The 57,671-nt window shown below is 40.6% G+C and carries 24 protein-coding genes and 1 pseudogene (1 of these 25 running past the window's edge); 11 read left to right on the top strand and 14 right to left on the bottom strand.

What is annotated here, in order from left to right; all coding sequences use genetic code 11:
• The 3 genes from RMY63_RS10780 to RMY63_RS41755 all read right to left on the bottom strand — a co-directional run.
• The coding region (locus RMY63_RS10780) for an SdrD B-like domain-containing protein (protein WP_322728692.1) at positions 1 to 1,759 on the bottom strand (1,759 nt) is incomplete at its 3' end.
• A gap of 1,082 nt (positions 1,760 to 2,841) precedes the next feature.
• Positions 2,842 to 3,216, bottom strand: a complete 375-nt coding sequence (locus tag RMY63_RS10785; RefSeq protein ID WP_322728693.1) for a transposase family protein — start codon at positions 3,214 to 3,216, stop codon at positions 2,842 to 2,844.
• The gene (locus RMY63_RS41755; RefSeq protein WP_416212504.1) at positions 3,213 to 3,320 is read right to left on the bottom strand and encodes a hypothetical protein; all 108 of its coding nucleotides are present in this window, start codon (positions 3,318 to 3,320) and stop codon (positions 3,213 to 3,215) included. Before RMY63_RS41755 ends, RMY63_RS10785 begins: the two co-directional genes overlap by 4 nt.
• A gap of 305 nt (positions 3,321 to 3,625) precedes the next feature.
• Between RMY63_RS41755 and RMY63_RS10790 the strand changes: the two genes are divergently transcribed.
• On the top strand, positions 3,626 to 4,006 hold the full coding sequence (locus RMY63_RS10790; protein ID WP_322728737.1) for a hypothetical protein: 381 nt from the start codon (positions 3,626 to 3,628) through the stop codon (positions 4,004 to 4,006).
• Positions 4,007 to 4,050: 44 nt separating this feature from the next.
• Here RMY63_RS10790 and RMY63_RS10795 read toward each other — a convergent pair whose 3' ends face one another.
• From RMY63_RS10795 to RMY63_RS10805, 3 genes are all read right to left on the bottom strand, one after another.
• Entirely contained in the window at positions 4,051 to 5,076 is a 1,026-nt protein-coding gene (locus tag RMY63_RS10795) for a site-specific integrase (RefSeq protein ID WP_322728694.1), read from the bottom strand.
• Between the two features lie 71 nt (positions 5,077 to 5,147).
• Entirely contained in the window at positions 5,148 to 6,014 is an 867-nt protein-coding gene (locus tag RMY63_RS10800) for a hypothetical protein (RefSeq protein WP_322728695.1), read from the bottom strand.
• A 67-nt stretch (positions 6,015 to 6,081) separates the two neighbouring features.
• Positions 6,082 to 6,246, bottom strand: coding sequence for a hypothetical protein (locus RMY63_RS10805; protein WP_322728696.1), 165 nt, complete (start codon positions 6,244 to 6,246; stop codon positions 6,082 to 6,084).
• Positions 6,247 to 6,432: 186 nt separating this feature from the next.
• Here RMY63_RS10805 and RMY63_RS10810 point away from each other — a divergent pair, with 186 nt between their 5' ends.
• Positions 6,433 to 6,696: a hypothetical protein gene (locus RMY63_RS10810; RefSeq protein WP_322728697.1), complete on the top strand. Its 264-nt coding sequence runs from the start codon at positions 6,433 to 6,435 to the stop codon at positions 6,694 to 6,696.
• Between the two features lie 104 nt (positions 6,697 to 6,800).
• Positions 6,801 to 7,199 (top strand): annotated as a pseudogene (locus RMY63_RS10815) (ATPase); the annotation flags it as partial.
• Between the two features lie 365 nt (positions 7,200 to 7,564).
• Here the strand turns inward: RMY63_RS10815 and RMY63_RS10820 are convergent.
• The 7 genes from RMY63_RS10820 to RMY63_RS10850 all read right to left on the bottom strand — a co-directional run bounded on the left by RMY63_RS10820 (position 7,565) and on the right by RMY63_RS10850 (position 45,910).
• Positions 7,565 to 8,167: a Uma2 family endonuclease gene (locus RMY63_RS10820; protein WP_322728734.1), complete on the bottom strand. Its 603-nt coding sequence runs from the start codon at positions 8,165 to 8,167 to the stop codon at positions 7,565 to 7,567.
• A 162-nt stretch (positions 8,168 to 8,329) separates the two neighbouring features.
• Complete coding sequence (locus tag RMY63_RS10825; protein WP_322728698.1) at positions 8,330 to 10,351, bottom strand: ABC transporter ATP-binding protein/permease; 2,022 nt, start codon at positions 10,349 to 10,351, stop codon at positions 8,330 to 8,332.
• Between the two features lie 88 nt (positions 10,352 to 10,439).
• A complete protein-coding gene (locus RMY63_RS10830) occupies positions 10,440 to 21,443 on the bottom strand; it encodes a non-ribosomal peptide synthetase (protein WP_322728699.1) in 11,004 nt (3,667 codons plus the stop codon).
• A 104-nt stretch (positions 21,444 to 21,547) separates the two neighbouring features.
• Positions 21,548 to 25,879 (bottom strand): beta-ketoacyl synthase N-terminal-like domain-containing protein, encoded by a 4,332-nt coding sequence (locus RMY63_RS10835; RefSeq protein WP_322728700.1) that lies wholly within the window; start codon positions 25,877 to 25,879, stop codon positions 21,548 to 21,550.
• A complete protein-coding gene (locus tag RMY63_RS10840) occupies positions 25,876 to 33,663 on the bottom strand; it encodes a non-ribosomal peptide synthetase (protein WP_322728701.1) in 7,788 nt (2,595 codons plus the stop codon). The genes RMY63_RS10835 and RMY63_RS10840 overlap by 4 nt, the downstream gene beginning before the upstream one ends.
• 2 nt (positions 33,664 to 33,665) lie before the next feature.
• Positions 33,666 to 41,678 (bottom strand): non-ribosomal peptide synthetase, encoded by an 8,013-nt coding sequence (locus RMY63_RS10845; protein ID WP_322728702.1) that lies wholly within the window; start codon positions 41,676 to 41,678, stop codon positions 33,666 to 33,668.
• Positions 41,675 to 45,910, bottom strand: a complete 4,236-nt coding sequence (locus RMY63_RS10850; RefSeq protein WP_322728703.1) for an SDR family NAD(P)-dependent oxidoreductase — start codon at positions 45,908 to 45,910, stop codon at positions 41,675 to 41,677. The genes RMY63_RS10845 and RMY63_RS10850 overlap by 4 nt, the downstream gene beginning before the upstream one ends.
• A gap of 1,180 nt (positions 45,911 to 47,090) precedes the next feature.
• Here RMY63_RS10850 and RMY63_RS10855 point away from each other — a divergent pair.
• The 8 genes from RMY63_RS10855 to RMY63_RS10890 all read left to right on the top strand — a co-directional run bounded on the left by RMY63_RS10855 (position 47,091) and on the right by RMY63_RS10890 (position 56,590).
• Entirely contained in the window at positions 47,091 to 47,249 is a 159-nt protein-coding gene (locus tag RMY63_RS10855; RefSeq protein WP_322728704.1) for a microviridin/marinostatin family tricyclic proteinase inhibitor, read from the top strand.
• Positions 47,250 to 47,448: 199 nt separating this feature from the next.
• Complete coding sequence (locus RMY63_RS10860) at positions 47,449 to 48,429, top strand: MvdC family ATP-grasp ribosomal peptide maturase (protein WP_322728705.1); 981 nt, start codon at positions 47,449 to 47,451, stop codon at positions 48,427 to 48,429.
• Positions 48,430 to 48,464: 35 nt separating this feature from the next.
• The gene (locus tag RMY63_RS10865; protein WP_322728706.1) at positions 48,465 to 49,436 is read left to right on the top strand and encodes an MvdD family ATP-grasp ribosomal peptide maturase; all 972 of its coding nucleotides are present in this window, start codon (positions 48,465 to 48,467) and stop codon (positions 49,434 to 49,436) included.
• A 163-nt stretch (positions 49,437 to 49,599) separates the two neighbouring features.
• A complete protein-coding gene (locus RMY63_RS10870) occupies positions 49,600 to 51,693 on the top strand; it encodes a patatin-like phospholipase family protein (protein ID WP_322728707.1) in 2,094 nt (697 codons plus the stop codon).
• A gap of 155 nt (positions 51,694 to 51,848) precedes the next feature.
• Positions 51,849 to 52,253, top strand: coding sequence for a hypothetical protein (locus RMY63_RS10875; protein ID WP_322728708.1), 405 nt, complete (start codon positions 51,849 to 51,851; stop codon positions 52,251 to 52,253).
• A 163-nt stretch (positions 52,254 to 52,416) separates the two neighbouring features.
• The gene (locus tag RMY63_RS10880; RefSeq protein ID WP_322728709.1) at positions 52,417 to 54,411 is read left to right on the top strand and encodes an ABC transporter ATP-binding protein/permease; all 1,995 of its coding nucleotides are present in this window, start codon (positions 52,417 to 52,419) and stop codon (positions 54,409 to 54,411) included.
• Complete coding sequence (locus RMY63_RS10885) at positions 54,396 to 56,102, top strand: GUN4 domain-containing protein (protein ID WP_322728710.1); 1,707 nt, start codon at positions 54,396 to 54,398, stop codon at positions 56,100 to 56,102. Before RMY63_RS10880 ends, RMY63_RS10885 begins: the two co-directional genes overlap by 16 nt.
• 62 nt (positions 56,103 to 56,164) lie before the next feature.
• Positions 56,165 to 56,590, top strand: coding sequence for a hypothetical protein (locus RMY63_RS10890; RefSeq protein ID WP_322728711.1), 426 nt, complete (start codon positions 56,165 to 56,167; stop codon positions 56,588 to 56,590).
• Positions 56,591 to 57,047: 457 nt separating this feature from the next.
• Here the strand turns inward: RMY63_RS10890 and RMY63_RS10895 are convergent, their stop codons facing one another.
• A protein-coding gene (locus RMY63_RS10895) for a family 3 adenylate cyclase (RefSeq protein ID WP_322728712.1) crosses the window boundary here: on the bottom strand, positions 57,048 to 57,671 show its final stretch. Its footprint extends 627 nt past the window's final position; the window shows 624 of its 1,251 coding nt (coding positions 628-1,251); the start codon falls outside the window, past its right edge; the stop codon is at positions 57,048 to 57,050.

Below are 57,671 nucleotides of genomic sequence, written 5' to 3' on the forward strand. Positions count from 1 at the left end.
CTACTGTTACCCCTGCTACCCCTGCTTCTGCTACATCTTGAATGCCGTTGTTGTTACCATCATTGAATACAAAGTCTCCCAAGGATGCTGTTTTGTAGAACCCGGAATCGATTGTTGTGTCATTCTCCCCAGCAGAGAGGTTAACTACATCGGTAATCAGTCCATTACTGTCAATCGCATCATTACTACCTGCATTGACGGGACTAACACCATTAAAGCCATTGGGTTGTACAAATTGGACTTTGTAATCTCCTGGTTGTAAGTTGCTGAAGGAGTAGAGTCCATTACCGTCTGTGGTTGTGGTGGTAATGACATTACCTGTTGTATCCAACAGGTTGACTGTGGTATTCGCTATACCTGCTTCCCCTGCATCTTGAATACCATTGGCATTTTTGTCTTCAAAGACAAAGTTCCCTAAGCTCGCTAGTTGTACTAACCCAGCATCTAATGTACCGTTAAATTCGCCTGATGTTAATGTAACTTTTTGGGTTAAGCCAGTTGTGCGGTCAGCATCGCTATCTTTGCTGTCATCCCCCACATTGGCTGTGCTAAAGCTATAACCTGTTGACGATGTAAATTTAACTTGATAATCTCCGGGGGTTAAGCCGCTAAAGCTGTAACCACCATTTGCATTTGTGGTGGTTGTAGCGATGACACTACCGTCAACGGGGTTGATTAATTCTACTGTTACCCCTGCTACCCCTGCTTCTGCTACATCTTGAATGCCGTTGTTGTTGCCATCATTGAATACGAAGTCTCCCAAGGATGCTGTTTTGTAGAACCCGGAATCAATAGTTCTGTTAACCTCTCCACCAATTAAGGTAATAGGTGCGGAGGTCAAATTATTGCGGAAGTCAGCATTGGAATCTAGAGATGTGTTGCCTTGCAGGTAAGGACTGACTGTATTAAAGCCTGCTGGTAAGCTAAATCTCACCTGATAAGTACTGGGCAGCAGTGGTCCAAACTGATACCAGCCCTTCTCAACTTGTGTTGTATAGGGGTTGTCTCCAGTAAGAGTGGTGCCAAGAACATTACCCTTGCCATCAAGTAACGTAACTGTTGCACCATCTATTCCTTCTTCATTAGCTTCTTGAACCCCATTGGCATTTAAGTCATGCCAAACGAAATCTCCAATACCTGCTGTCTTGACTTCCATCAAGATCGGTTGCAGGTTGGCACCTTTAACAATTACTCCAAAATCTTGCCCTGCTACTGGTACAAAGTTAGTGCCATTGGTTACAGCAAAACTCACTAACGCATCCGCTTTTTGCTGACTATAAACTTCCAATGAGTTGTAGTCTACGTTATTTAATACAGATGTTTCTCCCAGCAGTTTCCAGATAGCTAGCTGTACATCACCCCAAGTGTAGTCAACATTATTGTAGCGGTATTTGTTATTGACTAGGTTGCTTGCTTCTGTAACGTTATTTATCAACCAATTGATTTGCTTAAGTTGATTCAAGTATTGTTCAGCAGGCGAATTGGTTGTCTGTGAACCTGCATAAAGGATACCAGCGGGTATGTTGCCGTAGCTGGAATATACACTAGCTTGATTATAAGTACCTCTATTAATTGCAACGGTACTATTAACACACCAAGCATCATAGACTCCATTCAGTTGTCCGCTATTAGTGATGGTGACATTTATGTAACTGGGTAAAAGAGATGCTGTAGTTGTTGATGTGTCGTAATCAGTGATGATTTCTGTTGCTTTAGTTGGTAATATTGAGTTGAAGATTGAGAGATTGTTATCTGCCATAAGTTTTCCCTTGGGGATTTATGTTAGTCGGTTCGACAATAGTCTTGAAAATCTCACGATTAAACTTAAGTAAATGCATATATTTACTTCTTCTTTTAGATATCTTGACTGTCTCTCTCAAAAAAAATAAGCGTAATTATCCTGAAATAGTAATTTGAAGCAATTTCACGATTTTTTTACCAAAACTTAAAAATCAAGTCTCTTAACAATATATATAGAGAGTTAATTTATACGAAATCAATAAATATGTCTGGCATATAAATCTTAAAAAATCAATAAAATTAGCGTTTTGAGTCTTTAATTAAATAAATATTTTCTATATAATATGATTTTTATCAGCTTAATAAAAATCATAAAGAAAGCTTTAAAAGGGTGTGCTAGCTACTGAGACTGTTACGGAAACTGTCATCAGGGGGGTGTGACGTGAAAGGAAATATCTTCAAGGGGCGACAATCATCGCTAAACTAAGCTATATAAAGATTTAGAGGGTACAGACCCTTTGAAAAAATGGAGAAAAAAGAGGGGCTTATTGACAATGAATTATGCATTGGTCAGATACCAGTCCTGTATTTCTCACAAGAGAGAGCGATGTCTGCGACGGGCTACGCCTACGCATTCACCATAAATCCTACCCAGACTATGTTTCGGACTTTTGGGATGGCTCAGGTTTTGCTCAGCGTATGAAACGCCTAAATCGAAGTTTTATAAGAGACATCTCCGAAAACTGCCTAAGTATCTCTGTGACTAGCTTATAGCGTGCGATCGCCAGTTTCTGAATCCAGCTAGTTTCGACGATAGAATAGAGGTTTGAGATGTTTGTTGTTAATAATCAGACAAAAAAACGTGGTTATGTACATTCATTTTCAACTCATGTGAGCGCGTATGTTTCTACTGGTAATACAAGTGCCCCAATTCGTAATCTTACTACTCCACAAATTGTCAAAATTACTTGCTCATACTTTTTAGGATTTAAGCGAAATCTTTCTTGAACAACTCGAAATATTTTTACAGAACGAATTCCCTCACTTGTTCATAGCTATCTACAATTAATTCATAATCTGTAAGTATTTCTTTAACTACCATTAAGTCAGATTCGTTTTTTTTACTTGTTCAATTAAACTGGATGGTAGCAATTCTCTAAGTATTGGCAACCAATAGTTAAATGTATCATTTGCGGTGGATTCACTCACCCCAAACTGGATACCAAGAAGCTCAAATGTAGTCAGATGCCTGAGATAAACCAACGTTAAAATTATTTGTTCTTTAAGCAATAGTTTTGGTTTACGACCTCCACCACCAGCAATAATTCTAACTTTTTTGGATTCTAATAACTCTTGCTTTTCATGGTGTAATCGCTCCGCATTTTGAATTAATTGTTGTAACTGTTCATGCTCCAGACTAATTAACCGCTTTGTTTTTTTAAGATTTTGTTCAATATGATTCAGTATGTCGCTCATGTTTCTGTGTCAAAAAAACTAATTGAGGCAGCTCTACCTTGTTCAATTTTTTGAATATTTTGCAGGCTGTAACCAGTTTTTCTAGGTAGTTCATTTTGAGACAAGCCTTTAGCTTATCTCGTCTTTTTCAGTTTTACAAGCACAGGCATTTCCTAATTCTTACTCCCTAAAGTAGCACTACTTTCAGTTGGTTATCTGTCGCATGTGTATCTATAGGTAATCTAAATAATTACTAGGCGTAGCATTACCAATCGTAATACAAAAGTCAGACTTAGACTATTGTCAACTACTTCTAGTAGCGCTGCCATAAGTAGTATATAAAGAAGAAAGCAATACAAAAGACGACCGACTGAGCCTGACAAACTTCCGCGATCGCCTTTTGTTCCAATTAATTATGGAGATTTCAATTATGACCCATGTCAGATACACACAGCAAGCCCTCTCCCGCTACACCCTCCCCCGCCTCAAAAGAATCGCCACCGAACTCGGCGTAACACCCACCGGGGACAAAAGAGCGGCTGACACCTGGGTAAACGCAATCATCACCCATCAGTCCGCCCAAACTTACAAAATCGCTGACGAACAAACCACAGCCCAAGCCGAAGCGAGAGATAAACAGCAATGTGAGAGGTGGAGTGATTTAATGCCTCTGATAACTTGGGAGTTGTGGTTGTGCGGAATTATCATTGGTTCGACGACGGTAGAAGGAGCGGTGATTATGGCATACAAGAGGATTCCAGCAGCCATCACCCTGATTCCCATGCAGTACCTTAGCTTTAGATGTCGGTAAGGAAGCACATAACTGACACTTAGGATCGAGTGGTTTTGGCATATCTACTCTGCTTCCTCTTCACCGATGGCACAGTAGTAAGCAGCGATCGCAGCTTCTTGCTCACTACGAAGCGTATACCGCCGAAACGCTTTCTCGCTTTGATGCCCTGTCAGCTTCCGCGCATGGCTGGGGTCAACTCCCAATAGCAATAGGTCAGTAGCGTAAGTATGCCGAAAGGAGTGAGGATGCAAATCAACAATATGAGCAAGTTCACCGATTTTTTCCACAGCAAAGTAAATGCCGTGATAACTCAAGCGTTCACCTTTGTATGAAGCATGGTGTGAAATCATCAATGGGCTGAGGCTAGTTAACACCTCACTCCTTTCTTCTCGCGATCGCAAATACTGTGCCAAAACTTCTCGGCTCTCTTTTTTTAGTGGAACTAAGCGTGGTTCATTGGTTTTGGTATCGGGTAAAAACAGTAACTTACCATCAAACGACCCAACATTTAACTCCACAATTTCTCCAGCACGCAGCCCATGACTGAGAATGTGAACCAGTGCTGTATCCCGTTGCTTTGTTTCTCCCAGCAATTCCAAAGCTGACCAAACCCGTTCCATCTGTTCAGGGGTTAAACTCTGGACTGGTGGCAGTGGCACTTTTTCCAGTTTAATCCCTAGTGTGGGTAAGGTAGAAATTATGTCAGGATACGTATAGCACATCCATTTGAAAAAGCTTTTAAGTGCCGCGACTCCTGCATTGATGCTGCTTTTGGAAAGCGGTTTACCTGCATCAGTCCGTAACTCATCTCGTAGATATTCTTTATATAGCGCAAGGTGACGTGGACGCAGTTCATGATAATGTAGTTCACTCCAAGCCAAAAACCGTTTGAGTTCTCGTTCGTAAAGCTTGCGGCTGTTGGGAGCCAGATTCTTGCTGCGTAAAAATTCCAGTACTTTTACCCACCGGATATCAGTTGGTGGAGTTGTTTTTACAGGTCTTTTAATTGCTCCTGATTCTCTAGTAAGTGCTGCATCTTCAATTGGAATTAATTTAATTGGTGGTAAAGAATCTGCACTGTAATTCATTAATTTTCACCTCCCCTTTTCGAGCAGCCAGAAGCTTTTGGGCACCCGAATCAATGTACATCTTTCCCAATTCAAAGACCAGCCTCAGTAAATGCTTGGCTAAAAACATCAACCAAATCCAAAATTTCTGCCCATTGTGTCAGGTATATGTAATCTAAACCTTCTGCCTGTAACTTTAATATCCCTAACACATCGCGCCACTGTTTTTCAGATTGACTTCCTTTACCCCATCGCAATTTCTGTAAAATTGTATCTTCTGCTGAAGCCACCCAAAACTTAGGTATTCCTTCTAAGTCAATTAGCTGGCGACGTACCATTTGGGATACTGCAAATGCTGAACCGTCCCTGATATACAAGTCAGCATTAGCAATAGTTTCGGTATGTGTAACATTCAGCATTCGCTCACGTCCTTGCTTTAAAGCCTCAACCGCACCTGCTGGACAATAGTATCCTGCACCTTCAAGTGTTGCCACCAAAAAATTGATTTGCTCCGGCTGGACTTCAATTACCAAATCTAAATCACGAGTCGAACGCGGTTCTCCGTGTAGCGAAGCTGCAACACCACCGCTTACGTAGTAAGGGATATTAGTTAACTCAAAAATTTGGTGTAGCTCTGCCGCTAAAGAGATAGAATCCTGAATCCACATATTCTCATCATTACCTTTGGGATGGAAATCAACCCTATATTTTTCTGCTAGTACAGCACGGGTAAAAACATGACGTATTTCCTCTAAAGATGCTCCACGATGTCGAAATTTAATTCCTGCAAGGCAAAGTTTCTTCACTCCTCGATCATGAGCCATGAACATTTTTAAGCGTTGGGAAAGCGAAAATTGCCGCAGGCGAACGAACAGATATATGTCTGCCTCAATGTTTGTATCAGCTGCTTGCGGCTGGTAATTCAACTTTGAACTGATTGCTGTTTTAACTAACTGCATATTCTGTAAACTGACGCTTAAATTGCGAATGAAAACTAATCACAATGTTTGTTGAGGTATTCCCAAATTAACCTTCGTGAATGTTTATCGTCTCTACATTGGCTGTAGGTTGTTCCATTATTTGCCCTGGTTTAATATTCAACAATAAGCAAAGCAATTTAGGTAAGCAACTTTGCTCCCGTTCTAAACGCTCGATTAGTTCATCTGGTATTTGAATGGTTGGTTTTGCCACGTTTGAAAGCATTAAGTGAGTAGTTTGCTCATATTATGCTTTAGATTACGTTGTAATACAAGATTTCAATACATTATCTTTTATTCGACATAAACTACGATTAATATTACTTCCCCCAGCCTGAGTTCGATGTAAGAAAAAGTCTGAAAATTAGACAGGGTAGAGCTTGTAGAAAAGGAGTTGTTTTTGCCTTTGATGCTATTAATACACAAAAAAACTTGTGAGTTGATCATCAACAGTGGCAATGATTATATTGCTGCCTTAAAAGGAAATCAACCTAGTCTATTCAGAGATGTCAAAACAAATTTTACACTGGAATTAACTTATAAGCAGATAAACAAAGGGCATGGTCGAATCGAAAAGCGTCATCTCAGTATTTGTCAAAATCTTGATGGTATTCATTCTTGGCCTGGACTTACCACTTTGATTCAAGTCAAATCAGACCTTTGAGGGTTTTCACACACAATGTAATTGAAGTAACTAATGAAACCCGTTATTATATTTCATCTTTAAGTAAAACGGCTCAAACCTTTGCTGAACGTATCAGAGGATAGAGGAAAGAAAGGTTCGATGAAAATTTTTTCGTCGATCTACCATCTGAGCCTGAAAGAGTACAGATTCTAAGTATTCATCTGCAACGCTTTGGCATCGCTGTTGAATCCGAGTATTTGGAGGCGATCGCCGCCAACACTGCAAAGTTTTCAGGCGCGGAACTCGAAACTCTCGCATCTGAAGCCGCACTGTTGGCATTCGATGAGGGTAGACCGCAACAGGTCACTTTAGGGGATTTGGAGAATTGCAGTCATTGCATTACCCCGCTTGCAATTCAGGATGCAGCCGCAGTTGAGTGAATGCAGGCTTGGGCGGCTACCGCTAGACTGGCTAGTAGTCCTGTTGTGCAAGCGGCGAAAACTCAATCTTTGCGGACTGCGAAGTTTCGCAATATGAACTGATCAACAATCTTGGGAAAAGGGGAAAGAAAGTAGACACTGTTCAGAACAGCAACAAATTTTGGAGCGCAAAGGTTGAAGGAAATCAATTAACTGCATGATATTCTACAAGCAATCACTTATGATAAAGCTTTTCACTGCCATAAGACAGTAGATTACTCTACGCTTGATAAAGGTCAAGTTACTCCTAAATCAAAACTGTGTTTTGGTACAGTTTTGTTTTTAGAAAACACTGTGGCTGGCGGTTGTAGATCAAATGTAATGTTCCGCTTCGGTTTGATTAAAAAAGAATTTACGCTTTCGGATTTACGTAAATCCGAAAAGGTGTATCAATCTTTTGATGAATTCTTGAACGAAGTGAGCCACCTTTAAAAATTAATCCGACGATAGATTTCAGACAGGGGTATTTCTACGTTGTTTAAACTGTGCAGAACAATCCCCCGCTCAAGATGAGAGTGAACTTGCCATAACCAGCGATCATTACTGTTACGATCCAAGTTATGATACTGCTCTATGTAGGGTTCAGTTTGGCTGACAAGCAGATATTCACAGAAACTGGCAAGAGAGCGATATTTTCTGAACTTGTCGCCTCGGTCGTATGCTTCGGTAGAAGGCGATAAAACTTCCACAATCAATATTGGATTGAGAATTTCATCATTGCGATTGCCATTCAACTCTGGTTCACCATTAACAACCATCAAATCGGTATAAGTACCGCACTGACATTCAGGTATCCAAACTCGCAAGTCGCTGTTATACAAGCGAAAATCGGTGTCTCTGAGCAAAAAACCCAAATAAATCAATAAGTTGCTAGCGATCGCACTGTGAGCTTCCGAACCTCCCGACATAGTAATAATCTCTCCGTTGCGGTATTCGTGGCGTTCTAGGTTGCTTTCTTCCATCGCCCAATACTCATCTAAACTGAGGCGAGTTGTTATTACTTCTGGGGGACTGCTTTGAGCAAAGACCACAATCAGACCTCTTGAATAATTACCTCTAAAACTATTATCAGCAACGACTGCCAGAATTGCCAATTTCATGAAAAAAGCAACATGACTGTTTGAGCGTGTCTAAACCAAAAGAGCAGAGTCGTTGAGCTTGTGCCATATTTTTAAACATCTGGTCAGGTCATACTAGAGTTTAACCCATTTCCACACCTTTAAGTCTTTATCATAGTGGCAGGTCAAGCCATCCCTAGTAGTGATAGACTCCCCTTTACTTGCCTTACTTCTAATCGTCTTAATGGAATAGAAGGTTAATTCAGTTATTTCTTTATGAGAAAGTCCTACACTTTTAGCTTTTTGAGTCAATATTTCTGATTGATTTTGGGATTCATTATTAGGCAAACTGTCTATAGTAATGCGAGTATTTTCAGTAGAGTTTTGGGTAATTGTTTTTTGGTTTCGATAATCTTGCACGGTCAAAAGTTGCCAACTGGAATCTTGTGAAAGTTCCAGAACCCATTGATGATAATTAAATAGACTTTCCCTATGCCCAACGCTAATAAATGTTGTTTTCGTCTCTTGTAACTGTTGATATAAACTTCCTTCATTTTTTAAATCTAAAGCACTTGTTGCTTCATCTAATATCGTGAATCTAGGATGAGTCACTAACAGGCGTGCGAAAGCAAGGCGTTGTTGTTCTCCTAGCGATAATATGTTCTCCCAAGGAACTTCTGTATCGAAGCCATCAACTCGATTTAGCAAGTTTTGTAGATTAACTTGTCGCAAAACTTCTTTAAGTTCTGCGTCGGTCATTTGACGATTAGTTTTAGGATAAAGTAACTGTTCGCGCAAAGTTCCTAAAATGATATAAGGACGCTGGGGTAGGAATAAGACTTCTTTTAGAGGAGGTCGCACCAAACGGCCAGTACCCGCATTCCACAAACCAGCGATCGCTCTCAACAGAGAACTCTTACCTCGACCACTCGGCCCTACAATTAATAAACCTTCTCCTGGTTGAACGTTCAATGACAAGTCTTCGACGATTACCTGCTCATAGTTAGGCGTTTGTAAGGTGACATCAAGGAAAGCAAAATGATTCTCTTCTATTGTTTTAATAGTACTAACATCTTCAGGTTGTTTAGTCACTGCTTCTAAGGCATCTGAGAACTGGGATAAACGCTCAACATAACTAGAAAATCGCCCAGAAATGCCAAATTCAGCTATTAATTCTTCCACAGCACCAGCAAAAAAATAGCAAGCTGTAGTAGCTTGTCCAATTTCTCCAAAATCAATTTCACCTCTAATAAATAAAGGTGCAAGTACTAAGAGCGTGAAAAATTCGATCGCAGCCCGATATCCTCTATTAAAAATTGCTTGATTTCTTTCCCAATTAACCTTATGTTTAACATTTTTTATGAGATTAGTAAATCGCTTGCCAACTATATTTAGTTCTTGTTCTTCTCCTTGAAAAAAAGCTATCGACTCAGCGTGATTGCGAACATGAGTTAGAGAATAACTATAATCAGCTTTAGATTCGAGTTCTGCCTGATTAATTTTAATCAACTCTTGATTTAAATAAATAGCAATAAAGTTACCTATAATTGTATAGGTAATTAGAGCAACAGCTACTTGTTGAGAAATTGACCAGACAATTATTAAAAAAGTTGTCATTTCCAGTATTTTTTCTAGAAAAATTGCTGAAAAACTTAAGGCACTACTGGTAATTGGTTCAATTTCTTGAGATAAACGTTGATCTGGATTATCAATATCAGCTTGAAAATTAATTTTGTAATAAGCCCGTTTATGTAAATATTTATTTAAAATATGATTATTTAGCCATTGATACCAATCAAGAGCTATCTGTTTTCTAATAAATTTAGTGAATCCTACTATAAGCGTTATCAATACAAGTCCAACACCATAAATTGATATAGTAGAAGTAAATTTAGAATAATCTTTTTCTTGAATAATAACATCTATTAAATAGCGATGAATAAAACTATTAAAAGTATTCGCACCTACAAGTAAGATAATTAGCAATATTAGGAAAATAAGCATTACCCAAGCACGAATAACGTCTGAAAATGCTCTGTCTCCTGGCTTAGTTGGATACCAGTAAGGGCCAGCGATCGCTGCTACATCTTTCCAAAATCGGAAAAAGTCTGTAAAAGCATTTGTTGAGGGTTGAGCTTGAATAACTTGGGTTGCCATATTGAAGTTTAATTCCCAGTTCAGGGTGTTTATTTTACAACGTAGAACGCTGTGCGTTCATACATAGTTTTTAATGGATGTTTATTAATTAGTCTGTTGTTTGTTCCATAAATTTTTCGAGTTTTTGCACTAGGATTTGTACATGAGGTAGTTTTACCATATTTAGATGATTACCAGGAACTACAACAGTTTCTAGATGTTGCACAAGTTGAATCCAGCCAGATTCAAAGTCAGCATCAGTTTCATTGGCTTTAAATAAAACCATTGAACCTAAATAACGTTGAGCTTTGTAATTTTGTATGGCTTGAGCGTTAATCTGAGAAATTTTTAGAATCAAGGGAGCTTGCTCAAAGTCAAAACCTTCTAGAACTATATTTTTCTGTTTAGCTTGTTCCGCGACATAATTTATCTGTTCCTCTGGTGCAAATTGCCGCAGTTCCTCTAAACAAAGGTCTAAATGTTCTTTGAATAACTCTACTAATAGAAAAGCATAATCTATTGATTCTTTAATCATCAAAACAGGTGGAGAAGTATCTAGTAGAGCCAACAAAGCTATCTGTTCACCTTGCTGGGAAAGTTGTTGAGCCATTTCAAAAGCCACTAAGCCACCAAAAGACCAGCCAGAGAGAAAATAAGGGCCATGAGGCTGAACAGTTTGTAACTCTTGAATATAGTGATTTGCCATTTGTTCAATGCTAGTATGCAGCTGATTTTCAGGATTTAAACCAACAGATTGTAGTCCATAAAATGGCTGCTCTGTACTCAAATAATAAGCAATATGGTGATAGCAAAGAACATTTCCCCCACCAGGATGAACGCAGAACAGAGGCGGCTGATTGCCATTAGTTTTGATAGGAACTAGAGCAGACCAAGGTAAAGAATCTGTTGAAGAATCCAGAAAATGCGCTAGTAGTTCGATGGTGGGATTTTGGAACAAAATAGCTAAAGGTAAATTTATCTGGAAATGCTTTTGAATCTTGGTCATGAGACGAACGGCTATCAGAGAATGACCACCAAGTTCAAAGAAGTTATCTCTGATACCAACAGGATGAATGCCCAGAATATCTTCCCAAATTTGTACTAGCTGAAATTCTCGAAGACTTCTTGGTGCGTCAGAGCTTTTTTGCAATACTTTTTGAACAAGTTTCTGAGGCAGTCTAACTTGCGGAATTTGCTCTGCCGGAATTTTTTCTATTAATGTTTTCAAAGACTCCTCTGGCAGGTCAACAATACTGTTCAATAAAGCTTGAAAATGTTCCAAAATTAAGGTTATAGCTGGATTATCATAACGCGATCGCTGATAGATGATGCGAAACTCTAGCTGTGAACTTGGGCTAACTAAAATCGTGAGAGCATATTTCGTTTGTGCGCCTATAGCACGAGCTTGAGATTGATTTTGGTCATGGTTTGCAGACTGTTTTGCTGATGAATCGACCGCATAGTTTTGGAAAACTAGAAGACTCTCATAAAGGGGTAATGAGCCAGGAATTTCACTCCATTCGTGAATTTGTCCTTGAGAGCAATATTCATAATCGCGTTGCGTGAAGTTTTGATCTTGAATATCTCTCAGCCAAGACCAAAGTGATGCTTGGGGAGCAACCTGTAGCCGCATCGGTAGGGTATTAATGAATAGACCTAACATAGATTCGGCCCCTACCAATTCCGGGGGACGACCAGAGAAAGTCGCGCCGAATACTACATCTTCAAGACCGCTATAGCGACTCAACAGCAAGCCCCAAACACCTTGAACCAAAACATTTAAGCTCAAGCGATGTTGCCGTACCAAAGACTGTAAAGCTGCTGTTGCTGAAGCTGGCAAGCTAGCTGTTTGTTCGCCGTACCGTTCTTCCTCGTCAGGAAGATTAATAGGTTCAGCTTCTATTCCTAATGGGGTTGGGCTTTTGAACCCTTGAAGTTTGTTTCGCCAGAATACCTCAGCCTGTGATAAATCCTGCTGTTTTAACCAGGCGATGTAATTTCTGTAAGGATGACTGGGTTCCAGTAATAAATCTTGACCTTTGCTGAATGCCTCGTAGAATGCGAAAACTTCTTTTAAGATGAGAGGCACACACCAGCCATCTGTAAGAATGTGATGAGAAGTCCAGATGAATTGATAAGCATTCGCGTCTACTTGGAAAAGCGCAAAACGCATTAGCGGTGCTTTAGTCATCTCAAAACCAAGCAGTCGGTCTACACTCAAATAGGTGTCTAATTTCTCTTGCTGCTGGCACAGAGAAAGTCCGCGCCAATCTTGCTGGTTTAGTGAAATTTCTACTTCCTTGAGTACAACTTGCAGTGGCTCATCTTGATTTTCCCAAATAAAGGCTGTTCTGAGAACCGAGTGGCGATCGCTAACACGCTGCCAAGCTCTTTCAAAGGCTAAAGAGTCAAATTCTGCAATTTGCAAGTTTAAAATGCACTGCTCAAGATGTATTCCTGACTCAGAAGCAGCTAGAGTTTCAAAGAGCATTCCCTGTTGTGAAGGAGACAGTGGATAAATTGATTCAATATTTTTAGTTGGGAACTGAGTTAATAATTTATCCAGTTGTAATTGATTCAACTGTGATTCGGGAAAATCGCTCGGCGTATATCCTCTATTTTCTGCTAACTGACAATGTTCTATGATTGAGGCGATCGCCTGAATAAAGTTCTGTGCCAATTTCTCCACTGTGGCACGAGTATGCACATGACTATTGTAAGTCCAATCAATTTGTAATTCACCTGCTATTACTAGAGCATTAATATCCAATAGATGATTACGAGTTTGCTTTAAGCTGTGGATATCTCCAGCAGATTCAGGCGCAAATTTCCAACCAGTTTCTAATTGTACTTGGTCAAATTGCCCCAGGTAATTAAAGCTAATTTCTGAAGCGGGAATAGTCTGTATTTGTTCCTTAACAGTCGTGTATTTGCACAAGTAACGCAATATACCGTAGCCAATTCCACGATTAGGAATTGCTCGTAATTGTTCTTTGATTGATTTGACGATTTCTCCTGGTTGGTTGATTGAAGGCAGTTGCAATAATACTGGAAATAAACTAGTAAACCAACCTACCGTCCGAGATAAGTCTACATCGGCAAATAGTTCTTCTCTGCCATGTCCCTCTAAATCAATTAGTACCGTTGAATTTTTCGTCCAATCTGCTATTGAAACTACTAATGCACTTAGTAATATATCGTTAATTTGTGTATTGTAAGCTTCGTTAACTGACAACAGGAGAGTTTGGGTTTCTTCTTGACTTAATTTCACTGACACAGAAGCAATATTACTTACTGTATTCTCTTGTTGAATATCAGCACAATCTGATGGTAGTGGTGTTATCTTAGCCCAAGGTTGGTTCAGCCAATAGTCTAACTCAAATTTGAGAATTTCCGATTGGGCATAATTGTTTAACTTCTCTGCCCAATCAATAAATGCTGTTGTTTTCGCACTTAGTCCAATCGGTTTTTGTGCAATTAATTGTTGATAAATTCTCTCTAAGTCTGGTAATAAAATTCGCCAACTTACACCATCTACTGCTAGGTGATGAACAATAATTAGTAACCTGGCATCACTATCATCACCCAAGTTAAACATCACCACTTGCATTATTGGCCCTGTTGACAAGTTTAAACTTGCTTGATATTTGGTAGCGATTTTTTCTAGGGCTTGTGGTTGTTCGTGTTTGGGCGTTGATGATAAGTCAACTACGGCAAATGGTACGCTATCATCTAAGCCTTGATTTATTTGTTTGTATTCATCGGCAACGAGTGTAAATCTTAAACGCAAAGCATCGTGATGCTCTAGTAATTTTTTTACGGCTATTGCAATCAATTCACTTTGTAGATGATTTGGAACTTGCAATAAAACTGATTGGTTATAGTGGTATGATTCTGGCTTATTTTGCTCAAAAAACCAGTGTTGAATCGGTGTGAGGGGTGCAATTCCTGTCACTACACCTTGTTTAGACTCAACACTTACTGTTGTATTGGCAACTTTAGCAAGTTCAGCAATAGTTTGATTTTGGAATATTTGTTTGGGAGTAATTTGTATTCCTGAGTTTTTGGCACGAGAAACTATTTGAATACTCAGGATGGAGTCGCCACCAATTTCAAAGAAGTTGTCGTGGATGCTAATTTTTTCTTTGAGTAAAAGTTGTTGCCAGATATTGGTTAAAGTTTTTTCTATAGCTGTACGTGGTGCTACGTATTCATATTCCCGGCTAATTTCTCCATCAGGTGTTGGTAGTGCTTTGCGGTCTATTTTACCGTTGGGTGTTAACGGTAGGCTGTCTAAGGTGACAAAGCCACTTGGAACCATATATTCCGGTAGCTGTTGCTTGAGGAATTGACGCAATTGGTTAGTAGTGAGGGATTCATCACTAGGAACTACATAAGCAACTAAGCGTTTGTTACCTGGAATATCTTCTCTGACGATGGCTACAGCATGTTGAACTTGGGGGTGGGTGTTGAGGACTGCTTCGATTTCCCCCAACTCAATGCGGAAACCGCGAATCTTCACTTGGTTATCGATACGACCAAGGTATTCGATATTACCATCTGGTAAATAGCGTACTAAATCCCCAGTTTTATATAAAAGTGCTGAGTGCTGAGGAGCCAGTGCGTTGCGCGGGTTCCCCGCGTTGTAGCAACTGGCGTTGCTGAGTGCTGAGTGAAGAGTTACCTCCCTTGTCTCCCCCTGCTCCTCTGCTCTTCTGCCTCCTGCCTCCTGCCTCTTTGCAGTCGCTACAACGGGGGGAACCCCCGCAACGCGCTGCTCTCTGCCTCCTGCCTTCTCAAAGGGATTTGGGATAAATCTTTCCTGTGTCAACTCTGGACGGTTGAGGTAGCCTTTTGCCAAGCATACACCACCAATGTACAATTCTCCTGGTACACCAATGGGAACAGGCTGTAAATACTTGTCTAGAATGTATACAGTCCTGTTAGGTAGGGGACGACCAATAGGCATTTTTCTCAGATTACCGTCTTCACTCCACTGGGGAGGGATTTCAAACAGGGTGGCAGTGATGGTCGTCTCTGTGGGGCCGTAAGCGTTGACCAGACGAACACAAGACATGGGGCTACGTTGCCAAATGGCAACAAATTCTGGCAACATTGCATCTCCACCAACAAGCACAAGTCTCAGTTGGCTGTTGGAATCTAAGACTTGTGTTTTGACCCATTCTTGAGCTAATTGTTGCCAATAGGCTGTTGGCAGATTAACAACGGTAAGTCCAAAATCAGCAATTGTTTTTTGAAACTTTGTCGGAGTCCATACATCTGAGCCTCGGAGTACCAAGGTTGCACCAGCTATGAGGGTAGGAAATATCTGTTCTAATGAAGCATCGAAGTTGATGGAGGCAAACTGGAGTACCCGATCGCTCTTTCCAAGTTCGTAAGCTTGTTGAATAATACAACAGTGGTTGGCGATCGCGCCATGTGGAATCATTACCCCTTTGGGTCTGCCTGTAGAACCAGAAGTGTAAATCACATAAGCCAAGTTATTATCTTGCACATCGGCGATTACATTATCTTGACTTGACTGAGAAATCAATTGCCAGTCAGTATCTAAACAGACAATCTCTGCTTGATGCCCAGGCAACTTTTCCAGGAGTTGCTGTTGTGTCAACAGTACCCCAACTTGAGCATCTTGGAGCATAAAGCTCAAGCGTTCTTGAGGATAATCTGGATCGAGTGGTACGTAAGCTCCACCCGCCTTGAGAATACCCAGTAGTCCTACTATCATTTCTAAGGAACGCTCTACACACAACCCCACTAGCACATCTGGTTTTACACCCAAGGACTGCAAGTAATGTGCTAACTGGTTAGCGCGACAATTCAACTGCTGGTAAGTCAGTTGTTGATTGGCAAATACAACCGCCACAGCATCCGCGTTGCGCTGAACTTGCTCCTCAAACAACTGATGAATACACTTATCAAAGGCATAGTCTACTTGAGTATTGTTCCACTCAACAAGTAACTGTCGTTGTTCTGCTTCTGTCAGCAGAGGCAATTGTGAGATTTGCTGTTGCGGGTTAGTAACAATACCTTCAAGCAATGTCACAAAATGCCCAGTCATCCGCTCGATAGTGCTGGTATCAAATAAGTCAGTGTTGTATTCCCACACACCCACCAGCCCAGTAGGGATGTTCTGCATTGACAAATTTAAGTCAAACTTAGCTGTTTGACTTTCTATGAGAAAGGAACTGACGCTTAAGCCATTCAACTCTAGTTGAGGAATTGGCGCATTCTGAAGTGCAAACATCACTTGGAATAGCGGTGTATGACCTAAATTCCGTTCTGGCTGCAATGCTTCCACCAGCATTTCAAAAGGTAAGTCTTGATGAGCATACGCGGACAACGCTACTTCTCGAACACGAGCCAGTAACTCTCTAAAGCTCGGATTACCTGCCAAATCAGTACGCATGACTAAGGTATTGACAAAAAAGCCAATTAACCCTTCAACTTCCAAGCGATCGCGGTTAGCAATTGGCGAACCCACCAGAACATCTTCTTGTCGTGTGTAGCGATAAAGTAAGGTAGCATAAGCAGCCAATAGCGTCATAAAGAGGGTACAACCTTGCTCTTGGCTCAGTTTTACCAATCTCTCAGTTAACTCAACTGACAGTGCAAACTGTTGATGTGAGCCAACAAAAGTCTGCACAGCAGGTCTTGGTCTGTCAGTTGGTAAAGTCAATAAAGCTGGTGCATCTTTTAGTTGTTTCTCCCAGTACGAGAGTTGAGTTTGCAGTACATCCCCTTGCAACCACTCTCTTTGCCATAAGGCGAAATCTGCGTACTGAATTGGCAGTGGCGTTAAGGGCGACGGTTGACCTTGAGAATAAGCATTGTACAGTGCTGCTAGTTCTTGGAGAAACACACCCATCGACCAACCATCAGAGACAATGTGGTGCATACACACTAAAAAGATGTGTTCTGTCTCATTCAAAACTAGTAATGTTGGCCTGACTAATGCTTCACTTGCCAAGTCAAAAGTTTGAATACCTTGTTGTTGCGCTAATTGCTGTAAAGCACTTTCTCGTTCGGTTGTGGATAAATGCTGCAAATCAACAACTGATATTATTCCCAGTCCCCAGTCCCCATTGCCCCTTATCCCCAGAGGGGGCCCCGAGTTCCCCAGTTCCCAGTCCCCAGTCCCCAGTCCCCAAATAACTTGAGTTGGTTGTCCATCAACCGTGATGAAATTAGTACGTAAAGCTTCGTGGCGATGAATAATTTCTTGTAAACTTTGCTCTAAGGCTGTTTGATCGAGAGTTCCGACTAGACGCAAAGCCAAAGGAATGTTGTAAGAGGGACTGTTCGGTTCAAACTGGTCTAAAAACCACAAACGCTGTTGAGCAAATGACAGTGGGATGTCTGTATTCTTGACTCTTGGTAGAATTGGCGGTGTAGACAATTCTAAGTCATGTTGCTGTAACTGCTCAATTACTTGTGCTAATTCTGCTACTGTTGCGCTTGTAAATAAGTCACGCAATGGTAGTTCCACTTTGAAAATGTTGCGGATACGTGAAACCAGTTGCGTTGCTAGTAGCGAGTGTCCTCCAAGTTCAAAGAAGTTATCATGAATACCTACTTGCTCTAGTTTCAGGACTTGCGCCCAAATTTGCGCTAACAGTTCTTCAATTGGGTTGCGTGGGGCAACATATTTGTCTGTGATTTCGTTATGTAAATCTGGTGCTGGCAAAGCGCGGCGGTCTACTTTGCCGCTAGGAGTCACTGGCAGGGAATCCAAGATGACAAAAGCATTTGCCACCATGTAGTCTGGTAGCTTTACTTTCAGATATTGCCGTAGTTCGCTAATTGTAAGTGTAGAGTCTCGATGTGCTACCACGTAAGCAACTAGGCGTTTATCACCAGGAGTATCTTCGCGGGGAATGACACAACAGGCTTGTACATCGCTATGTTGGCTTAATGCTGCTTCAATTTCGCCCAACTCAATGCGGAAACCACGTATTTTTACTTGGTTATCGATGCGACCTAAGTATTCAATGTTGCCATTTGGTAAATAACGCGCCAAATCGCCCGTCTTATATAATTTACTTCCTCCTGCCTCCTGCCTCTTTGCAGTCGCTACAACGGGGGGAACCCCCGCAACGCGCTGCTCTCTGCCTTCTGCCTCCTCAAACGGATTAGGGATAAATTTTTCTCGTGTCAACTCTGGACGGTTGAGGTAGCCTCTAGCTAAAGCGACACCACCGATGTACAACTCTCCTGGCACACCGATAGGTACAGGTTGTAAATATTTATCTAAAATATAAATTTGTGTATTGGCAATTGGCTTTCCAATTGGAGGAAGTAGCGGCCAAGTGTCCACTGAATTATTCAATGTAAAAGTAGTGACTACATGGCTTTCCGATGGCCCATAATGATTGTGCAGAATACAATTACCTAGTTTGCCTAACCATTGAGAAATCGCAGGAGTAATCTGCAACTGTTCCCCAGCAGTAATAATTTCTCGTAGATGACTAACAACTAATTCACCACCAACAGCTACTTCAGCTAGTTGCTGTAAGGCAACAAAGGGAAGAAACAATCTTTCAACAGCGTTTTCTTCGAGAAAACCTAATAAACCCAAGGCATCACGGCGCAATTCCTCTGTAATCAACTGCAATGTGCCTCCCGAAAACCAAGTAGTGAATATTTCTTGGAAAGAGACATCAAAACTGATAGGAGCAAATTGCAAGGTTTTTGCCCCATGAGAAACTCTCGTGTTTTGCAGTTGCCATAAAATCAGATTGCACAGGGGAAGCTGATTCATGGCTACACCCTTGGGCTTACCTGTAGAACCAGAGGTATAAATTACATAAGCTAAGTTGTTAACTTGTACGCCTGAGATGAGATTTTCCTGACTTGACTGGGAAATCAATTGCCAGTCAGTATCTAAACAAACAAGTTGTGCTTGATAAAAAGCAGGGGAACTCAAAACCTCCTCTTTTCCTTTGGTTGAAGCCCCATTCCTTGTAGGTGGCTTTTCTCCCCTGCTCTCCGAAGTTGCTCCACTTGGGGAGCCACCCCGTTGGGCGGCTTCGCCGACTTGAAGGGAGTGGTGTGAAACCCCAAGACCGCACTTCTCTCCTGCTCCCTCTCCCCCCAATCCCCAGAGGGGGCCCCGAGTCCCCCCTGCTTTTTCACACTGGGGTAGCCTCTCAACGAGTGGCTGCTGGGTTAGCAACACTGAAACTTGAGCATCTTCTAACATGAAAGCCAAACGCTCTTGAGGATAGTTTGGGTCGAGTGGTACATAAGCACCACCCGCTTTCAAAATACCTAACAGCCCTACAACCATTTCTAAGGAACGCTCAACACACAACCCAACTAGCACATCTGCTTTTACTCCCAAAGACTTTAGGTAATGTGCCAACTGGTTAGCACGACAGTTTAATTCATCGTAGGTTAGTCGTTGATTGCCAAACTCCACCGCCACTGCATCGGGTGTACGCTCCACTTGCGCCTCAAACAACTGAGGGATAGATTTGTCAATGGGATACTCAATTTGAGTATCGTTCCACTCGACAAGTAATTTTCGTTGTTCTGCTTCTGTCAGCAGAGGCAATTGGTAAATTGGCTGCTGTGGGTTGGCAATAACACCTTCTAGCAAGGTTACAAAATGACCAGCCATTCGCTCTATAGTGGGCGCATCAAACAAGTCTGTGTTGTATTGCCATGCAGCTACCAGCTTATTACCAGTGTTTTTGATAAATAGAGTCAAATCAAATTTGGCAATTGTCCTTTCTGCCGCAAATGAACTGACAGTTAACCCACTCATTTCTATTTCAGACGTGAGCACACTTTCGAGGATAAACATCACCTGAAATAGTGGTGTATGGCTGAGGTCGCGTTGTGGCTGTAATGCTTTGACTAACTCCTCAAGGGGGAGGTCTGGATGAGTGTAAGCTTTCAGTGTCACCTGCCGCACTCTATGAAGTAATTTCTGAAAGCTGGGGTTGCCTGACAAATCGGTACGTAGCACTAAAGTGTTGACAAAAAAGCCAATTAACCCTTCAAGTTCGGTGCGATCGCGTTTAGCAAGAGGCGTACCGACTATAATATCATCCGAGCCTGTATAGCGATAAAGCAAGGTAACATAAGCTGCCAACAGCGTCATGTATAGGGTGGCTCCCTCTTGCCTACTGAAATTGGCAAGCTTTTGACTCAGTTGGGTTGAAATTTCTATATACTGAGTTGCACCCCGGAAAGTTTGAATTCCTGGTCTTGGTCTGTCTGTGGGTAATTCTAGTAAGGTGGGAGCGTTTTTGAGTTGTTGCTTCCAGTAGTCAAGCTGCGTTTGCAGTACTTCTGATTGCAACCATTGTCGTTGCCAAATAGCATAGTCGGCATACTGAATTGGTAGTTCAGGTAGCTCTGGGGACAAATTATTGCAGATATCTGAGTAAATAGTTGCTAATTCCCGCATGATTATACCCATTGACCAACCATCAAAAATAATGTGGTGTATTGTGAGTATAAAGACGTGTTCTACCTCAGTGATTTTAGCCACAGAAGCTCGGATTAACGGAGAATTAGCCAGGTCAAAGGGTTGATTAGCTTCTTTTGCGGCTAATTTTTGGCAAGCAATTTCTCTTTCACTTTCAGGTAATTCTGTTAAGTCTACGACTGGTACACTTAAAGTTAAGCTGTCAGCAATTACTTGGACTGGCTGCTCGTTGATGGTGTGAAAGTTGGTACGTAAAACTTCGTGGCGAGAGATAATTTTGTTGAGGCTTTGCTCTAGCGCCACGGTGTTCAAATGACCGTGAAGTTTTAGAGATACTTGTTCGTTATAGAAAGGGTTGTCTGGTTCTAATTGGTTTACTAACCAAAGTTGTTCTTGAGCAAAAGATAGAGGTAACTTCTGAGGACGCTCGGTTTTAATTAAGGGTAAATCTGTATCGATATCTACATTTTTATCTTTCAACAACAAAATAAGTTCTGCTTTATTTTTAGCTAATAAGTCACGAGTTTCTGGTGTCAATACTCCCTCTGGAGCATCAACGCACAAGCGAACCTCTTCCAGAGGCGCTCCACTAACGCCTTCGACCCACAACTCCACATCCTGATTAGAGAGTTCTACTATAAATTGCTTGAGATTCATAGAATCATGTCCTTTATATTGTCAACGATTTCAGCAGAATGTGCGTGCTAATCACAACTTATTTTGTCAGGTTAGATATTTATATGAACCCTATTTCATCTTGCTCATATTTCTATTTTTTCTCTACCAATTGCACCCCTCTTAGTATTTTGTTTTAATTGTTGCTTTCCTAGCTTTGGTGCTATTTCAGCTATTGTGGGAGACTCAAGCAAACTTGCTACAGTTAATTTAATAGAAAAAGTATTTTTTAGCCGAGAGATAATTTGAACAGCTATTAAAGAATCTCCTCCTAACTCAAAAAAACTGTCATAAATTCCTACCTGTTTAATTCCCAATAATTCTTGCCAAATATCGGCAATTTTTTGCTCAATCTCATCACGAGGAGCTACATAAGAATTAGGTAAATTGGGTCTGGAGTGAAGTGCAGATAATTTTTCTAACTGAACAATATCCGGCGTTCTTTGTAATGAACTCTCTAATTTGGTGTCAGTCTCTTTTTGCTCAGATTTTCTGCTAAATGCGGTTGATGCAGAAGCTTGAGCCATAATAATTTTATGCTCAAATGCTTGAGTTTCAGGAAAAGCTGCAACTTGAACAAAATCTTGATTGCGTAGTGCTTCAAACCACTGGTCTAGGATAATAAAAGGCTGACCTGGGTTGCGTCTTTTATCGTTTAAAGGTTTTAACAGCAGACCCCAACTAATATCAAAGTCTATCTTTGGCTCAGTTATTTCCCACACTAAGAGAAATCCCCCAGGAGCTAATAAAGAGCGTACATGGTTGAGAGTTCGATCTATGTTCTGAGTTGCGTGCAATACATTAGCAGCTATTATTACATCGTAGCTATACTTTTCAAACCCTTGCTCAGTTGGAGACTTATCTATGTCTAGTAATCGATATTCAACAAATGAATATTCCTTAAACTTTTCTTGAGCTTGAGTCAAGAACCCAATACCAATATCAGTAAAAGTATAGTCGGTTTGTTTGGGTGGCAACACAGGTAGTAATGCTTGCGTAGATAAACCAGTGCCCCCACCGATTTCCAGAATTCTCAGATGAACCGATGATGGTAATGACTTGACCACCTGTTCCAAGCTTGAGCGCAAGATAGAGTTGTAGTAAGTATTTAAGGAAGATTCTGGATGTGAACCGTTATTTTCCCCTTCTAAATTTGAACCATTGTTTTCTTTTTGGTAAATCAGTTCATTGAAAATTTCTAATGGTTCTTGTTCACCAGCAACAATAGCAGCTAAATTTTCACCACAGCGTTGCACTAAGTCTAAATATACTAAAGATGAAGCAGCAAACCTCGCTCTAACTTCTTCTAAATGTTCATCAATATAATCTTGTGAACATGGCACTAGCCCAATAAATAACCCCTCTTGTTGCTGTAATTGTCCTTGCTCAACCAAGATTTGTAACCATCTAGACATCAATTGTTGATAGCGAGGATAAATATGGCATTGTGCCAACAAACTCTCCCAAGAATACTTTTCTTCAGAATTGCTAAAAACTTCTAATTGCTGGAATGCAGAGTTGATGTAGGCTGTACATAAACGTTCCAACCATTGTCTGTTGTCTTGATAGGTTAACTCGTTGAGTTCTGCATTTCTCACACTTGCTTGCTTTTGACCTGCTTGTGTAAGCGATATCCACAATTGCGATGTTGGAGGTAAAGTTTGCAACTGTCCCCAAGCTGCTTTTTGTGGGGGGTCAATCCAATAACGTTGGCGTTCAAAAGGATAAGTTGGTAAGGGAAGACGGTAATATTCTTGGTGGTTATAGAATCCAAACCAATCTACTTTGACCCCAGCCAACCAGAGTTGACCGAATGTGTTGAATAAAACACGACTATCAGATTGCTTTTCTTGAGGATGGCGTACTGAATTCAAGACTGTTTGTGCAGATGCTTTGTCTAGATGTCTTTTAGCTAATGTAGCTAGTGTGTGTCCTGGCCCCACTTCTAGTAAGACTTGCTCAGGTGTTGCCAATAATTTCTCTATACCAGAGGCAAACAGTACTGTAGAACGCAGATGTTGAGCGTAGTAGTCAGGATTTGTGGCTTGGCTGACTGTAATCCAAGTACCAGTAAGGTTAGAGATGTAAGGAAGTTTTGGGGGGTTTAAAGTAACTTTTTTGACTTGCTCTGCAAATGCCTCTAAGATTGGTTCCATCATTTGCGAATGGAAAGCGTGGGAAGTATGCAGACGGCGGCATTCAATCCCTTGAGCAGCTAACTGATTTTGTAGTGCTTCGATGGCTGGGATAGAACCGGAAACTACACACTGCGAGGGTTGATTAATCGCAGCAACAGAAAGTTCTGAACCTAACACAGATGTTACTTTGTCTACGGGCAGGGGAACAGAAAGCATTGCTCCAGTGGGAAGTTGCTGCATCATCTGTCCGCGTGCGGCTACCAGAGATAAAGCATCTTCTAGGGAAAAAACTTCTGCGAGAGTGGCTGCTACATACTCGCCAATACTATGACCGATCGCAGCTTGTGGTTCCACTCCATAAGACTGCCATAATTTAGCTAGGGCATATTCAATTACAAAAATAGCAGATTGTGCGATCGCAGTCTGTTGAAGTTGCTTTGATGCTTCATCAATCTTTTCGTCACTAGGATAGAGAATATGACGTAAATCTTTCCCTACCAAGGATTTCAGAATTTCTGAGCAATAATCAACTTGTTCTTTAAATACTGCCTCAGTTTCATAAATTTCCCGCGCCATGTTGACATACTGAGAACCTTGACCAGGAAACATAAAGACAACAGGCCGTTCTGTAATCTCTGTATAATTTGTAAAAACTTGTTGGGCTGCTAAACTACTGAGAGCTTCAACAGCATCTTCTAAGTCTTGACAAATTAACATCCGTCGATAATTAAAACCCCGACGACCACTATTGAGCGTGTAAGCGACATCGCCTAAATTAAGTTCTGGATGCTCTTTTAAATGCGTGACTAAATTAGCTGTTATATTCTCAAGTGCCTTCTCCGTTTTAGCCGATAAACACAACAGAAAATATTCACTTTTGAGAGCCAGTTGCTTCAAGTCGGCAGAGCCGCCCAACGCACTGGCTCCTTTTGACTTTTGACTTTTGACTTGTATTGGTGCTTCTTCTAAAATTACATGAGCATTAGTACCCCCCATACCAAAAGAACTAACCCCAGCACGGCGAGGGGTGTTATTTGTTTTCCATTCTCTTAGGGTTGTGTTGACATAAAAAGGACTGTTGGCAAAATCAATTTTGGGATTAGGTGTTTGGTAGTGCAAACTAGGAGGCAGCATTTTATTTTGCAGTGCTAATACCGTCTTAATCAAACCTGCGACACCTGCTGCGGTATCTAAATGTCCTAAGTTGGTTTTGAGCGAACCAATAGCACAGAAACCTTTTTTATCGGTAGTTTGACTAAAAGCTTGAGTTAAAGCGGCAATTTCAATCGGATCTCCTAAAGGTGTAGCTGTACCATGAGCTTCAATATAGGAAATTGTTTCAGCATCTACACCAGCTAAAGTTTGAGCCTCGCTAATTACCGCCGCTTGACCACTGATACTAGGAGCAGTGTAGCCGACTTTTATTGCACCATCATTATTGCTTGCCGAGCCTTTAATGATTGCATGAATGTAGTCGCGATCGCTGATTGCATCCTGTAATCTTTTCAATACCACAATTCCAGCACCGCTACCACCAACAGTTCCTTGCGCTCTAGCATCAAAAGCACGGCAGTGTCCATCAGGAGAAAGAATCATTCCCTCTTGATGCAAATAACCTATTTTTTGGGGAATGCTGAGAGTAACTCCACCAGCTAGAGCCATATCACATTCACAATTTAATAGACTTTGGGAAGCTAAGTGAACAGCAACCAAAGAGGTAGAACAGGCTGTTTGCACATTCACGGCTGTCCCAGTTAAGTCGAGTTTATAAGCAACTCGTGTCGGCAAGAAATCTTTTTCGTTAGAGATTAATAATTGTAATGGGTCAACCGTTTCTAGTAATTGAGGATGAGGAATTATGTTATTGAGCAAATATCTATTTGTTCCCACACCACCATAAATACTTATTAAACCATTGTAGGTTTGTGGATCGTAACCAGCTTTTTCTGTTGCTTCCCAAGCCAATTCTAAAAATAGACGTTGTTGTGGATCTATTAACTCAGCTTCTTTGGCACTATATGCAAAGAAATTTGCATCAAACAATTCAATGTCTGATAGAACACCGCTAGCTTTTACATAATTAGGATTATTTAGTAAATCTTGAGGAACGCCAGAATTTATCAATTCTTCATCCGTTAGCCGTGAGATAGATTCCACACTATCTCGTAAATTCTGCCAAAAAGATTCAATATTTTTTGCTCCAGGAAATCTACCAGCAACAGCAATTATTGCTATTTCAGAGTTGTTGAACTCATTATTATTAACTATATCTACTGTCATTTTCTACCTTTTCTATGAGAAAGATACTGCTGTCTAAGTTGTAATTGTTGGTTTCTGAAAGCTTTACTTTCACTGAGAGATTGAGGACGTGAATTATTTTGTTTTAATGTATCGTTTTTGTTTACTTTAGTACTTAAATATTGGCTGAGACTATGTATAGTTGGATAACTAAACATATCAAATATTGACACTTCTAAGACAAGTATTTCTTGCAATTGCTGATTAATTTTTACTAGTAGTAACGAGTGACCTCCTAGCTCGAAGAAATTATTATAAATTCCTACCTTTTCTATCGAGAGTGCTTTTTGCCAAATACCAGCAATGATTCTTTCTACTTCTGTATTTGGCATTACATAATCTGATAGTTCCTGTTGTAAATCTGGAGCAGGCAAAGCGCGACGGTCTACTTTACCGTTGGGTATTAAAGGTAAGGACTCCAATATCACAAAAGTACTTGGAACCATATACCCAGGTAATTTACCAGAAAGAAACTGACGTAGTTCGTCCGCTTTGGGGGTTACATCTTTTCGTGGTACTACGTAGGCGACTAAGTATTTATTACCTGGAGTTCCTTCATGGGTAATGACACAACATGCTTGCACATCGCCATGTTTCTGTAGTAACGTTTCTATTTCTGCTAATTCAATGCGGAAGCCTCGAATTTTTACCTGATTGTCAATGCGTCCCAGGTATTCAATGTTGCCATCTGGTAAATAACGTGTCAAATCCCCAGTTTTATATAAAAGTGCTGAGTGCTGAGGAGCCAGTGCGTTGCGCGGGTTCCCCGCGTTGTAGCAACTGGTGTTGCTGAATGCTGAGTGAAGAGTTACCTCCCTTGTCTCCCCCTGCTCCTCTGCTCTCCTGCCTTCTGCCTCCTGCCTCCTGCCTCCTGCCTTCTCAAAGGGGTTGGGAATAAATTTTTCAGCCGTTAGTTCTGGACGGTTGAGATAGCCTTTTGCTAACCCAACACCACCAATGTGCAACTCTCCTGGCACACCCACAGGCACTGGTTGTAAATTTGCGTCTAAGATGTAAAGTTGTGTATTGGCGATCGCTCGCCCAATGCTCGGAGATATCTGATTTTGTTCCTTGGCAACTATTAGCCCAGAAGTTGTAACAACAGTATTCTCGGTTGGGCCATAATTATTCACTACTTGGAAGGGGATTAAATTAGATGGATACTGATGAAGCTTATCTCCTCCAGTTAGTACGGTTCGCATTGCCAAACCTTCAGTTGGCCATTCCAAAGATAATAATTCTTGTGCCAGTGGTGTTGGCAGAAAACTGATAGTAATCTTGTTTGCAATCAACCAGTCTCGTAGCTTAGTTAGCGAACTAAGTAGCTGAGATTTAACTAAGTGGATACTTGCTCCTGCTGTTAGGTAAGGCCATAATTCCCACACCGCAGCGTCAAATGCTGTTCCTGCTAATTGAGTGGCTTTATCTAATGAAGTGATGTTAAAAGTGCGTTGATGCCAGAACACCAAATTTAACAATCCTTGATGAGCAATCATCACGCCTTTTGGTGTTCCTGTAGAACCAGAAGTATAAATTACATAAGCTAAATTATTCGCTTGTGTCTCACAGATTAAATTGTCCTGACTGAACTGAGAAATCACCTCAGCATCACTATCTAAACAGACAAGACGTGCTTTCTGCTGGGATAGTCTATCAACGAGTCGCTGCTGAGTTAGCAACACTGAAACCTGAGCATCTTCGAGCATAAAACGCAAACGCTCAGTAGGATACTCAGGGTCAAGTGGCAGATATGCTCCTCCCGCCTTGAGAATACCTAATATTCCTACTACCATTTCTATTGAGCGTTCTACACAAATGCCTACCAGCACATCTGCTCCCACTCCCAAAGACTTGAGGTAATGCGCCAACTGGTTAGCACGGCAGTTTAATTCGCTGTACGTAAGATGTTGATTTTCGTATACCACTGCTACTGCATCCGGTGTCAGCTGAACCTGCTCCTCAAATAAATGATGAATGCACAAATCTTGTGGATAATCTGCCTGAGTATCGTTCCACTCGACAAGTAACTGCTGTTGCTCGGTTTGTGTCAGCAAGGGCAATTGTGAAATTGGCTGTTCTGGGTTAGCAATAATACCTTCAAGTAATGTGACAAAATGACCTGTCATTCGCTCAATGGTGGACGCATCAAACAAATCAGTGTTGTAGTCCCATACACCCACCAGTCCAGTGGTAGTGTTCTCCATTACTAAAGTCAAATCAAACTTGGTATTTGTGCCTTCTGTCATCAATGGAGTAACAGTTAACCCAGTCAACTCCAATTGAGAAATAGGAGCGTTTTGCAGGACAAACATTACCTGAAACAGTGGTGAATGGCTGAGATTCCGTTCTGGCTGCAATGCTTCCACTAACATTTCAAATGGCAAATTCTGATGAGCATACGCAGACAACGCTACTTCTCGAACACGACCCAGTAATTCGCTAAAACTGGGGTTGCCTGCCAAGTTAGAACGCATAACTAAGGTATTGACAAAAAAGCCAATTAACCCTTCTATTTCAGAGCGATCGCGGCCAGCAATTGGCGACCCCACCAAAATGTCTTCTTGTCCCGTGTAGCGATAAAGCAAGGTATCAAACGCTGCCAATAGCGTCATGAACAACGTTACTCCCTGCTCCTGGCTCAGTTTTACCAATTTATCAGTTAACTCAACTGAGAGTGTAAATTTTTGATACGCCCCAGCGAAAGTCTGCACAGCAGGTCTTGGTCGGTCTGTAGGTAACGGTAATAAAGCTGGTGCATCTTTTAATTGTTCTTGCCAGTAAGAGAGTTGAGTTTGCAATACATTCCCTTGCAACCACTGTCTCTGCCAGATAGCGAAATCTGCGTACTGAATTGGCAGTGGTGCTAATGATGACGGCTGGCCTTGAGAATAAGTATTGTACAGTACCTCTAGTTCTTGAACAAAGATACTCATTGACCAGCCATCAAAGACAATGTGATGTATACAAACTAACAACGCATGTTCTGTTTCGGACAGCATTACTAATGTTGCCCTGAATAATGCTCCATTTGCTAAGTCAAACGCTTGAGTAGCTTGTTGTTGTGCTAATTGCTGTAAAGCAATTTCTCGTTCAGTTGTGGATAAATGCTGCAAATCAACAACTGATATTATTCCCAGTCCCCAGTCCCCATTGCCCCTTATCCCCAGAGGGGGCCCCGAGTTCCCCAATCCCCAGTCCCCAGTCCCTAGTTCCCTAATAACTTGAGAAGGTTGTCCATCAACTGTGATGAAGTTAGTGCGTAACGCTTCATGACGATGAATAATTTCTTGTAAGCTTTGTTCTAAGGCAGCTTGATTGAGAATTCCGATTAGACGCAAAGCTATGGGTACGTTGTAAAATGCACTATTCGGGTTTAACTTGTCTAAAAACCACAAACGCTGTTGAGCATAAGACAGTGGTAACTCTGCATCGCTTGTTCTTGGTAAGATGGCTGATGCTGTTAGTTCTAAATCTTGTTGTTGCGATCGCTGAATGTTTTGGGACAATTGAGCAACTGTTGCTGTTGCAAACAACTCATGCAATGGTAATTCTACTTTGAAAATGTTACGAATGCGTGAAAGCAGTTGGGTTGCTAGTAGCGAATGTCCCCCTAGCTCAAAGAAGTTGTCATGTATGCCCACTTTCTCTACTTTCAGCACTTGCGCCCAAATTTGTGCCAGTATTTCTTCAATTGGGTTGCGTGGGGCTACATATTTTTCTAGCAGTGTGCTGTCTAAATCTGGTTTTGGTAGGGCGCGGCGATCTACTTTGCCGTTGGCAGTCAAGGGCAAGGATTCCAGCAGTACAAAAGCATTTGGCACCATGTACTCTGGTAGCTTGTTTTGTAGAAAGCGGCGAACCTCACTGACTAATAAACTCGAATTACTCCAGGTCGGTTTTATAGGATCGCAGACTAACTTGCTACTAGGCTCCTCTGGAAGGTACTGGATTAGAGATGATCGTCTAGCATAGATATTGTATAGTCCAGTATCTTCTAGTAAAGCATCCTGCTCGATAGTTAGGTCATATCCATGTTCTTTTAGCAGGGCTACAATTTCCTCCAACCTACCATCGATGTTATGAACTTCTACAACTATCTGCTGGATCTTTTGCCAATCTTCTTGCTGGATACCAGAAAGTACATCCTGCTCACTTTTCTCCACGTCGATTTTCAGCAAATCGATCCTTTCAATACCATACTCACCAATCACATCAGAAATTGTTCTTAACTGGCAACTGAATTGCTGACTCTGCAATCGTTCTACTAGCAGTTCATCAATTGCCTGGACAGATACTTTTGTATTATCTGGTACAAAATCTTGTTGTTTGAGCAAAAAGGATTTGATCGTCTCTCGCTCTTGAGCAGCATCGGCAAAGCGCCCGGAAATGACGGAAACTTGAGGATAATATGTAAAGGTATCACTCTTTGTCTCGCTGGAAAGACCAATATTAAATAGTTTGACATTAAAGCTATAGCTCTCAGCGTTTATACGTAGCAGGTCAAAAACAGGCGGAATTGGTTCAAATGCGTAAATATTAACGTCTTTACATATTTGACTCACGAAGAGTGTGAACAGACCGATATTCGCACCCACATCAAAGATGCAATCCCCCTCATTGATAGTGATGCCATGTTTTAAATAAGTTAGTTCCTCCCAAAGTTCTTTGTAGACGAATTCTGTCTCGTTTTTATTCAGATGGGCAATCATCATGCCATTTGGCAATTCATAGAGTAACTCGTTACTAAGCAGACCTTTATTTTTAAAATGAAGTAGTTTTAAAATTGGCAAAGCATAGTTTTGGTCGGGGACAATATATGCTACCAGACGCTTATTGTCAGGCTCGTCTTCTCGGAGAATTACCACAGTTTCCCCTACAGCCAGATGTTGTGTTAACGCTGTCTCGATTTCTCGCAACTCAATGCGGAATCCCCGAATTTTTACTTGATTGTCGATGCGTCCTAAATACTCTAGTTCGCCATTGGGCAAATAACGAGCCAAGTCCCCTGTTTTATATAATTTTGAATTGCTAAACGGATTAGAAATAAATCTTTGTTCTGTTAATTCGAGACGATTTAGATAGCCCCGTGTCACACCAGCACCACCAACGTACATCTCACCTGGAACGCCAATTGGTACTGGCTGTAAATATTCATCCAGCACATACACTTGTAAGTCGGGAATCGGACAACCTATTAAACTTGCTGTACTATATAAATCGGTTTGACTCAAGGGGCGATAGGTGACGTGTACGGTGGTTTCTGTAATCCCGTACATATTCACTAATTGGGGTGAGTTGTCGCCGTGACGCTCAAACCAAGGCTGTAAACTTGATAGTTCTAAGGCTTCTCCACCGAAAATTACTAAGCGTAAGTTCAAGTCGTCAGGAGTTGGGATCGCAATTTCTGCTTGAATTAACTGGCGAAAGGCGGAAGGTGTTTGATTGAGAACTGTGACTTTTTCTTGACACAATAACTGGTAGAAAGATTCGGGCGATCGCGTCACTAAATAAGGCGCTACTACCAGTCGTCCACCATGCAGCAAAGCACCCCAAATTTCCCATACAGAGAAGTCAAAAGCATAAGAGTGGAACATTGTCCACACATCATCAGAATTGAATTTATACCAAGCGTCTGTAGCTGCAAATAGACGAGTTACATTATTGTGATTGACTAAAACGCCTTTGGGCTTACCTGTGGAACCTGAAGTGTAGATAACATATGCCAAGTTATCGGGTGTTGCAGTTTTTTCCAGGTTTGAGAAGCTGTTTTGAGCTATGTTTTCCCAGTCAGTGTCTAAGCAGACAAGATGCGCCCGATGTTGAGGGAGAGATGCTACTAATTGCTTTTGAGTTAACAGCACTCCCACTTGAGCATCTTCTAACATGAAGCTCAAACGCTCTTGGGGATAGTCTGGGTCAAGTGGCACATAAGCCCCACCTGCTTTGAGAATGCCCAACACTCCCACAATCATGTCTATTGAGCGTTCCACGCACAACCCCACCAGCACATCGGCTCCCACACCTAAAGAGCGCAAATAATGTGCCAATTGATTTGCACGAGTGTTCAACTGCTGATATGTCAGTTGTTGATTGTCAAACACAACTGCTACAGCATCCGGGGTGCGTTCTGCCTGCTCCTCAAATAAGGAATGGATACACCGATCGCAGGAATAATCTACTCCTGTATCATTCCACTCCTCCAACAATTGGTGATGTTCTGCGATCGTCAACAGTGGTAATTGGGCAATTCGCGCTTCTTGATTGGCAACAATTGCTTGTAGTAAAGTTTGAAAATTTTGGGATATGCGAGCAATTGTAGTTGCATCAAATAAATCAGCACTGTAACTCCAAATCCCCTCCAAACCAGATGAGACTTCCCAGCAGTTTAGTTCCAGGTCAAATCTGACCGTTTCATCAATTGGCAAGGATATATTCTCAATAGTTAAGCCAGGCAAATCCCAAGACAACTGTGAGCCATTCTGGAGGGAAAATGCTACCTGTACCAGGGGATTACGACTCAAATCTCGTTCTGGCTGTAGCTTTTCTACCAACATTTCAAAAGGCAAGTCCTGATGGGCGTATGCTGATAATGTGGTTTGCCGCACTTGCGCCAAAAAGTCTGTAAAGCTGGGATTGCCAGAGAGATCGGCCCTTAATGCTAGGGTGTTAGCAAAAAACCCCATAATCTCCTGAACGCTCTTGTGATTGCGGTTAGCGATGGGAGAGCCAACAACAATATCTAGTTGACCACTGTAACGAGAAATTAACACCAAAAAAGCTGCCAGTAGAGTCATAAACAAAGTTGCGTCTGACTCTTGGCTCAACTGCAACAGGCGTTGCATGAGGTCACGATTCAGTTGAAAACGCTCAACTCCACCTCGGAAACTCTGAACTGGCGGTCGTGGTTTATCAGTGGGCAGTTCTAGTGCAACAGGAGCATCCGCTAACTGTTTTTGCCAGTAAGTTAGTTGGCGATCGAGGACTTCGCCCGTCAGCCACTGGCGTTGCCAAACTGCAAAGTCAGCGTATTGGATAGTTAATTCTGGTAGTGGGTTGGGCAATCCTTGAGTGAAAGCTGTATATAGCTGGGATAACTCTCGATTGAAGATGTTCAAAGACCAGCCATCGTAGATAATGTGGTGCATCTTCAACAGCAGTATATACTCGCGATCGCTCAGTTGCAGCAGAGTAAATTGTACCAATGGTTCAGCAGCCAGATCGAATGGCTTAGATGCAACGGACTTCGCCATTTGCCCAATGCGATCGCTTTGTTGTTGGGCTGACAATCCCTGCAAACCATAGATTGGTAAACTTAAGTCGGTGGAAGGAGCAATTACCTGGACAGGTTTCCCGTCTACTGCGGGAAAATTTGTTCTTAAAATCTCATGGCGGCGAACGAGTTCGCTAAGGCTCTGCTCTAGTGCAACTATATTCAATGACCCTTCTAGCCGCAGAGTTAGGAGCAGATTATAAGCACGAGTATTGGGTGAGAGCTGGTGCAAAAACCAGAGTCGTTGTTGAGCAAAAGATAGTGGCAGATCGCCATCTCGTGGCACTCTTTGAATAGGCAACTGATAAGAAGTCTTAGCCTGCATTGCTTGCTGTAAAAACAGCATAATTTCTGTTTTACGCCCAGCTATTTCCTGACGTAGCGCCGGAGTTAACACGCCTTCAGGTGCATGACAACGCAAACGATCGCCATCGGCCTCTAGTTCAATACTTAAGTTTGTCAGGTGACGAACGAATTCCAGGGTGCTGTTAGTCATGCTCAAAACTCCACTACCTCACTACCAATTTCTTTAACTGATAAATTTTGTGTTACCAAATTTACTGTTTCTATGTAGGCTGCTATCCCCGCTACTGTGGGAGACTCAAACATCATCTGTATAGATAAATCGAGTCCAAAAGCTGAGTTAATTTCTGACAAGACTTGGGTAGCTAGTAGGGAATGACCACCAAGTTCAAAGAAGTTGTCATTAACACCAATACGTTCCACTCCCAGAACTTGACTCCAGATTCGAGCCAGTTGAGCTTCAATTGGGGTGCGAGGTAAAACAAAGCCGGTAGAAAGATTTCTTGTGGCTGTATCAGGTGAAGGCAGGGCGCGGCGATCTACTTTGCCATTGAGGGTTAACGGCAGGGCATCGAGGACGACAAAAGCCTGCGGCATCATGTAATCGGGTAACTTTTGTTGGATATATTCACGCACCTGTGGTACTAGTTTCTGAACTAACTTGCCCCGTAGAGGATTGTTAGTATAGTCAGTCCAGGGTTTGGTAGTGACTTTTGAACTATCCCAAAAAGCAATAGCCCCTTGTGCGTCAGATGTCTGCGTTGAATTCTGACGACGGAACACCAGATCATAACAACCATCCTGGCTACTCTCCCACCAACTTAAATGAACAGTGTAACCAAGTTGCTGCCCCAACTGGTAAAACTGCTCTGGATTGACCCCTACTGTTGGTTGTTGTGCTAAGAACTGCTGCAATTGGCTGAGTGTTTCTACTGCCGGGGGATGTTCCAACCATTGCCAAATTTGTAGTGCTTGCTGCACCCTCTGATTCGGTACGCGCCTGATTGCAAACACTTGGGGCTGTTCCTGTTGCAACCGATTTTGAATTTGTGTCAACGAAAGCTTGTCCAGTTGCCAATTTAACCAAGAAACTACTGTTTTTTGGACATCAATACCCACATGCAGGGTAACATCATAGCGGAATTGGGTTAACTCATTTTGAGTGTTACCGCCTTTGGGCTGAATCTCCACCCAAGTAATCTGAGGAAAGCGTGTCTGAAGGGCAATGAAGAAACCGGGATCGATGACTAATTCTTCTTCAGTAGCCACACTCTGATTTACCATTCGCTGCCATTGCTCAATCGTTCTATCTTCAGCAGCTTGGAACAACTGCACAGCTGCATGGTATGGCTCAAGTAATGGCAAGCTGCGGATATCGCCCATGAATAGCCTACCCTGAGTGCCAATTGCTGCCATTGCTCCCTCTATCACCTGCAACAAATACTCCACATTGGGGAAATACTGCACTACAGAATTCAAAATAACAGTGTCGAATTCTGCTTTGGGGATACCTTCAAAGTTATCTGCCATCTGGTGCAGCAGTCGGACATGAGCTAGACCATCAACTGTGGAGCATATCTGCTCAACGTGCTTGATTGCAGCGATAGAATAATCACATCCCCAATACTGTTGGCAGTGCTTGGCAATGCGAGATAGCAGTAACCCCGTTCCACAACCAATTTCTAGTACCCGTTGCGGAAAACCAGCCAGAATGCGGCTCGTTGTATTCTCCACCCACTCCTGCATTTCCCAATCTGGGATAGGTTGCCTAGTATAACTACTGTTCCAACCAGTAATATTGAACGTCAAGTCATCTGTGGATGCTTGGTTTTGGCTATAGGCTTGTTCATAGAGCATTTGCCAGTCGCTCACGTACTCGCTCTGCCATTGGGCAACCTGCTGGGGTACGGTTTTGTGATGAACAGCAGGCACTAAGTAAGCCACAAGACTTGTACTGAGCGGAGCCGAAGTGCGTTTATCACCAGGGGTATCTTCTCTGATGACGACGACACTCTCCTGTACCAAGGGGTGTTGACTTAAAACTACTTCAATTTCGCCTAACTCGATACGGAAACCCCGCACCTTAACTTGATTGTCGATGCGCCCTAAGTACTCTAACTCACCATTGGGCAAGTAACGCGCCTTATCCCCTGTTTTGTATAGTCGTGCTTGCGGATTCTTGCTAAAAGGATGAGAGATAAACCTTTGTTGTGTTAATTCGGGACGATTAAGATAACCACGCGCCACCCCAGCACCACCAACGTACATCTCACCTGGAACGCCAATCGGTACTGGTTGTTGATGTTCATCTAGCACATACACCTGTAAATCAGGTATCGGACGACCAATCACACTAGCAGTACCATCCAAATCGGCTTTGCTCAATAGACGATAAGTGACGTGTACGGTGGTTTCTGTAATTCCGTACATATTCACTAATTGGGGCGAGTTGTCGCCGTGACGCTCAAACCAAGGCTGTAAACTTGATAGTTCTAAGGCTTCCCCACCGAAAATGACTAAGCGCAAGTTTAAGTCGCCAATATTGGCCATTGACTGTTCTGCTTGAATTAACTGGCGGAAGGCAGAAGGTGTTTGATTGAGAATTGTGACTTTTTCTTGACACAATAATTTATAGAAGGATTCAGGCGATCGCGTCACTAAATAAGGCACTACTACCAGTCGTCCACCATACAGCAAAGCACCCCAAATTTCCCATACAGAGAAGTCAAAAGCATAAGAATGAAATAGTGTCCAGACATCTTGAGCATTGAAGTTATACCAAGAGTCTGTGGCTGTAAATAGACGTACTACATTACAGTGATTGACTAAAACGCCTTTGGGCTTACCTGTAGAACCTGAAGTGTAAATGACATAAGCTAGATTATCAGAGGTTGCGGTTTTTTCCAGGTTTGAGAGGTTGTTTTGAGCAATTTTTTCCCAATCGGTGTCTAAGCAGACTACACGCGCTTGATGTTGAGGGAGAGATTCTACTAATTGCTTTTGAGTTAACACCACTTCCACTTGAGCATCTTCTAACATAAAGCTCAAACGTTCTTGGGGATACTCTGGGTCAAGAGGTACATAAGCACCACCCGCTTTGAGAATGCCAAGTATTCCTAATACCATCTCTAAAGAGCGTTCTACACACAACCCAACTAGTACATCTGCTCCCACGCCCAAAGAACGTAAGTAATGCGCCACCTGGTTAGCACGATAGTTTAATTCCCGGTATGTAAGTTGTTGATTTTCATACACTACCGCCACTGCATCGGGAGTACGCGCTACCTGCTCCTCAAACCATTGATGAATACATTTATCTTGGGGATAATTTACTCCTGTATCGTTCCACTCTACCAATAATTGATGATGCCCCTGCTGTGTAAGCCAGGGTAGTAACGCTACTGGCTGTTGTGGATTTAGGGCGATCGCCACGAGCAAATTCTGGAAATGCTGCATCATGCGGGCGATCGTTGTCCCATCAAATAAATCGGTGCTGTAACAGCAAAAGCCCTCAAGACCTTCTGAGGTTTCCCAGAAGTGTACTTCCAGGTCAAACCGCACTGCATCAAGCTTCCAAGGCATTTCTTCCACCTTTAAACCAGGCAAATCCCAAGGGGAGGTAGGAGCATTCTGGAGAGCAAAAATCACCTGTACCAATGGGTTGTGAGCTAGGTTTCGCTCCAATTGCAACTTTTCGACTAACATCTCGAAGGGCAAATCTTGATGGTCGTAGGCGTTTTGCGTCACCTGTCGTACCTGTGTCAATAAGTCTTTTAAGGTCGGTTCTTTTAATAAATCGAACCTCAACGCTAAGATATTGACAAAAAATCCAATTAATCCTTCGATTTCTTTGCGGTTGCGATTGGCAATTGGAGAGCCAACTAAAAGATCCGTTTGTCCGGTGTAGCGAGACATTAACACCACAAAACCCGCCAGCAGTGTCATAAACAAAGTGCTTCCTGACTCTTGGCTCAGTTTTCTCAGCGCAGAAGTTAGCTTGCTATCTAGTTGAAACTGCTCTGTTGCTCCTCGGAAAGTCTGAATGGCTGGGCGGAGGCGGTCTGTAGGCAATTCCAACAAAGGTGGCGCTCCTGCTAACTGTTGCTTCCAGTAGCTTAACTGACGCTCTAGTACCTCATTTGTCAGCCATTGGCGTTGCCATAAGGTAAAGTCAGCATACTGTACAGGTAATGGTAAGACAACTGAACTACCTGTGACAATAGCTCGATAATGGGCAGACAGTTCGCGGTTTACAATGCCTAATGACCAACCATCAGCAGCAATATGGTGAATGGCTATCAGTAATACATACTCCTGTTGAGCAACTTGCCATATCTTGACTCGCATCACAGGATCATTAGCCAAATCAAATGGTTTGTAGGCTTCTTTAATCGCTAGTTGCTCCACTTGTTGCCAAGGATCTGCCACATTTTGTAGATCCACTATTGGTAACTTGATGGTTATGTTGAGGTCGATTACTTGTACTAACTTCTCATTCTTAATCTCAAAGCGAGTACGCAGAACTTCATGTCGCTGCACCATCTCCTCAATTGCCTTTTCTAAGGCTTTAATATTGAGATTACCCACCAAATGCAAGGGGAAATTTATCGTGTAAGCTCCACTTTCACCTTCTAATTGATGCAGAAACCATAGGCGTTCCTGCGCCCAAGATAGAGGTATGTCAAGTCTTGTGGAAACAGGCACAATCGGCGGTACTGTCAAACCCGAATTAGTTTGTAGTTCATTAGAAATGACTTCACTTAACTGAGCAACTGTTGGTGATTCAAATAAAGAACGCAACGGTAACGAAGTCCCAAAAGCTTCTGGTAAGCGAGAAATTACTTGGGTAGCTAACAGCGAGTGTCCCCCTAGTTTAAAGAAATTATCATAAATGCCAACTTGCTCTACTTTGAGGACTTGCGCCCAAATTTGTGCCAGTATTTCCTCAATTGGAGTGCGTGGAGCTACATATTTGTCTGCTATTTCACTGGATAAATCCGGTATTGGCAAGGCACGGCGGTCTACTTTGCCGTTGGTAGTTAGTGGTAAGGACTCCAAGATTACAAAAGCCGATGGCATCATGTAGTGAGGCAGTTTATCAGCAAGAAACTGATGCAGTTCGTCCTTGATGGATATTACATCTGTTTGCGGTACTACGTAGGCGAATAAGCGTTTATCACCAGTTGCATCTTCGTGGACAATTACACAACAGGTTTGCACATTTCCATGTTGGCTCAGTATTGCTTCTATTTCTCCTAACTCGATACGAAAACCACGAATCTTCACCTGATTGTCAATGCGTCCCAGGTATTCGATATTGCCATCTGGTAAATAACGAACTAAATCCCCTGTTTTGTAAAGGCGTTCAACTTTATCGCATAATTCAATTTCAATAAATTTTTCGGCAGTAGTTTCAGGTCGATGGAAATAGCCTCGTGCTAATCCAGCACCACCGATGTGCAATTCTCCAGGTACACCAATGGGTACGGGTTGTAGTTGGGAATCTAATAAGTAGATTTGTGTGTTGGCAATTGGTTGTCCGATAGGAATAGTGGTCGCATCTTGGCTGACTTCCTCCACCAAGTACCAGGAAGTAAATGTGGTATTCTCTGTTGGCCCATAAACGTGCAGTAGTCGCTGCGGCGCACCATTGTTGAGTACTTCTTTCACCCATTTAGGATCGACAGCTTCGCCTCCAAATAGAAGATGTCGTAGTGAATTGAAAGCAGAGGGTACTTCCTGAGCAATTTGATTGAACAGGGCAGTTGTCAAGAATAAGACGCTGATACTTTGCGCTCTAATAAAGGCGGCGAAATCTTTGGGCGAAAGTGCCAATTCTTTGCTGACCCCCACCAACCGCGCTCCATTCAGTAATGCTCCCCAAATTTCAAAAGTTGCAGCGTCGAAGGCATGATTTGAGGCTTGTGCAATTACATCTTGAACAGAAATGCTGACATAATTGGTTTGTTTGACTAATCGAACTACACTTTGATGGACAATGCTCACACCTTTGGGTTGACCTGTAGAGCCAGATGTGTACATTACATAAGCTAAGTTATCAGCTTTGCTGCTGGTAGTCGGGTTCTCTTGTGTTTGTTGGCTGATGATATCGCAGTCTGAGTCTAAGCAAATTACACAAGCTTTGCGATCGCCGAAGCCGCGCCGGAAGCGATCGCCCAACTTCTCAACTAATTTTTCTTGAGTCAATATCACTGATAGCTGAGTGTCTTCGAGCATGAAGCTTAATCGCTCAGTTGGATACTCAGGGTCAAGTGGCACATAAGCTCCACCCGCCTTGAGAATGCCCAGTATGCCCACAATCATTTCTACTGAGCGTTCCACACAAATACCCACCAGCGCATCGGCTTTTACACCTAATGAGAGCAAGTAATGTGCCAATTGGTTAGCTTGGGCGTTCAATTGTTGATATGTTAGAGACGCGAATGCCCTTGTCTGTACATCTTCAAATACCACCGCCACAGCATCAGGGTTGCGCTCTACCTGCTCCTCAAACAACTGATGGATACATTTATCTTGGGGATAGTTTGTTTGAGTACCATTCCATTCCACTAGTAACTGATGCCGTTCTGACTCAGTTAGCAAAGGTAATTCTCTAACTCTCTGATTGGGATCTCTGACTATTGTTTCTAACAAAGTCTGAAAATGAAGAGTCATCCTAGCAATTGTATCCGCCTCAAACAGATCGCTGTTATATTCCCACGACCCAATTAATCCCTCTCTTACAAAGTTTGGAGCGGAGGAAGCCTCCGCTCCACGCCAGTTGCTTTCCGACGCAGAGCGACAGGAACGCACTGGCTCAACTTTGCGCTTTTGTGTCTGCCAAATCGAGAGGCTCAAATCGAACTGAGACGTACCCCGCTCTACCATCTCTGGAGTCAGACTAATATCAGGTAACTCTAAAGTATCGAGTGAGAAATTTTCTAGAACAAACACCACTTGAAACAGGGGGTTGTAGCCAAGAGAACGTTCCGGCTGTAGTGCTTCTACCACTTGCTCAAATGGTATGTCTTGGTGTGCGTGAGCATCCCAAACAACAGAGCGGACTTGTTGGAGGAATTGAGAGAAACTAGGATTATCTTCAATCTGAGTACGCAACACCAAAGTGTTGACAAAACAGCCAATTAGTGGTTCGACTTCTTGACGATTGCGGTTAGCAAAAGGCGAACCGATACAAACATCATTTACACCGCTATAACGATGGAGTAAAACTGCAAAAGCTGCCAGCAGGGTCATAAACAAGGTGACACCTGACTTTTGGCTGAGGCTTACTAGTTGAGAGGTTAAATGCTCTGTTAGTTGAAATTTTTTGGTAGCACCAGAGAAAGTCTGCACTGGTGGACGCGGATAATTTGTTGGCAACTCCAATAAAGGCGGCGCACCAGTTAGCTGTTGTTTCCAGTAATCAAGTTGCTTTTGTTGAACTTCTTGAGTTAACCACTGGCGTTGCCAAAGGGCAAAATCAGCGTATTGTATTGTTAACTCTGGTAAGGGATTTGGTTCACCTTGAGTAAAAGCTTGATAAAGGATTTCTAACTCTTTGAAGAATATCCCCATTGACCAGCCATCAGTAATGATGTGGTGTATGGTCAAAATCAACAAGTGAGATTCTGCTTCTTGGCGCAGTAGAGTGGCTCGTAACAAAGGAGCGATCGCTAAGTCAAAGGGTTTGCGAACCAATGAAGTAACTATTTGTTGCACTGAGGCTTCTGGGAAACCTTGCAAGTTTACTACGGGTAAGGCGATCGCACAGCTGGGTGATATCGCCTGAAAAGGTATGCCCTCTCTCACTGCAAAGGTAGTTCGTAAAGCTTCATGACGGCGGATAATTTCGTTGATACTCTGTTCTAACGCTGTCACAGAGAGCTTTCCGACAATCCGAACTTGTAGATTTTCATTATAAAACGGGCTTTTCTTATCTAGTTGATAAAGAAACCACATCCTTTGTTGAGCAAAAGATAGAGGCAAATCCCTATCCCGCTCAACTGGTATTAGGGGGAAAGAGGTAGATTGTGTAGCTGTTTGAGCTTCTTTGAGAAAAGCAAGGATTTCTGTTTTCCGCTCTTTAAGTTCCTGCTGGATGGCTGCTGTCATGACTCCTTTGGGAGCGCGACAGCCAAGTTGATCTCCGTCAATCCAGATTGTTACACTCTGAGTTTGCAGGTGAGCTAAAAACTTTTCTATATTCATATCCTTACTTCCTCATATTCTTCGGCGATCGCCTCAATAGATCCACTTTTATCCTGAGTTACTCCTCGAATCGCCTCAATACTTTGGGCTAAACTGGCGATCGTGGGTGCTTTAAATAAACGTTGTAGAGACAAATCTAGAGAGAAATCTTCGCGTAACCGAGAAATCACTTGACCAGCTAGCAGGGAATTCCCCCCCAACTCAAAAAAGTTGTCGTGAATGCTTAAAGGTGCTACTTTCAGTACTTGCTGCCAACATTGAGCAATTTTGAACTCTATCTCGTTGCGTGGTTCTATTCGCTCCTTAATTTCCTGAGTGCTAATTTTCCTAATTAGGTTGGCGCGATCGATTTCGCCGTTTTCGAGACAAGGCATTTTGGGCAGTTGTACTAAGTTGCAAGTGCAAGAAGTTCCAAAACAATCTTGCATTCGCAAGTCTGGTAACTGTACAACCTCGTTACTAGTGGAAGTGAAATAAGCAGTTAACTTCTGTAAATTAAAGGCTTGAGACTGCCAACGTTGAATGTTTTGGTTGCTGCCATCTAAACCTATCAATATATTTGTTTGCTGATGTTGCAAGCTGGCAAGCATTGAAGATATTGCTTGAGAAGCAGACATCACATAAAAACCTTTGGCGCGAATCAGATTCTTCATCTGATATCCCTGGCTCATACCTGTCTCATCCCACATACTCCAAGCCAAACAATAACTTGCTAATCCACTGTGGTAATTTTGGTAATCAGAAAAGCGATCGAGAAAACTATTGGCAGCTGCATAAGCTCCGACAGCCGTGCCTCCAAAAAAACTGTTTACAGAAGAAAAGTTAATAAAAATGCTATCTGTATAGTCTTTAAGCAATTGATGCAGCACCCAAGCAGCCAACATCTTAGGACGCAATATAGATGTTAAGCTTTCCTGAGTCTCTTCCAGTACAAGCCGCTCGTGGGAAGTTCCAGCTAAATGAATTACGCCATCCAGATTTTTACCCCATCGGGATTGAGCTTTTTTAACTATTATTTGCAACTGTTTTAAGTCACAAATATCAACAGCTTCGTAAATTACTTCTCCCCCAAGCTGTTTTAGTTCCTGATAAACTTTCAGACGTTGTGCAATAGTGTCTGTTTTCTCTAGATAAGCATTCCAAGTACTTTTATCTGGTAAAGGAGTTCTGCCGACCAATAGTAACCGAGCTTGGTAATGTTTCAGCAAATAACGCGCAATTTTAATACCTATACCACCGAGTCCTCCGGTGATTAAATAAGTTCCTCCTTGCTTGAAGGAAACAGCAGATTTAGGTTCGCTGGTCAAATCCACTTTTTCTAGACGAGGAACTAAACGCTGCCCATTTCTATAAGCTACCTCTCGTTCTTTTGACGAAACCTGTATCTCTTGTAATATATAAGCTCCATTTCTTTCAACTTCAGCAAAAGACAAATCAATGTGGCGACAGTTCAACCAAGGTAATTCTTGAGGAATCGTTTTCAGTAGCCCTAATACTGCTGATTTTTCATAAGCTATTGGTTCCTCTGAAGAAATAGACTGGATATGAGAAGAAATAAATAGTAATTGAACTGAATCATCAGTACTTTGAACTTTTGCTAAAGCTTGAACCAGGAATAATAAACTATAGATACTATGTTCTTGTGCTTGTTTGAGAGCTTCTATGTTTTTAATTTCGCCAAAATACTGGTTATAAGTCCATAGGTGAAGTATGTGACCAATGATAATATTATCTGCTGCTAGAGATTCGATTAAAAGTTGGTAGTCCTTGGCTTGTCCTAGTGTAATTGTGTAGTGTGTACGATTAATTTTTTGGAAATCTTCTCCTGGTGAAACAGTGATGTATGGCAGGTTATGTTCTGACAATATTTGACATAAATATGCCCCCAAACCAAAAGAATCTAGAAATACTAGAGTGGAGTTAATAATAGTTAAAGAAGAATTAAAAGTAATGGGATTTTTGGGCTGCCATACTTGACGGTAGAACCAGTCAGGAATGGTATTAGCATTACCCAGTAATATATCAATGCGTTTAATAATTGTTTGAAAATCACCTGTTTTGAAGCGCTGGCTAAGTTGCGATCGCTGAATTTTACCAATAGCAGTTTTAGGAATAATTTCTTTATCTACTGGAATGAGATAATCTGGGTTTACTCCCATCTTGTTAACAACAGCAGTGCGAATTTCTTTGAGCAGAGCTAATAAACTTGCATCATCAGCAACAGAAGTATTGAAAAAGATAGCTAGTTTATCAGTATTTGTTCCTGGTTGTCTGACTGCACAGGCGGCTGTGTAAGAAACTTCTACACCTTCAAGTTCTTCAACGGCGGCTTCGATTTCGTGACAGTAGTAGTTGAGTCCATTGATGATAATGACATCTTTTTGCCGTCCAGTAATAGTTAAACACCCTTGATGGAGAAATCCTAAATCCCCGGTATTAAACCAGCCATCAGAGGTAAAAACTTCTTGGTTTGCCTGTGAATTCTGATAGTAACCAGAAGTAACAGATGCGCCTTTTACTTGTAAACGACCAATCATATTTTCTGGAACTACTTGCTCATTTTCATCAACAATCCGCAGTGAAGCACCAGCAATTGGCGAACCTAACTCTACAAATGAAGTATCATCTGATGAAGATTCTAGAGAAAAACTATCAGAGTAAGTGATGCCAGAGGAGGTTTCGCACATTCCAAAGGCTGGGTGAATCGCGTTGGTTGGTAAACCGTGACTACTCAGCAGTTTTAAGAAATTCCTGGCTGTTTTGGTGACAATCGGCTCCCCAGCGTTGATGATAAACTTCATTGAGGATAAATCCCAATTGTGACGATTGAGAGTAGAAGCGCGATCGCAGATGAGAGAAAATGCAAAGTTAGGAGACCAACTAATCGTTGCTTGATGTTTATCAATTAAATCTAGCCACTTGAGCGGATTCTGCACAATCAAGTCAGTAGGCACATGGATTTGTTGGCAACCTAAACTAACAGCCATGATACTCAGAGATACCAATGCACCGACATGATCCAAAGGCATCCAGTTTAAAACGCTTTCCTGGCTGGAGAAATGACTCATTAAAATTAAGCCAGTTGCCATACTCAATATGTTGTGATGATTGAGCATCACACACTTGGGTATACCAGTGCTTCCAGAAGTCAAAAGCAAAATTACCAAATCCTCTGGCTGACTTTGATGTAGGTTTAAATCCGGTTTACACTTACGCAACTTCTCAATAGTTACAATTTGAAAGTTTTCTAAATTTAACCGCCTGGAAAAACTATCAATGTTGGCAGCCAAAGAAGCACTCGTCAGTACCAGAGGTTTCCCTAGCATTTGCCAAGTATTTAGGAGTTTGCTTGCAGTACTGTTGACTGTATCGTAGGTAGGGGCGATAGATACTGGCACTGGGACAAAGCCCCCTAGCACGCAACCCCAAAAAGCACAGATGAAATCTTGATTATCTTCTAGTTGAAAAATTACTTTATCTTGAGCTTTGAGTCCTAGCTTTCTCAATCCCGCGAAAATTCTTTGAGCATCTTGCCATAATTGGTGATAAAACTGAATTTTCTCGCTGCCATCAGGTCGAACGTAGATAATACCTTTTGTTGAATTTTGAGTGGCTCGTTTTAATAGTTCCACTAAAGTTTTAGGAGCGTCTTTGGAGTATTGTAGACTTGTACCATGACTAATGGCTAACTTTTTTGACGAAGAATTTTTCTTTTCTACCTTTTCACTAAGTATTGTTGTTTGTACCTTTTGCTGGCTATTTTCAGAGACGATTGCTTGCATCTCGCCTATCAAATCCTCCAAGTGAATAGGAGGAATACTTTTAACCAAGGGTTCAACAACCACCGCAACACGCTCAATTTCTGACAATGACTCTAATTGCTTTTCTATGCGACGCATTAAGTCAGAGTCAATCACTTCTAAATTGGCTAGTATAACTTCATCTATCTGCCCTGCATCTGTTAGAGGAATGGTAGAAACTGGTATAAATACTGTGGGTATCAATTCAATAGGCAGAATTGTTAGCAGGTGAGACAACAATTGTTCTGGTACAAATAAGCCTGATGGAACTATATATGCAACTAATTCCTGCTTTAGCTTTTGGGTTTGTCTCTTGATCGCTATACAATCATCTACAGTCAAACTTGACTTAATAACAACTTCTATTTCTCTATATGTAAAACTTTTATTACTTGAAGTTGCTAAAAGTTGATTATGGTTATCTAACTGCATTAGCTTTTATATCCTTTTTCAACTCCACTGTTCATCAATTAAAGTTATGCTTATTTAAAACTACATATTTAATTTGTTTTCCTTATTGCTTTTTAATCACCGCTTTGAATTTTTACCTTACCTACCTTTCGTAAAAAGCCATGTAAATAGAGGTTCTACAAATTTAAACCGTGAATAATAAGAATAGTAATAGTTTATACCTTATATTATGTATCACAATATTTATACTAAATTTATACTGAGGATAAGTCGATGGTTTTTTGCTAGCTATTCAATAGATCATCTCAGTTTTATTAATAAAATGCAATGGCAGTTAAGAAAGATAAGGAAGTCAATAAGGGATAATTACTAACTGTAAAACAATTAAGTGGGCAGTTGAGACACGATGAGTAAGTAGTTAAGAAAAATAAAAAAATAAGAAAGTTAAGAAAGTTAAGAACTAATAATTAAACTGATGCACTTATAAATTGCACATTTTCTAATGAAAGGTTGTCAAGGGTCATTTGTGAGAATTTAAGGTCGGATAACATTTGTCAATAAGCAATAGTACTTAAAAAGGTGCAAAAAATCGGGGCTGGCAACAGAATTTTTGAGCAAGCGATACCTACGGCGGGCTACGCCTACGCGTCATCTTGATAGGCATCATTCATTCTTGAGCCATCAGTTCAGTACAAGAGTTAATTTCATATCTCCGCTTTTCCCATATTTTCAGCATAATTTCTAATTGACAAAAGTAAGATTGTCTTAATTTCTCACCAATTGTCAAGGGTCAAGAGGAGCATAGCGACTGCCGCCGGCTTGAAGCAAGTGACGTTCAAGAGTTCAAACTCAGCCTTAATTTTAGACAACCCTCTCCTGAAGGAGACGCTGCGCGTAGCTTGCTTCCCCAGAGGGGTACATGAGTAACTATGCAACTTAAATGCGTAACAGCTTATAATCATAAATTTCTTAAGTATCTTAAATTTCCTTGTATGCATACTTAATTATTGGTATATCTGGGATGACTAAAATAAATAGGACTTACGCTACTGGCAGACTAAATTAAGGTGAAGACTGTCAATAGTCCACAGTCAATAGTCAAAAATCAACCTTCTTTGAACTATTGACTACTGACATCCTCAACTAAAAATTTACGACACGCAGCTTTAGTCCTGACAAATTTTCCAAAGGAAAAATAGCAATGTCTACAAATGCAGTCAAAGCACCAGAGATCCAAGTAGTGCCATTCTTCGCACGCTTCTTGCAAGAGCAATCTGCATCCAACGAAAAACCAGATACTACTCCCCCTCCTCCTCCTCCTTTCACTTTCAAGTTTCCTTCTGATTTGGAAGACATTTAAGGGATTGACAACTAAAAAATATTCCATTGCTGTGTAAGCAGGGGAGCGCGATCGCTTCCGTATTGCAGTATTGATAATATAATTGCGATCGCCTTTAGTTTTTAGATTGCCTACTTCTTTGAGAACTTAGGTACTTAGATAATAACTTATTTAGATAGTCCCTAACATCTAGCTGCTAAAAACGAAGCCAGAAATTTTTATGCACCTGTCGCGTGACGTTGTTTTATTAATCACCCACAGTGGTGATTTTTTTACAATAGATAGAGTGGCACAAGCCTTGTCAAAAAAAGGGGTAAAACCGATTCGTTTTGACACCGATAAGTTTCCTCAACAAGTGCAATTAGTAGCACACTTTGACAAGTCCAAAAGTTATCACACCTTAGAGTATGGCAACCACTCTATCAGCACAGAGCAGGTGCGGGCTGTATGGATGCGGCGCATTTGGGAACCGGAACTAAGTTCAGAACTAGCTCCACAGTTTAAAGAAGCCTGCATCAGAGAATCACAAGCAACTTTGGAGGGTTTTTGGGACAGTCTTAAAAAGGCTTGTTGGGTAGACGATCTAGAAAGGATAAACTATGCAAATAATAAGCTGCGGCAACTGCGAATTGCGTCTGAGGTAGGTTTTGTTATTCCTCAGACTCTTGTCACCAACAAAGCTGAGTCAGCACGAGAGTTTTTCCATCAAGTCAACGGCAAAATGGTGAGCAAGTTATTAACTGCTCTTTCGCGCAGTATGGAAGCTAACTCCTCGTTCTTTCTTTACACCAGCATTGTCAAAGAAGAGGACTTACAAGATGCCGAGTCACTGCGCTATTGTCCAATGGTTTTTCAAGAGCAAATTCCTAAGCAGCAAGAATTGCGAGTGGTGTATGTGAATGGCAATGTCTTTGTGGGAGCGCTAAATGCGGATGTATATGCAGCAGCCAAAGTTGATTGGCGTAAACCTGGTGTTGAAGTTGGCGCATGGCAACAGCACCAGCTTCCTGATGAAATAGTGCGTCGTCTCAAAGCCTTTATGGGGAGATTTGGGCTGTTATTTGGAGCTTTAGATTTTATCGTCACACCATCGGGCGAATATGTCTTTTTGGAAGTCAACCCTGTGGGAGAATGGGGAATGTTAGAGAAAGATTTAGACTTGCCAATTTCGAGTGCGATCGCAGATGCTCTTATTTCCTAGTAGTTACTGTAAGGTGTGTTAGACACAACTTAATTATGACAGTATTAATAGTTACTTTTAGCCAAGACAACGAAAGCATTCCTCTAGTTATCAAAGAAATTGAGGCTAGAGGAGAAAAAGCATTTCGGTTTGATACAGATAGATATCCCACCGAAGTCAAGCTAGATATTTATTTTGGCGATACAGAACGGGTAATTATTACTGATGGCGAACAGAAGCTCGATTTGAGTGAAGTGTCCTCAGTTTGGTATCGGCGGATGCGTTACGGGCAGAAAATTCCCAACTCAATGGACAAACAATACAAAGATGCGTCCATTAATGAATGTCGCGCCACTGTCAGAGGTATGATTGCCAGCCTTCAAGGATTCCACCTTGATAAAATGTCCAATGTGGATCGGGCTAATAATAAACAACTACAGTTGCAAGTTGCACGACAAATCGGTCTTCTAACTCCACGTACCCTGACTTCAAACAATCCCGAAGCCGTTAAGGAATTTGCTTTTGAGTGTCAGCAAGGTATAGTCACCAAGATGCTTTCCTCCTTTGCCATCTATGATGAGCAGGGGCGAGAAAACGTTGTGTTTACCACTCCAGTGACAGCTGACGATTTAGAGAATATGGAAGGGCTGCGTTTTTGTCCGATGACATTTCAAGAAAACGTACCGAAGGCGCTGGAGTTGCGAACAACTATTGTTGGACACGATGTATTTACTGCCGCCGTAGATTCCCAAAGCTTGTCAGGATCTACTTATGACTGGCGCAAAGAGGGAAAAGCTCTAGTTAAGAATTGGCAACCATACGACTTGCCAGAAGATATTGAGAAAAAGCTGCTTAAACTGATGGCTTATTTTGGCTTAAACTATGGAGCAATTGATATTATTGTCACTCCCGATGGTCGGCACGTATTCCTCGAAGTTAATCCAGTGGGGGAATTTTTTTGGCTGGAAATATATTCGCCACATTATGCTATTTCGCAGGCGATCGCAGAAGTATTACTAACTAAATAAAAATTAGGTTATTGAGCATTGTTCATTTTTTTTATTCTTGACCATCAAGGCACTCTTTTAAAAAACTTTTTAACAGTAGAGATAGTAAATCTATCATAAACTTATTAATATGTAATACCTAAGTTTTTAATTAAAACTATTTATATTTGGAGATTAAATCATTGTGACAAACTTAGCAGATACACAAATAGTTTTGACATTTGATGGGGTAGATGATTATATAGATTTTGGCAGAAAAGACATTGGCAACGTTTTCGCTCAAGGGAGTTCAGCCTTTACAGTTTCCGGCTGGATAAATCCACACGAACTAACAAATAAAGCCACTAGTTACGGCACGCGTAATGTATTTTTTGCTCGTTCCTCAGAACGGTACAGCGATAATTTTGAATTTGGTATTAGTGAAACAGGAAGCTTAGATATATACATTGATGAAACTGTGAGCAAAGGTATCAAAACCTTCGGGAATGGAGAATTAACTATAGGTGAATGGCACTTTTTTGCTATTGTTTTTAATAGTGGTCAAATAACAGTATATCTTGATGAAAACGAATATAACGATTCTCTTAGAGGTTCATCTTTAAACAAAGCAACAAGTTCTATAACTCTCGGTGCAACTTTACACAAACAAGTTTATTTCAAAGGGCAATTAGCAAACATTAGCGTTTGGAATTATCCATGTACTCAAGTACAAATCCAAACCCATCGTTGTGGGCTAATAGTTGGGGATGAAGAAGGATTAGTAGCTTACTGGGAATTAAATGACGGGCAAGGAACAACAGTCAACAATCAAACTGGAAAGTCCTATCAAGGAAATTTTCGTGGTAATCCTAGTTGGGAGTTAGCACAAATTCCATTTGCAACACAATCATCCAATCCGGTTCCATTTGTAGAGGAATCATCCAATCAAGAGGATATCCAAGAAGAGATCCAAATTGAGACACCAGTTATTCCCGAAGAAAATATCTCAACAATAACCACAAATTTATTAGCAGCAACGATACCGTTAGTAAGCAACGACGAAGACGAACCAAAGGAAATTCAACAGATACAAATAAACAGTGAAGAATCCGAAATTGTCCCAACCTTGGTAAGTCTCCAGTCAGATGAGGAGGAAACTGAAAAAGACCAAACCGAAGAACCCGTCAATATCCAACAAGCACAAACGCTAACTCAGGAGGAACCGCCAGAAACTATGAATACACAAGCCCAGCCCAAATACAAAATACTTTCCATTGATGGAGGCGGTATTCGGGGTATTATTCCTGCATTTATCCTAGCAGAAATTGAAAGGCGGACACAAAAGCCTATATTTAGTTTGTTTGATTTAATTGCTGGCACTTCAAGCGGCGGAATTTTGGCACTGGGACTAACTAAACCTCGATTAAGTTCTGATGTATCTGATTTGCCATTAGCCCAATATACTGCTGAGGATATGGTACAACTATTTCTTGAGTATGGGGTAGAAATATTTTATGAGCCATTATTTGAAAGACTAATTGGCCCAATAGAGGATATATTTCTCCAGCCAAAATATTCTTCTAAAAGCAGAGAAGAAATTCTCAGCCAATATTTTGGCAATGCCCAATTAGAAAATAATCTCAAAGAAGTTTTTGTAACTAGTTACGATATTGAGAAACGAATTCCAGTATTTTTTACAAACAAACTAGAAAAACAAGAGATAGAACCTAAAAATTTTCACAAGTTATGTAGTGGTTTTACGCTTCTAGATGCAGCATTGGGCACTACTGCCACTCCGACTTATTTTGCTCCCCATCGGCTTGTAAATCCTTACAATAGTGGCAGTGTCTATACTTTAATTGATGGTGGGGTATTCGCTAATAATCCAGCTCATTTAGCTATTTTAGAAGCACAAATTAGTAGTAAACGAAAAGCAAAAAAAGTCCTTAATACAGAAGATATTTTAGTAGTTTCTTTAGGTACAGGTTCGCTGACCAGTGTCTACCCTTATAAAGAAGTCAAAAATTGGGGGCTATTGCAATGGGGAAGACCACTTTTAAATATTGTGTTTGACGGTGGTAGTGAAGTGGTATCTGGAGAATTAGAACGGTTGTTTGAACCTAGTGAGAAAGAAGCTAAAAGTTTTTATTATCGCTTTCAAACACTTTTAGATGGGGAACTAGAAGAGATAGACAATACTAAACTACAAAATACTCGTCAGCTACAAACTATAGCCCATCGACTGATTTCTGAAAAAGGTCAACAAATCGATGAACTGTGTAGTCTTTTATTAGACTAAATCAGATTTCTTATATCTTGCACCTGTAACTAGCATACATTTTATAATCGCTAATGATAGATGCAATAAGTAAGATTTTTAATTTCTTCAACAAAGAAATTAAAAATCCCTTTCTTATTCATGTTTCCACCTTATAAGGATTGTAGGTAAGTACAATGGATGAACTCGTCAAAAAAATTGCTGGTTTGGGCCTTCCTGGTATACTTTTCGTGATTGCAACGTCTGCATCAGGGGGCAGTGTCGCCGCCGTTGTCGCTATGCTTTCATCACTGGGCGGGCCTTTAGGCTTGTTAGGAGGTTTAGGACTGCTTGGTCTGGTAGGCATTCTAGGGGAATATATAGGAGCATTTGGGATTGAAACCGTTCTCAAGTTCATTTATACAGAACGTAGCAAAACCGAATCTGTGAGATTTCTTCTCAAAGAAATTCAAGAATTACCCATTACAGACGAGCTTAAACTCAAACTGAAACATCATATTAGTCCAGTAGTGGTTACTGAGCCTGAACAAGGCCCTACTCCGAGAACAGTCGAAATTGTTGATGATGAACCAGTAATCTAGTGCATTTGATTTGCTTCCCCCTAGCCCCTTTTTTTAGGAGGATTTAGGGGGATATAAAAATCTTCAATTTCTAAAACTAAAAATGGCCTCTGAGTCTAAATTAATTCTCAAAGGCCATTTCAAAATTATATAGTCTAATTAATAACGACTGCATCTTTAGAATATGCAAACTCCATCTGTCCGCGAGCAAAACACAACAAATCCTTTTTCAGCATTAACTCAATTTTGGGAGGATGTGAAAGTAGTTGCCGGGCCTTATTGGTATCCAACAAAAGCACAAGGGAGAGCATTCGCAGATGTGATTCGTTCATGGGGAACACTCATTCTTCTACTATTATTAATCATCTCAGTTATAGGTGTAAATACCGCAAATAGCTACTGGAATCGTTATGTAATTGATATCGTTGTTGAAGAAAGAGACCTGGAAAAATATAATAGTACTTTATGGCTGTCCAGTCTCATTGTTGTAGTGACAGTCGTCTTAATAACTTTTTTGAGTTATGTCAGAAAAAAAATCACTCTTGACTGGTACAAATGGCTGAATAATCATATTTTAGAAAAATATCTGAGCAAGCAAGCTTATTATAAAATCAATTTTAAATCTGATATAGATAATCCAGATCAACGTCTATCTCAAGAAATAGAACCCATTACTAGTAGTGCCTTGAGATTTTCAACTGCTTTACTAGAAAAAGTTCTAGAAATGGGAAGTGCTTTGATAATTCTTTGGACAGTTTCTCCACCAATCGCACTTTATTTAGTTATTTATACAGTTATTGGTAATTTAATAGCTGTTTACTTAAATCAAACAATAAGTATAGTTAATCAACAGGAACTTGCATTTAAGGCAGACTTTGCTTATTGCCTAACTCATGTTCGCAATCATGCTGAATCAATTGCTTTTTTTCAGGGAGAACAGGAAGAATTTAATATAATTCAGCGCCGATTTAATAATGTTCTAGAAACTGCTGAACGCAGGCTGAGTTTGGAAAAAGGTCAAGATGCTTTTGGTAGAGCATATCAGTCTGCCATTAGTGTATTTTCTATGTTTATCCTCACGCCTTTATTTATTCAAAATCAAATTGATTATGGGGAAATTAACCAAGTTAGTTTTGCTTGCTTTTTGTTTTCTAATGCCTTGGGACAGTTAATAGGTGAATTTAGTATTTCTGGACGATTTTCTAGTTATGTAAAGCGTTTAGCTGAGTTTTCAGATGCGTTACAAGCTGTTAGTAAAGAGCCTGATAATTTTAATACTATTCAAGTCATAGAAGAAGAACGTATAGCTTTTGAGCATGTCACTTTACAAACGCCAAATTATGAGCAGACAATTATTGAAGATTTATCACTTTCTGTTCAGCCAAGCGGAGGGTTATTGATTGTTGGCTCTAGCGGTAGGGGTAAAAGTTCTCTATTGAGAGCGATCGCAGGTTTATGGAACGCGGGAACTGGTCGTTTAGTGCGTCCTCCCCTAAAAGAAGTCTTATTCTTACCCCAGCGTCCTTATATCATTTTGGGTACTTTGCGCGAACAATTACTCTATCCGCATACAGACCGAAAAATGAGCGACAAGGAACTCGAACAAATATTACAACAAGTTAACTTACAACACTTACTTACCCGCGTAAAGGGCTTTGATACAGAAGTTACTTGGGAAAATATATTGTCGTTGGGAGAACAACAACGCCTCGCTTTTGCACGGGTATTAATTATACATCCTAGTTTCACTATCTTAGATGAAGCAACAAGTGCTTTAGATTTGACTAATGAAGATAATTTATATCAACAACTGCAATCAACTAAAACAACTTTTATCAGTGTTGGACATAGAGAGAGTTTATTTAACTATCATCAATGGGTTCTAGAGCTAAGAGAAAATTCCCATTGGCAACTTATTTCTGTAGAGGATTATCAACGCCAAAAAGCAATTGTCACTACTTCACCTAAAAACGTTAAAATCACAATAGATAGTTCCTCAACATCAGTTGCAATAGGCACTATTGAAAACCTCACTCATCAAGAAATTAAGGCATTAACAAACTATTCTCTTACCACCATTAGAAGTAAAGCAAGCCAAGGGAAGCCTATCACTACTAAAGATGATGCAACCTACTGCTATGATAAAAATCCAAAGGTTTTGAAATGGGTGAGAGTCTAGTGGCTACTCTTGTGAGAACTGATGTGATGTTAACTAATAAGCAAAGACAACTAATTAATTATAAATCAATTACAATTTATGAAATAAATTATCAATTACCTATTGTAAACAATTCCAAATTAAAAAAAGTTCAAAAAAAAATTAAAGAATGTCAAATATTACTTAAACAAGGTACTCAGTATCATTCTTATTTTTGGGGAATAATCAAACGGAAACAAGAAATTAGTCAACGAGAAATTTTTACCAAAACCAAATTATTAATTAAAGATTATATTCAACTAATTGATTTTTTAGAAAAATATAAAGATAATTATCAAGATTTTTTATTAAAATTTACTGATAATTGGAAACACTTATTTACTCAAAAATATACAGAAATTAAAAGTATAAATACAGAAAGAAATAAACTAGAAATTAAAAATCAAAATAATTCACAGATTATTGATAAATTAAAATGGGAGAAACAAGAAAATATCAAGTCTATTTTACTTTTGAGTAATACTAACTTTTTGATATTAGAAAAAGTCAAATTGCTCACTGAAGGAATTAAAGGTTTAGCAGAAGACACTAAGAATCAAAAGCAAACTGTCCAGCAAATAGCTCAAGAGTTAGAGGTATATCAAGAAATTTACGAATATCAAATAAAAGCGACACAAATTCGTCAAGAAATAGCAAAAATAGCTGAGACAGCAATCAACTTTGAAAATTATTTACAAGATTACTTTAGTCCATTTCAATCCTTAATAGACGAAATAGTAAAAGTAGATGCAGGCTTTTACACAACTGTAGGAGAAATTAAAAGTTTAGCAAATAGTACTTTAAATTTTCAGTCAAGTTTATTAACAATACAAGATACTAATACGATTTCTGAAAATATTCTCAATTTATTGGTAGCAACTTATGAGAAAGGAGATAGATTAAAAGATGCATTGCTTGAGTCTAAATTATTAAATGGGCAAGTTAGTAACTTTGAGTTAAGTAACGATGGAATAGCTTTAGAACAAACAATTTACTTAATATCTAATTATATATCTACTCAACTTGTCGATCAAAGAAAAGTGCTAGGTATATTAGAGACAGATATTGTTTATACAAATTCTGCACTTTCTATTGAAAAAACAGAGTTATTAGAACTTAGTAATAATGGTAACTATGTAAAAGAATTTCAAATTAGTCATAATATTGATTATAGTAAACTGCAAACTCTCCTCGCACAATATAAGTGGAAAGAAGCTGATATTGAAACTGCTAAATTAATGCTACAAGTCATCGGAAAGAATTATTGGAATGAAGTTTATAAGGAAGATATTCTTAACTTTTCTTGTGAAGCTTTTTATACTATTGATCGCCTTTGGCAACAATACAGTCACGGTTATTTCGGCTTCAGCGTGCAGCAAAGCATCTGGCACGAAATCGGCGCTCAAGTAGATTATGAAACACAAAAGAGACTTGGCGATCGCCTGGGCTGGCGAAAAGACGGAAACTGGTTAAACTACGACCAACTAACTTTTAAATTATCTCCGATGACACCAATGGGACACTTACCAGTTAAATGGTTACACTATGACCAAGATATTTTTGATTTATCTCCATCATCTGCGGAACCCTTTTCAATGGGAGCATGGCGAGTCGGGTCATGGTTAGTCTGGCAGATGCACTTATTCTTTTCTCGTGCAAAAATGTGTAATTGAATTCAGACTTTGTTGTTAATACTTCTTTCCTTGTAGTAATCTAATCAATTTAAAAAATAGACATGAATAACAGTATGCATTCTGATATAGAAATAGAAATTTTACTTTTAGGAAAATGGCGCTTTAATACTTATTCAGAAAAAATCACTGTTGAATTTAAAGATGATATGACTTATGAGCAAACAAGGGTTCAAATACTTCTTTTCTCTAAACCTAAAGAACTTATAACAGGTAATAAATTTACTGGAGTATGGTATGTCAGCCAAAAAAAATTATATCTAAGTGTTAAAACTATGCCAAAATCATTTTTAAATTTAAACATTCCACTATTTTTTCAGATTTCTATTGCAGATATAGTAGCTACTATCGGTTCAATTTTTACAACTGAAAGTTATGAAGTTATTATAATTAACAGTTCTAAATTTCTCATAAAAGATAAAGATGAATCAATTATTGGGACAAAAATAAATAATACTAGAAAGTACTAGAGAATGTTGGCAAGCGTGAGCAGATTCGATGGCATATTTATTTGATAATACATTGCCATATTCTATATATCATAGTCAGAGCAATATAATATGACTACATATAAATTAAAGTCACTTTTGGCAAGTTGTGTCACGATCATCTAGTGCTGTCAATCTATAAGCGATCGCAGTTATATTACTACATCTAATTGGTTATTAAAAAGCCTTCAGTTTAGTTATTGTTAGCGGTAGCGTGACCTTTAGCCTGTGCTAAGTGCTGAGTAAATTTTACTCGGTACTAGAACCAGCCATTTCAAGGTGTCTGTTTTTGGATTATTTTTGCGATAGAATTTTAGCTGTAGAAACATAAGGTCGTTTGGAATGTCTTTGTGTTGAAAAGTTTGCGCTGTACTGAACAAAATACAACGCAGGTTAATTCCTTTCAACACAAGATTCTTGTAGCGCGGCTTATGTGCTTTTAGGCTTCGTAGATACTAATTTCTACTCCAGAAACTGTGTAAGTAATCTGTGTAAATTGGCTCACGTCCATTAATGTTTTCATGGTGGAGCTTAAATATAATTTGCCAAACTGTCCTTTATCTTGAGCTATTTTAGACGCAACATTAACTGGATTACCAGCAATGTCTTTACCACCAGCAGCCAAGTCAAAAAGCAAAATAGAACCAGTGTCAATCCCTATACGAGAAGCAATATTTTGTGCTGCTAGTTCTTGACGGAATGCTTGAGCAAAGTTAAGTGCGGTATCGGCTTTATCAAAAACATAAATTCCAATAGAACCGACTACCTTAACTTCTACACCATGATATTTTTGCAAAAGTTGTGAGCTGGTGTCTTTCAGTTCAGCCGTAAGAGCCAAGTTAGTAAACATCCCAATTTCATGAGATTGGGCTTCTTCAGGTTCCCGTTCAATGAGGACAACTACTTTGTTTTGCAAGTATTTCTCAGCTAACTGCTTGCCAAACTCAGTGTCAGCCAGACGATTTCCAAATGCTAATAAGTCAGCATAAAATTCTTGAGAATAAGGAATTGGATATTGGGGATTTAAAGGTGGTATTACGTCTAACCCTGGCCCGTCTAAAAC

Origin of the sequence: Nostoc sp. ChiQUE01b, from assembly GCF_034531255.1 — a bacterium.
In the GTDB taxonomy this organism is placed as follows: Bacteria; Cyanobacteriota; Cyanobacteriia; order Cyanobacteriales; family Nostocaceae; genus Nostoc.

What these genes read in the sequence shown, in the direction of transcription:
- RMY63_RS10785 (WP_322728693.1), bottom strand. Translation starts at nt 3,216, where the DNA reads ATGAGCGACATACTGAATCATATTGAACAAAATCTTAAAAAAACAAAG.
- RMY63_RS10790 (WP_322728737.1), top strand. Translation starts at nt 3,626, where the DNA reads ATGACCCATGTCAGATACACACAGCAAGCCCTCTCCCGCTACACCCTC.
- RMY63_RS10795 (WP_322728694.1), bottom strand. Translation starts at nt 5,076, where the DNA reads ATGAATTACAGTGCAGATTCTTTACCACCAATTAAATTAATTCCAATT.
- RMY63_RS10800 (WP_322728695.1), bottom strand. Translation starts at nt 6,014, where the DNA reads ATGCAGTTAGTTAAAACAGCAATCAGTTCAAAGTTGAATTACCAGCCG.
- RMY63_RS10825 (WP_322728698.1), bottom strand. Translation starts at nt 10,351, where the DNA reads ATGGCAACCCAAGTTATTCAAGCTCAACCCTCAACAAATGCTTTTACA.
- RMY63_RS10830 (WP_322728699.1), bottom strand. Translation starts at nt 21,443, where the DNA reads ATGAATCTCAAGCAATTTATAGTAGAACTCTCTAATCAGGATGTGGAG.
- RMY63_RS10835 (WP_322728700.1), bottom strand. Translation starts at nt 25,879, where the DNA reads ATGACAGTAGATATAGTTAATAATAATGAGTTCAACAACTCTGAAATA.
- RMY63_RS10840 (WP_322728701.1), bottom strand. Translation starts at nt 33,663, where the DNA reads ATGACTAACAGCACCCTGGAATTCGTTCGTCACCTGACAAACTTAAGT.
- RMY63_RS10845 (WP_322728702.1), bottom strand. Translation starts at nt 41,678, where the DNA reads ATGAATATAGAAAAGTTTTTAGCTCACCTGCAAACTCAGAGTGTAACA.
- RMY63_RS10850 (WP_322728703.1), bottom strand. Translation starts at nt 45,910, where the DNA reads ATGCAGTTAGATAACCATAATCAACTTTTAGCAACTTCAAGTAATAAA.
- RMY63_RS10855 (WP_322728704.1), top strand. Translation starts at nt 47,091, where the DNA reads ATGTCTACAAATGCAGTCAAAGCACCAGAGATCCAAGTAGTGCCATTC.
- RMY63_RS10860 (WP_322728705.1), top strand. Translation starts at nt 47,449, where the DNA reads ATGCACCTGTCGCGTGACGTTGTTTTATTAATCACCCACAGTGGTGAT.
- RMY63_RS10865 (WP_322728706.1), top strand. Translation starts at nt 48,465, where the DNA reads ATGACAGTATTAATAGTTACTTTTAGCCAAGACAACGAAAGCATTCCT.
- RMY63_RS10875 (WP_322728708.1), top strand. Translation starts at nt 51,849, where the DNA reads ATGGATGAACTCGTCAAAAAAATTGCTGGTTTGGGCCTTCCTGGTATA.
- RMY63_RS10880 (WP_322728709.1), top strand. Translation starts at nt 52,417, where the DNA reads ATGCAAACTCCATCTGTCCGCGAGCAAAACACAACAAATCCTTTTTCA.
- RMY63_RS10885 (WP_322728710.1), top strand. Translation starts at nt 54,396, where the DNA reads ATGGGTGAGAGTCTAGTGGCTACTCTTGTGAGAACTGATGTGATGTTA.
- RMY63_RS10890 (WP_322728711.1), top strand. Translation starts at nt 56,165, where the DNA reads ATGAATAACAGTATGCATTCTGATATAGAAATAGAAATTTTACTTTTA.